Genomic DNA, 54,856 nt, shown 5'->3' with positions numbered 1-54,856 from the left:
AAAGAGGCGGCGATTGTCGCACGTGATGATCTGGATCATGAACCTAGTGTCCTCCACACCGAACTCAGTGAGATTGAGTGCAGACGCGTGCGCTCTGCTATGGGCCGATCGGCCCATTGACGCGCTTTGCACCAGAAGGAGGTGTGGAGAAGTCAGTCCGCCAGATCGGACAAGGTCAGCGTGCCGTCGAGATAAGCGAACATGATCGCTTGGATGCGGGAGCTGACCCCATAGCGCGCCCGCGCATGCTCAATCGTATGTTTGGCCGTTGCAGTTTTGATGCCAAGAATGTCTGCGATCAGCGGATCGCTCTTGCCGCGGGCTGCAAGCGCCAAGCATTCCTTTTGGCGCTTAGTCAAAACAACAGGCTTTCGCGCTTGGCCGGTAGCGCGCAGCCGCGCTTCCTCGTGGGCGTGAAACGCCATCAATTGTAAGTCAGGCACAATGAGAGGATCGATTCCGTCAGGACCAGGCACAAGCGAACACGACGCCGGCAGCGCTCCGGGCGAATGAATGGGAATGGTCAGTCCCTTCCTCAAGCCGCATTCAGCGGCTTCGTTCAGAATGCGGCGCTGGTCACGCGCCAGATCGTATTGGACCACGAACTCTTCCCACCAGAACGGCAGCAGTGCGTTGTGCGCGCCGAAGAAGATTGGATCGCGGTTGGCGTATTTCTTATCGGAAAACCAGACCAGCCAAGGGTGCGGATAGTTAACGATGGCGACGGCGCCTGTCGGGGGCTTCAGCGGATCGACATGTGAGGCGCAAGCAACATATCTGATCCCGCACGCCTCCATCTCCGCAAAGAGAAAACGCGCGATATCCTCTGCCGAAGCAGCCGCCCGGCACTTTTGCACAAAGTCCAACGTGGCCTCACGCCGGCCCATCGATACATCTACTCCGCCCTGCGCGCTCAGGTTGAACCCTAAGCGCCCCCTTTTTCAAGTGAATTGCAAGTTTATAAGCATTGCACTTCGCGCATTCTCGCAGCGCGCGACGTGGGCCCCGGCCTCATCCCGAGAGGCGAGTCCCCCTTCTCAACCTCAACCTCATCGCACCTTGTCTGCCCGCTTCAGGTGATCGCGCTCGTGACTAAGTGGAATGGTTTGGCGTCCCGCGCCGCCGCTCGTCAAAAACATCAAAATGCGACGCATCAGGTTAGTGGCGCCATCGCGGGCCGTCGCATTAGGCGGCTTGCTCACGTTCGCCCTCTGCCTCGGCATCGGCCTTGTTGCCGTATCGACGCTTTCCGACGTCGTCATCTACAATGCGAGCCCGTCGATGCCTCAAGGCATCTACGTGCGTATGCACTCGCCAATCGTGCGCCATTCAATCGTTACCGTGCGGGCGCGGGATATCGCGCTGAACTACGCCACAGCGCGGCGCTTTACAGACGCCAATGATCGGTTTCTCAAACGCGTCGCCGCATTGGATGGCGATGTCGTTTGTGCGCTTGGTCCCCTGGTAACCGTCAATCACGAGCTCACACTTCAGCGGCGAACAGTGGACAACGTCGGACGCGCATTGCCAACTTGGTCGGGATGCCGGCGCCTCCGTGGTCAAGTATTCCTGATCGGAGATACGGCGGACAGTTTTGACGGCCGTTATTGGGGACCGGTCGCCTCCGAGCAAATCGAAGGCGTTTGGCGTCAGCGATGACGCCGCGCACCGCGCCGGGCCACTTCTTGTCGCACGCCGCCCTGCTCCGTGCGGTCAAGGGACGCTGCGCTCTTCGCCCTTGACCGCGCATGCCGGCGTGCAGGGCGAGCATCGCCCGGCGCGGCTCCTCGCGTGCGGGCGATGGAGGAAATGCAATGACTGACATCACCATGATCGCTTTGTCGAAGCTCGTTCCCGGGCAGCGCAATGTCCGCAAGACCAAGCCTGCGATGAGCGTTGATGAACTCGCCGCGTCCATCGCGGCGCATGGCCTCTTGCAGAACCTGATCGTCTCGGAAGCTGACAAGGGACGCTATTCAGTGGAAGCCGGCGGTCGCCGCCTGAAGGCGCTTCGAAAACTCGCCAAGGCGAAGACCATTCCCGGCAACGAGCCGATCCCATGCCGCGTGGTGCCGCTTGACGACGCGACGGAAGTGTCGCTGGCCGAGAACGTTCAACGAGAGCCGATGCATCCGGCCGACGAGATCGGGGCATTCGCTCAGCTTGCTGAAGCTGGTCACGGTCCGGAAGCTATTGCCGGCCGCTTTGGCGTAAACGGCACGCACGTCGCACGTCGGCTGCGCCTCGCGCGCGTGTCGCCCAGGCTGATCGAGGCGCTGAAAAAGGACGAAGTCGATCTCGACCAATTGGGCGCCCTCGCCTTCACCGATGATCATGCACTGCAGGAGAAAGCTTTCTTCGATGCGCCGGAGTGGCAACGGACGCCCGAGCAGCTCAAGGCGCGCGTAACCCAAGCGCATGTCGCCGAGACCGACAAGCTCGCGCGCTTTGTCGGTGTCGACGCCTATGTTGAAGCCGGCGGCGCGGTCGCGTCCGATCTCTTCGCGGACGAAGATGAGACGCGCTTTCTTGCCGACCGCGAGCTTCTGGTTCGGCTGGCCGAGGCCAAGCTAGAACCGATCGTCACTGAAGTTCAGGCTGAAGGCTGGGCATTTGTCGAGATTTCGATCGACGGCGTGGCCTGGAGCCAGTTTCCGGAACGCGTGCGTGAACGCCGGCGCGATCTCACCACCGACGAAACGGCTGAGCAAGAACGGCTCTACGCGAAGCTGGACGAAACCGAAGACGAGGCCGAGATCGAAAAGATCGAAGCGGCTATCGATGCGCTGGCGCCAGCGCAATGGGACGACGACGAAGTCGCCCTCGCCGGCGCGATCGTGACGTTGAACCACTCCGGAGACATCAAGGTCGAGCGTGGCCTGGTGCGCGTTGAAGACGTGAAGGCGCTGAGAGCGCTGCGCCGAAAGCGTACGACATCAGCCCACGGCGTCGTTGACGCGGACGATGCGCACGCCGAGCTCGCAGCAGCGCCGAAGCCGGCCGTTCCTGCCAAGCTGCTGGACGAATTGCTCGCGCACAAGACGTTGGGCCTTCGGGTTGCGATCATCGATAGCCCAGCGCTCGCACTTCGCCTCGTGGCGTTCAGCCTGGCGGCAAGCTTCATGGGCGATGCATCCGCATCGTGCCTAACGATCTCTGTCGATCACGTTGACGTGGAGCGCTCCATTACGCGCGCGGAGAGTAGAGCGGCCAGTGAGTTTACCGAGATTGGTTCGGTGTGGCGCTCGCGTTTGCCGGTCAATCCAGAAGAGCTTTGGGCTTACATCTCTTCGATGGACGAGCCGATGCTGCTCGAACTCATCGCGGTTACGATCGCATCCGGCATCGATCTCAGGCGTGTTGGCCCGCTATCGGGTATGGAAGCACGTCAAGCACTCGGTCAGACGCTCTGCAACCTCGCTGGACTCGACATGACCAAATATTGGAAGGCGTCGGTCGAGAGCTACTTCGAACACGTCAGGAAAGACGCGGTCGTCGCGGCGCTGATGGAAGTCAATCCGAAGTTGGAGCGTGCAGCGCTTGAGAAAGCGCCGAAGAAAGAAGTGCTAACGCGCGCCAAGCGCACGTTCAAACAAAGCGCGTGGCTGCCATCGCCTCTACGCACGACAACCGAGGCAACGCCGCTAGCCGTCGCGGCCGAATAGTGGGCAAACAAAGCGCCGCCCCAGGAATTCAAACCTGTGGCGGCGCAATGTCGTTCGGACGTGGGGACGTCCTTACTTCTTCTTTTTCGCGGCCTTCTTCGGCGCGGCTTTGGCTTTCTTGGCTTTCTTCGCCATGCGTGATGCTCCAGCGTGTCGAGGCGTTAAGGAGACCTCAGGCCGTGAGATTGGGACTGAGTCTGGAATCAAACCTTAACGCGCCGCCCGGCGGCGTTCGCCCTCAATAGCGGATCATGCGCGGCTGACCGGCGTCGATATCGACGTGGATCGAAGTTTCACCGTACTCGCCAGGCGGCCCGGCGGCCAAAATGAGCTGGAGCTCGCCGTTGAACGGATCTGGCTGAGCCGGAATCTCGTGGCGCTCCGGCAGCATTTTGATGTTGTCGGTTTTATAGACCCAAACGTCGTTGCCCTTGAGAAGGGCGAGCAGTTCACGGAGCCGCCGGCGAATGGGCAGCTCCCCATCCGTTTGCAGCAGCGCGCGGTTGCTCCCGCTCCAGCTCAGGCTCGAAGCCAGTTCGTAGAGTTCGGTGATGTAGCCTTGAGTCTCTTCGGTAAGCCGGACCTTGATCTGCAAGAGGACGACCTGAGCCTTCGATGCGGCGTCCATCAAAACGGCCTCATCCTCGACCATTTCGGCGATGCCGGTGTCAAAGCGCGGGGAGAAACGATCCTTCTTAGGAGGTTTTGACGGCATCGCCGAGGCCGGCGCCGGAGCAGAAGCGCAAAGTTGCGTCCGCGGCACGCTCAGAGCTCGTGCTAGTCGATCGACAACGTCGACAGCGATCAATCCCTTTGCGTTCTCAATCTCTCGGAGCCGCCGCTCACTAATCCCCACTTCGTGCGCAAACTCCTTCTGCGTTGCGCTGCGCTCACGGCTTGAGCGCAAGCGTTTCACCTCAGCACCATCGACTTCAAGCTTGAGCACGCTTCCCGCCTCCTTGACCTTCGCCACTATAGGCCATCGACGCGGAGTCGGGCGGCGCCAAACCGGCGGATAACCGGCGCCGATGCGGCGCCGCATCAGTTCCCACACTCCGCCTCTGCTGTTGGCCCTTCGCAGCGAATGCACGCGCCTCTCCCGCGTCTTCGGTCCGACAACACACCACGAGGCCTCTCGCTCATTGGTCCTCGTCTTCGCATGCGGGCGGTCGCTTGCAAGGGGCAAGCCTCCGGTCGCGGTACCCGCGACCCCTTGCAAGCGCCCTCTTACCCGCATGCAGCCCACGGCCCCATCGCGGGAGAGCCCCGCGGCGCTTCTCGCCGGAGCTACCGGCGAACAGGAGAGACACCCATGTTCCGCTTCACCGCTCAGGGCCGCATCGGCAAGATCGAAGAACTGAAAGCCAAGACGCTCCGCATCTCGATCGCCGCAGACCGTTTGGCCGAAGGCCGCGACGGCCAATACACCAAGACCGAATGGCTTCGCTGCGTCTCGTTTGACGCTGATCTGAACGCCGAGATGCTGACCCAGCTCGACAAGGGCGACAGCGTCACCTTCGAAGGCCGCATCGTTCCGACCGTCTGGCTCAAAGGCGAGCAGAAGATCTACGACAACACATTCGAGATTACCCGCTACCAGCGTCTGTCGCGGCCCAAAGCCAAGACCGCCTCGGCGATGTCCAAGGCCGAGAGCGCCGCTGACGCGGCTGCCTAACGCCTCTTTTCACTCGGCGCCGCCCACGCGGCGCCTTTTTTTCCAAGCCCCCACGCGCTGACGCGCGTGGGCGCATTCATTCGGAGCGAACCGATGAAACGCTCGGCTCAATTGAAAGCGCAACCGAAGCGCACAGCATTTGACGCGCTGGCGCACGTCACAGCAGAAATCTCCTACATGCTCGAACGCGGCGTGATGCCGTGGCGCGCGCCTTGGGATCACGCCAAGGCGTTGGCGTTGACGCCTGGCCTGCCCTTACGATCGACGGGCGCCCCCTATCGCGGCGCCAATGTGATGCTGTTATGGGCGGCGCAGATTGCGCATGGTTATTCCAAGCGCACCTGGCTCACGTTTCGCCAGGCGCTCGAACTGGGCGGACATGTGCGCAAGGGCGAAAAGGCGTGCCCGGTCATCTTTTATGGCCAAGCCAAACCGAAGCAGAGGGACGCCGGCGACGCTTCCGCTGACGACAATGGCGATGCTACGCGCAGCTATCGTTTTCTGAAGCTTTTTTATGTGTTCAATGTCAATCAGATCGATGCACTGCCCGATGGCTTCGGCGTGGAAACCGCACCCGTGGCTGCGGAGCCTGGCGCCATCGAACGATGGACCGCGCGTGCCGGCGTACAGGTCCGCATCGGTGGCTCGATGGCGTGCTACGCGCCGGTGACCGACTTCGTGCATATGCCGGCGCACGAAGCGTTCTTGTCTGAAGAGCATTGGGCCGCGACCTTGTTGCACGAGAGCGTGCATTTCACCGGTCATAAGAGTCGGCTTGATCGCCTCGACGGTTATGCCACCGACCGAAAGTCGCGGGCGCGCGAAGAACTGTGCGCCGAATTTGGCTCAGCTCTTCTTGGCGCGATGGCGGGCCTGGCGCCTTTCCATCTCGAGGACCACGCGAGCTACATCGCCAGTTGGTTGGAGCTGTTGCGCGACGAGCCGCGGGCGTTTCTGGCGGCAGGCGCCAAGGCGCAGGCCGCGGTGGATTGGCTCATCGCGCAGGCGGGGCCATTGCCGGTCAGTTGTCGTGAGGATGCGACGAGTGACGTGCCAGCGCTGCCGGGGTGAAACGGAACTTCTCCGTCTTCTGCTACGCCGGTAATTGAATCCCCCGGCGGCTCGAACCCGACATGCCGAGCCCTCGCCAGCCGTAACGGCCGCCGCATCTCCCACCAGCGGCGGCCGTTGCCTTGGAGTTTGCGGTGCGGGCAAACCTCGATGTCCAGACATGGCTCTTTCTCGCCGCAGGTTTAGTGGCAATCGTGATTGTCAGCATCGACATCGTGCCCGACGTCATCATCTACAATCCGAGCCCTTCGATCCCGCGCGGCTTTTATGCCCGTGACAGCGGGGCGCCTGTGCGCGGCGCAAGCGTGACTGTGCGCGCAGTCGATGTCGCGGCGCGTTACGCGCGGTTGCGCAACTTCACCGATCTCAATTGATCGTTTCATCAAGCGCGTTGCCGCCATGGAAGGCGACACCGTTTGTGCAGACGCCGATGTTGTGATGGTCAACGGCGAACGGCGTGTTCGCCGCGCTGTCCAGGATTCAGCGGGGCGTACGCTGCCGACTTGGACGGGCTGCCGCACATTGCGCGACGAAGTGTTCTTGCTGGGTGATACGCCTGACAGCTTCGACGGACGCTATTGGGGACCAACGTCGGTGGAACTAATCGAGGGCGCGTGGCGCGCGATCTAGGCGCGCACGTCCGGCGCGGGGGCGCGTGGGCCGTGCCACGCTTGGAAGGCTGGCCGCTCCGAACCGAAGAAACGCTGAAGCATTGCGCGATTGTCGTCGAACAAGGTTTGGGCCAATGCCGGCAACAGCTCGGCCGCGCTCTCATAGTCGTCCATCTCGATGGGGCGCGGCGCGCGGCCGTCGAGGCGATGCACGCGGTCGCCACCGATGAGCAAGCGCGCCTGGCCGATTGCATTCTGGCTCTGCAGCTGAGCGGCAGCGGAGAAGATCTTCCGCCAAGCCCAAAGCCCGCCGGTCTCGTGCGCTGAGCTCATGACATATTCATCGTCGGCGCAGCCAATCGATAGGATCTCGATGGCGCGGCGCTCGACGTCATAACACGCAAGCGCATCGACCAGGGCGCACATGATCGGGTTGTTGGCCCAGACGCCGCCATCGAGAAAACGCCGATCGGCGCCTTTGAAGGCGCGGAAATAGGTGGGCGCGGCAGACGTGGCCCGAGCGACCGTCACCAACGGGTTCGGCCAATCCAGTTTATAATCCGGATGATGCGGCGTCTTGAAGAGAAACACTTCCGTGTTCCAGTCGAACGCCGGCACCACGAGGCGGCGCTCACACTGCCCAAGCATGGCGGCGCCGAATGCGCCTGAAAGCGCACGTTCGAGCGCGTCGGCGTCATAGCGATAGCGGTGGAGATCGTTGAGCGCACGCCAAGCAAGCTGCAATCCTCGCAAGATCGGAGAGCGGGCGGTCCTGCGAGGAAAGATTTCCGCGCCTTGGTCGACATAGATCTTGTGGACGGTGCTGGCGGGCAAACCGAAGCCCAGCGCCAACGCGATTATGCCCCCAGTCGATGTGCCGGCGATCATGTCGAAGTAACGCCCCGCGGGAACGCCGCGAGTTATCTCTTCTTCGATCCTCGCCAAGAGCGCGGCGGGCAGGATGCCCTTGATGCCGCCGCCGTCGATCGAAAGGATGCGGAACGGCTCACCGGCCGGCCAGGGCAGCTGTTCCCGCGGCCGAAAGAGCGTCCCTGCTGAGCGTTTCGGTGTTGTCATTGCTCTTCAGCGGATCGCCGGCGTGTTCACCGCCGCCGCGCCAGCGCCCGGTCGCCAACCAAAACTCATAGAAGAAGAGCCATTCGCTGGCGTCGGGCAGCGTCGTGTCCGCAATGGCGTCATCCCAAGACCATTCATTTTTCAGCGGCCGAAACAAGCACAGATTGGGCTGGCGCCGATAGCGCCGGTCCCACCAAACGTGCGGGATCGGCCCCAATTCGTAGTCCGGATGCTCTTCGAGTTCCGGGCGCAGCACATAGACGCGTGGATAATATTGATAGGTGGTGGCGTTGAGCGCGAAATGGGCGGGGAGCTCGAAATCGACGCGAACGTCGTAGGCTTGCGACGTCGGCTTGAGCACGCCTTCCCAGATCGCCCGGCGCGGTTCGAGCAGCAGAGTGCGGAAGCCGGCAAAGCGCGCATGCAGCCGATCATTCTGTTCGGGTAGCCAGAGCACTAATCGCGATCGCCTCCGAACGGCGTACGCTTGGTGAGCGCTTCCGCGCCCGATGGCGCCAGCGTGACCGCGCCACCGGCGCCGACGCGCGTGCGCCCTTGCGCGCGCTGGGCCTCATAGATCTCACCCAGGCGATCAACCGCGTGGTTGGCGGCGGTTTCACCGAAGTGACGCTTCAGGATTTCGATGCGCTCATAGGCGGTCAAATATTCTCGCGCGAGGCGCTGCATGTCCTTGATCAGACCGTCGAGTTCGCGCGCGAACATGTCCTGCACGGCGACGGTTTTCGGCCAGCGATCAGTGAAGATGTCGGGCGTCCACGCAGGGTTCGCGACCTGCAAAACCCGTCCGAACGCGCTCTCGGCCCGGATCGCATCACGGATCGTCGTCGCCACCGCGATCACTTCGTCGACGAGATAGTCGGACGCCACCACCGCATCGAGCGCCATGGCGGCCAACACCACGGAAGGCGGCTTGCGCACGCCGTTGAATTCGGCCCGGCGATAGGCAATGTCGCGTTTGCGTTTGATCAATTGCAGCGCCACGATCCGCGGCGCCTTCTGGTCGAGCGGGATTAGCGCAGGCAGCGGCTTCGCATCGGCTTTGGTGACGAGTCGGCGGCGCGCATAGGCTTTCTCGAACAACACGCTGACGCGCACACGCGCCAGGAAATAATCGGCGAAACCCTTCGGGTTGACTTGCTTGTGGTAGCTCTCGCCCGCGTCGGCCTTCCAATGGAAGAGGGTCGAGACCTTCTCCGGCGTGCCGGGCAAACGCACCACCGGCATCAGATCGACGCTGCGCCCGTCGTCATACGTCACGGTCACGCAGCGCGAATTGCGCCTGGTCTTGTCGTGATAGCGCGTGCCCTCCTCGCGCTTGATCGCCTGCTCCAGCAATTCGAGCACACTCTTGGGATCGGCCGTCGGCGACAGCGCGAGCGGAATGACAGCGTCAAGGTCATGCTGTTGGCTCTTGATCTTGCCGAGGATCGGCGCGCCGATCGCGAAGCTGCCGGAGGGATAGACGTCGAGCACCTTGCCCTGCAGCACCGAGCCCGCACCATCGACCCAGTCCGCCAGCGCATGATAGTTGCGCTCGGCTTCGCTGTGCTGGGTGGGCGTGAGCTGGATTTTGTCCGCCACGTCCATGAGCAGGATTTCGGCTTCGTCCTTGGCGGTCGTGAGGGGGAAGAGATCGTCGGCCATTGGGCTTTCCGTTAGGGTATCGAGGGGGAGATGGTGAGCCCGCGCTGAAGGCGCAACGCTTGGTCCGGCTCATTCTCTTGTTGTGCGAAACACGCGAGATCGTATCGCCGCAGTAATGTATCGGCGGATTGCCGGCCATCACCGCAAAGCCACACGCATCGGGCTCGCAATGAAGTTTGATTCGATTCGCCGACCGGAGTCGTTAACGGCTCGTCTTGAACCAACAGCAACCGGGCGCAAACCCAATCGCCGCCTAGATCGACGAAATTTTGCGAGGCGCGCTGGCGCTCGACTTCTCTCTAGACACGGAGGCCGCCAAGAGCAGCCCGCATCGCTTGCGTTTGGCCCACCCGCCCACCCTCGCTGACGCGCCGCACATGTGCGTCCATCGTCAGCTCTTGCTTATGCTGATGGTGCGTAGTTTGGGCGCCTCGACGGCTTTGCCGTCGACCGGGCTCGCGTGAACCGAGTCTTTGTCTCGGCCCTTTGGGCTTTGATCCCTGGCGCAACACCCGCCCACCCGCCCCGACTATCGCGAAAGATGATGTCGTGAGTTTCCGTGATTGATGGTGAGTGTGAAGCAGGTTTGGAAAGTGGTGGGGTGGAAGGCAAGATAAAGAGAACCCCACCACCTTCGCCAATCGCTTGCAATCACTGGCGCAAATACGAGGTACGCGCGATGATCGCAGGGTGCGCACGAGGTGCGCGCACCTCACCACGCTGAGCGCACTCGATGATCGAAGCTCCAAGCATCAATCGACTCTTCCGCGCCGGAAAACTGAAGCGCGAGATGTTCGGCGCTGAAGTGTTTCGGCCGGGTAAATCACTTGGCGTCACGCGCGCGTTGAATGCCGACATACTCGAAGGCAAGCGAGACGGCCGCGCCAAATCCTCGGGCGGCGCCACGCGCGCAGGCTACGGCAAGAAGCTCGCGAGCTTGATCGGATCATCGCGCAACGTTGCGAGGAGCACCTCGTCGCGGGGTGCGCACGGCGCCTTCGATCCACGCCAACGCGCCATCGTGAAGATACATTATTTCAGTCACGCCCGCGGCGGTGGCGCCGCCCTACGCGCGCATGCACGTTACGTGGCCCGTGACGCGGCCGCGCGAGCGTCCAAACCTGCTGATACCCTGGAAGCCGAGCCGTCGACGCCGGAGGCGGAATCGAAAGCGCGCGCCCACACCCGCTATCTTGAACGCGAGGGAGCTGGTTCTGTTTTCTATGATGCGGCCGTGGATGCAGTCGACGGCGGCGGGCGCGCCGCCTCCTGGGCACGCAGCGATCGCCGGCATTTCCGATTGATCCTAGCGCCGGAGAACGGGACTAAGCTCGGTGATCTGAAGTCCTACACGCGGGACGTTATGCGCCGCGCAGAACTCGCTCTGGGCTCAAGGCTGGAGTGGGTTGCCGTCGATCATTGGGATACTGACAATCCACACACGCACATCATCCTGCGCGGCGTGCGTGACGATGGACGCGACCTCATCATTCCACGAGAGTTTGTGCAGCACGGCTTCAGGTCTGTGGCGCGCGACGTCGCCACCGAGCGCTTGGGGAACCGCACCCGTGAAGACGATCGGCTGGCACTGCAGCGCGAGGTGCGGGCGCATCGGCCGACACGGCTAGATCACTGGATTGCTGATCAACTTGACAAGGACGGCAGGGTGCGCATCGCAGACTTGCGGGCGCCAAACGGCGACCCGGCGGCCACCGACGCGCTTAAGGGCCGCGCGCACGAACTGCGACGCCTGGGCCTAGCGACCGAGGTAAAGCGTAACGTGCTTCAATTCGAACCGAACTGGCGCGACGGCCTCAAGGCGCTGGAGCTTCATCTCGACATTCGCAAGGCGCTGATGCAATCGCGCGCGATCGATGCTGCTCGCGGCCAACAAGCCGGCAAATCGATATCGACGCTCCTTCGCGGGCCGGGTCCAGACCGCTAGCACTTGGCAAGGTGGTCCTCTAAAGCCGCGCGGCGCTAGGTGCGTGGGAAGATCGCAACACCGTGATCTGCAAGTCGTAGCTTCTCCAATCGGGCGAGCACACCATTTCCCGACGTTTCCGGCCCCGTTCCTCTCGTTCCGCCGCCGACATGCTTCCATCGTCATGGAGGCACGCTTGTCCATCTCCGCGCATTTTGCTCCGCCCGTCGTTGACATGAACGACGCCAGTAATGACGCCGCCACGCCGTCGGCTAAGCTCGAGACGTTTACACCGGACGACTATCGCCATCATCTCGACGGCAGCGGGATGACCAAAGCTGAACAGGACGAACTCTTGAGCGCCCTGTGGAAAATCATGTGCGGGTTTGTCGACCTCGGCTGGAATGTCGATGCCGTTAGTCTCGTGCTTGGACCGGCCTCGCCTTCTGCGAACGATGCCACTAGAATCGATGCTGACGATCGCTCTCCGGCTTCAAACCTCGGAGCGCGATAGCCAAGCGTTTGCTGAGGAATTGTGATGAAGCCAGTGCACGCCGCGATCATCTACTGCCGCGTGTCGAGCCAGAAGCAAGAGCTTGATGGCGACGGCAACCGAAGTCAGGAGCACCTGTGTCGGGCGCACGCTACAAAGCTCGGCGTGTCGGTCGAGGCTGTCTATACCGACAGCAAGTCCGGCTATGGCGACTACATGGAGCGCCCCGGCATGGTGCGCGTTCTCGAACATCTAAAGAAGCATCGAGGCAAGCGCTACGTCGTCATCTTCGATGACTTGAAGCGGTTTGCCCGGAGAACACGCTTCTATTGGGAGCTGCGCGATCGTCTCGCCTCATTTAACGCCTCGGTCGACAGCCCCAATTTCCGTTTCGAGGACAGTCCGGAGGGGCGCCACCACGAGACCATCACGGTCGCCGGCGGCGAACTCGAACGCGAGCAGCTCCGGCGACAAGCCATTCAGAAAATGACGGCTCGGGTTGAGCGTGGTTACGCCGTCACTTCGGCCCCTGTTGGCTACGAGTATCGCTCGGTCAAACGCAGCGGCCGCGTTCTATTCCCGAAGGAGCCCGAGGCGTCGATCGTGCGTGAAGCGCTCGAAGGCTACGCGTGCGGCCGCTTCGAGAGCCAGGCTGAGGTGCAACGCTTCCTTGAAAGCCGTCCGGAATTTCCGCGCGATCGCAAAGGCCGGGTCCACAATCCGCGCGTCACAGAGATGTTGAAGCGGGAGATGTATGCCGGGCTCGTCAGCGCGCCTTATTGGAACGTCTCGCTACGACAGGGCGTGCACGAAGGATTAATCAGCGTCGAGACCTTCAACACGATTCAAGATCGCTTGGCCGGAAAGAAACGCGCGCCCGCACGCGCCGACTTCAATCCCGATTTCCCTCTGCGGGGCTTTGTTGCCTGCACCTGCGGCACGATGCTGACTGCGGGCTGGACCAAGGGCCGCGAGCGGCACTACCCCTATTACTTCTGCTACAACCGGGGCTGCGCCCACTACGGACGATCCATCAAGCGCGACGCGCTGGAAGGCAAGTTCGCTGTCATCATGTCGAGCGTTCAACCGCCGGCCGGTGTGTTTCGCGCCGCGCGCCAGATGTTCGAAGATGCGTGGAATGCCCGCATCGCCGCGAGCGATACGGACGCAAAGGCGCTGCAGACAACGCTCTCATCGGCGGATCGACAGATCCAACAATTACTCGATCGCGTCGTTGATACTGAAAGCGCCGCAGTCGCCAAAGCCTACGAAGAACGCATCGAACGTTTGCAGGCGGAGAAGCTCGCAATCGCTGAGAAACTGCAACACGTGGACAAGCCGAAGCTCAATTTCGAATCCGCTGTTAGAACCGCGATGAACTTCTTGGAAAACCCAATGAAACTATGGAGTTCAGAGCGCATCGAGCAGAAGCGTCTGGCCCTGCGTCTAACGTTTGCCCAGCACCTGGAATTCGACCGCGAGACGGGTTTTAGAACCGCCCATTTGTCTTTGCCGTTCAAGGCTTTAGAGGCAATTTCAGAGCCGTTTTTGGGGCCGATTCAGGCAATGGTGGGCGCGACAGGGATTGAACCTGTGACCCCTCCCGTGTGAAGGGAGTGCTCTCCCGCTGAGCTACGCGCCCGAACCGCCCCGCAAATCCGGGGGTCCGAAGGGCGCGGACCATGATGCGACGCCCGCCCTGCGTCAAGCGGCCCTGTGCGCCTGGGCTTGACCTTTCAGAGCTTTGCGGGCCATTTGCGAATAGTTCGCAAGTTTTGGCTGGGAGTATCGCCAGATGTTCAGTTTGAGCCGCCGCGCCTTTGCGCTGGGCGCGTCCGCCACGGCGCTCGCCGCCTGCAATCCGAGCTCGGGCGGCAGCGAAGAGAATTTCGTGAACATCTATTCGGCCCGCCACTACGACGCCGACCGCCTGCTCTATAACGCATTCGAAGAAACCACCGGCATCGCGGTGCGCGTGCTACCCGCCAACGCCGAGCAATTGCTGGAGCGTCTGCGGGCCGAGGGCGACGCGACCGAAGCGGACCTCGTGGTCGCCGCCGACGCCGGCAATCTCTGGCGCATCAAGGATGCGGGCCTTTTGCAGAACGTGACGACGCCTGCGCTCGAGGCTGGCGTGCCGACGCGTCTACGCGATCCGGACGGCGCCTATTGGGGCTTCACCAAGCGCGCGCGCGTGATCGTGTATCGCAAGGACGCCGTGCGCCCGGAAGAAGTCGCATCCTACGACAATCTCGCCGATGCGCGTTTCCGCAATCAGATCGTGATGCGCTCCTCCACCAACGTCTATCAGCTCTCGACGCTTTCCTCGCGCATCGAGCGCTTGGGCGCAGAGAATGCACGCGCCTGGGCTGCGGGCGTGCGCGCGAATTTCGTGCGCGATCCCCAAGGCAGCGACACCGACCAGATCAAAGCGGTCGCCGCGGGCGAAGCGCAAGCCACCGTCTGCAACCACTATTACTATTTCCGCCTTCAGCAATCGGACGATCCGGCCGACCGCGAAATCGTCGACAAGGTCGGGCTGGTTTTCCCGGACCAGGCGGGCGCGGGCACGCACATCAACATTTCGGGTGCAGGCGTGACGTTGCACGCCAAGCGTCGCGAGAAGGCCGTGCAGCTGCTGGAATACCTGGTGAGTGATGCGGCGCAGGCGATGCTGGCGCCGCTGAACGTCGAATACCCTATTCGTCCTGAAATCGCGCCGGCGCCGGGCCTGGCCGCACTGGGCACGTTCAAGGAAGAAGAAATCCCGCTCGACGCTTTGGGTCGCCATCAGGCGGAAGCGGCGCGCATTTTCGAAGAAGTCGGTTGGCGCTAAGCGCGGGCGCGCTAGAAGCGGCGAGCGCATGAGCACGTCGGACACACTTCCCGTATCGAACACGCGAGCGCTACGCCTAGATGGTGTGGCGCTCGCAGCCGCTTTGGCGACTTTGGTGTGTGCGGCGCCTGTTGTTGTCGTTTTGCTGCTGGCGGCGTTCGGCTCTGGCCAAGGCGTCACCTTTGGCGCGAACCTCACGCGCGACGGCGCCATCGGGACGTTCACGCTGATGCTCGCGGGCGGCGGCGGCGCGATCGTGTTCGGCGCGGGCGCCGCTTGGCTGGTGAGCTTGTGCAAGTTTCCCGGGCGCGGCGTGTTCGAGTGGCTGCTCGTGATCCCGCTTGCGGCGCCGTCCTATGTGCTCGCTTATTCCTATACGAGCCTTACCTGGGCCGGTGGGCTCATCCCCTATCGCATCGAAGGCTTCTGGGGCGCGGCGTTCATCTACGCTGTTGGTCTCTACCCCTATGTATATCTCGCCGCGCGCGCGGCGTTCGTCAGCCAATCATCGTGCGCGATCGAAGCGGCGCGCATGCTGGGCGCGAAACCGCTCTCTGTGTTCTGGCGTGTCGCGCTGCCGTTGGCGCGCCCGGGCATCGCGGCGGGCGGCGCGTTGGCGTGCATGGAAATCGCCGCCGATTATGGCGCGGCGCAGCACTTTGGCTTGACGACGCTATCAACGGCGATCTTCCGCGCCTGGTACGCGCACGGCAGCTCGCAAGCGGCATTGCAGATCGCGGCGGTGTTGCTTGTGGCGGCGGTGGCGTTTCTCATCATTGAGCGCTACGCGCGCGGCCGCGCGGCATTCGGCGGCGGCTCGAGCCGGTGGCGGCCTTTGCCTCGTTATGAACTCGGCCCGATTGCCGGGGGCGCGGCGGCCGTCTTCTGTATCGCGCTGATCATTCTGGGCGCGGTTGCACCTTTGGCCTGGCTTGCACGTTTGGCGCTGCTGCACGCGAACGTCGAGGACGTGATCGGGCCGTTTGTGAATTCAGTGCTGCTGTCGGCGGGCGGCGCGTTGCTGACGCTTGTGCTTGCCGCCGCGATCGCAGTTGCGGCGCGACGCATGGGCGCAATGGGCAAGACGTCCATGGTGGCCGCAAGCATTGGCTATGCAGCGCCCGGCGCGGTGATCGCCATGGGCATGCTGGCGCTGTTTGCCATGGCGCGCGAAGCGGGATGGGTCGGCGGCTTCGGCACGGGCGTTGCGCTGATCGCATTGTTCTGGACCTACGCGGCGCGCTTCGCTTCCGCTGGCGTGCAACCGATCGATGCGGGGCTCGCGCGGCTCTCAAGAGGCCTCGACGCATCTGCGCGCACGCTTGGCGCGGGCCCGTGGCGGCGCTTCCTGCGCGTGGATTTACCAATCGCCGCCCCGAGCTTGGCCGCGGCGGCGCTGATCCTGTTCGTGGAAATCCTCAAGGAATTGCCCGCGACCCTAATCTTGCGTCCGTTCGACTTCGACACGCTCGCAGTCAAGGCCAGCACGTACGCCAGCGACGAGCGTTTGCTCGAAGCGGCGACACCGGCGCTGTTGATTTTCGTCGCCGGGCTTTTGCCAATATTGTTGCTGACGCGCGGCATCGCGAAAACAAGGGCGGGCGCGCATGAGTAGCGTTTCACTTATGAGCGTACGCCGCACCTATGCGGGCGTCGTAGCATTGGATTCCGTTTCGCTGACGGCGCCCGAAGCGAAGGTGCTCGCCCTGCTCGGCCCATCAGGCTCGGGCAAATCCACGATCATGCGTTTGATCGCGGGCCTGGAAGCCGTGGACGCTGGCGAAGTGCGCATCGGCGACGAGATTGTCTCAACGCCGGGGCGCACGCTGCCTGCCGAAGCGCGCCGCATCGGCATGGTGTTTCAGGATTACGCGCTCTTCCCGCACCTCAATGCGGGCGCGAACGTGGCCTTTGGCTTGGACAAGTTGCCCCGCGCCGAGCGTGATGAGAAAGCGTTGCGTTGGCTTGACCGCGTTGGCCTGAAGCATCGCGCACATGCTTTTCCGCATGAACTCTCCGGCGGCGAACAACAGCGCGTGGCCCTCGCACGCGCGCTGGCGCCCGCGCCGCGCGCGGTGTTGCTGGACGAGCCCTTCTCCGGGCTCGATCCGGTTCTACGCGCTGAATTGCGTGACGCCACATTGGCGACTCTCGCTGAGACGAAGACCACCACACTCTTTGTCACGCACGACGCTGAAGACGCGTTGCAAGTCGCCGATCGTCTCGTGATCTTAAAGTCCGGGCGCGTGCTGCAAGAAGCGCCGCCGCGTGAGGCCTATGACAAACCTGCCTCGTTGCACGTGGCTGCAGCACTTGGGTCGATCAACACGTACCGTGGCCGCGTTCAGAACGGTGCGATCCAGACGCCGTTCGGCGCCGTAGCCGCAGCGCATATCGCGGAAGGCGCCGAAGCAGATGTCGCCGTACGCGCGGAAGCGATCGCGTTGCGGCCAGGCGCCAGCGTGCGCGTGCGCGATGTGCGTCCGCATGGCGCGCACGATCTTGTGCGCTTGGAAGCGAACGGCGTCATTTGGCGCGCGCTGGCGCCGGCGCGGATTAGTTTGGGCGAAACGGTCGATGTGGAGCTTGCGTCAACCGGCGCATTCGCTTTCGCGATTTAGCGCTTGTTCTTCTCGGACTCGGCCAAGACTTTTTGCATAATCTCGAGGTGCTTGGTCGTGTCGGGCTCGGGCTCTTTCGGGGTCGGAGCAACGGGCGGCGGCGCCTCCGCCACACCCTCTTCAACCACAGGCTCGGGCGGCGCTTCCTCCGCGGGCTTGCGCACGACGATCCGGCGGCGCTGCAAACGCAGCTGCGCCAGCAGCCGCAAACGCGTCTTCCACGCTTCGGCTTCCCAAGCGAGTTCGCGCGCGGCGGCAACGCTGAGCTTGGTGGCGTCGGCCAGTTTCTGGCCGAGCCCCAAGAAACTCGTACGCGCGAGCGCCAAGAATTCGTCGGTGATGTCTTCGTCGCCTTCGACGATCAGCCCCGTATCCGTCAACACCTTGAGCAGATCACCGTGCGGACGGATTTGCGGCTCGGCGAAGCATGACGCAAACGCCGTCGCGAACTCTGCTGCTTTGAAGCCGACATAGGCCTCGATCACCGCGCAGGCGCCCGGCTTCAAGCCCTTCATCACTTGTTGCGCGAGGTGCGGCTGGTAACTGGCGTAGGCGAAATCATCGGTGCTGAAGAGGCCGTCGAATGCGCCCACGGGCAAGCTGTGCGATTCCAGATCGATCAGCGTGACGTTCACGCGGGCGGCGAGCTTTGCCTCTTTGACCTGATGGCGCAGCGCCGCGATCGTCTCTTCGCGCCACTCATAAATCTCGATGCGACCAGGGTGCTTCGCGGCAAGAGCGGAGAGCGGTGCGACTAGACCTGGCCCCAACAGCGCCAATACGCCGTCGGGCGGCAAGCCCAAGCGCGCGATCTGCAAGCCGTCGGCGCTCTCCTCGCCCGGACGAATACGCCCCTCACCCCACAGCACCTGAAGTGCGGCTAGGCGCGGCGGCATGTCGAATTCAAAGAGTTCGTCTTCGAGTGCGCCCTGGTCGACGTTCTCGTTAGCGGCTTCATGGGCGGCTTCGATAGCGGCCAGGGCCGCATCCTCATCGAATTGCTCGCCTTCCCACCAGGCGCGGAAACGCGCCTTGGCCAGCGCCATCTTGCGCTTGTCGAACAGGGATTTTGCAGCCGCCGCAGCCATAGCGCGGCGAGCCTAGGGCAATCCCGTTAACGATTTGCTTGAACGACCGGCAACAGGGGCGGCGCGCCGGACGGTAAGGGCGCGGCGGGATCGCGCAGGAAGGTCAGGATGTCCTCGTAAACGACCTCACGCTGCTGGTCGCGCAGCAGCCAATGCCAGCCATCTTCGTAGTAAGCGGTGCGCACGGTACGGGGCAGCCGACGCGCGGCGGCGAGCGCCGAATTGCGCGGGATGATCTGATCGTTGGCGCCATACAGGAAGAGCACGTCGCCATCGAGATTGGCCGCCCGCTCGGACGCCGTCTCCATCAGGCCAACGAGGCCATAGACGGCGTCGATGCGCGTGCGCCAGATCATATGCGGCGCGCGCCCGGCTTGCAGCAACGCTTCGCGATTGTCCGACGCGGTGCGCGTGCGCACGACGCCGCGCGGCGGCGTCACGGCGCGCCACGGGAAGGTGTGCGCGCCGACCCAGAGTGTCATGGCGTACGCGTCCGGCAAAGTTGACCAGCCCCACACGGCGGGCGCCACGAGCACAACACGATCAACTTCCGGCGCGTTGGGATCGCCGAATGTCGCGATCGTGGTGGCGGCGCCCATGCTGTCGCCGATGACGCCAATAATGGCGTTCGGATGCGAGCGCCGCGCGACCGCGACGGCCGTGCGCAGATCCTCCGTCATCAAGCGTTCACCCGCCCATACACCGCGACGCGGCGACCGGCCGAAGCCGCGCGCATCATAAGCATAAAGCGCGACACCACGCTCCGCGAACCAGGGCCCGGCGAGGTAATAGGTGTTGGCGTAATCGTTCATGCCGTGCAGCGCGATCAGCACGGCTGTGGGCTCACCTTCCGGCACCCATGCGGTCAGCCCCAGCGGCGCGCCGTCGAATGAATAGAAGCGCTCATTGGCGACATCGAAGCCGGGGCCATGAAATTCCGCGAGCGGCGATTGCGCCTGCTGCACTGTCGGCACGCAGGCTGCGATCAGCATCAGCGCAAAGCCGATGAGACCCTGCGCCCCAATTCGGGCAACACTTCCCGCTCGAACCAGGGATTGCGTTTCAGCCATGCGCTATTCCGCCAGGATGGATGCGGCAAAGGCATGACATTGGCCGGATAGTCGCGCCAAGAAGCGACCGTTTCGCCCAAAGTCGATTTCACCGCAGCACCCAAATGATAGCGCTGCGCGTACGTTCCGACCAGCAGGGTCAGGCGCACGTTCTTGAGCAGCGGCAAGAGCCGCGGCCGCCATAGCGGCGCGCATTCGCGGCGCGGCGGCAGATCGGCTCCTTTGACGGTCCCCGGAAAGCAGAACCCCATCGCCGCCACCGCGATCTTGGTTTTGTCGTAGAAGGCATCGCGGTCCATCTGCAGCCAATCACGCAGCCGATCGCCGGATGCATCGTTCCACGGGATGCCCGTCTCATGCACACGCCTGCCCGGCGCCTGGCCGGCGATGAGAATGCGCGCATCCGGATGCACCCAGACAACGGGGCGCGGTTCATGCGGTAGTTCGCATGCGCGACATGCGCGGATCTCCGCCACCAATGTATCAAGCGCTCGCGCCACGGCGCTTATGTGCGCACGCCACCGCGAATTCCCTAGACCTAGGCCGCTTCGATTTCAGCTTTTCCGTCTTCCAGCGACACCGCTACGGTCAGGGTGAAAACGGAGCCTTGTCCGGAAACGCTTTCGACCGTCACATCGCCGCCCATCAATTGCGCCATACGGCGGGTGATGGCGAGCCCGAGCCCTGTTCCGCCGAACGTGCGCGTGGTCGATGAATCCGCCTGCACAAAAGGCTGGAACAGATTGCCGATCTTGTCCGCTGGAATGCCGACGCCCGTGTCGGATACTTCGAACACGAACAGGCCGTGCTCATGGCGCACGCGCACGCGAATTTCGCCGTTGCGCGTAAACTTGCAGGCGTTCGAGAGAAGATTGAGCAAACACTGGCCGAGCTTGAAATTATCGGTATGGCCTAGCGGCAAATTCGCCGGCGCTTCGAGAACCAATTCGTTGCCGTTGGCTTCCGCCTGCGGGCGAATAGCGTCGAGCGCATCGTTGGCGAGTTCAACAACATTGGCCGGTTCGATTTCGAGCTGAATCCGACCGGATTCGACCTTGGAAAGGTCAAGCACCTCGTTGATCAGATGCAGCAAGCGGCGTGCAGCGGCGAGGACGCGATTGTGATCGGCCACATCAGTGGCGCGTTTGGCCTCCACCGCATCCTCACGCATAATTTCGGTATAGCCGATAACCGCATTGAGCGGCGTGCGTAATTCGTGGCTCATGGCCGAGAGGAATTGTGATTTGGCTTGGCTCGCCGCCTGCGCGTCAGCGCTGGCTTCGGCCAACGCATTGAGGCGTTCCGCATCGCGTTGATCGCGCGCCGTGAGCGCGCGCGCGAGTTCACCTAGCTCATCCTGGCGCCCTGCGATATCGTCGAGGCAGAGGCTGGCGTTCGCGCTCGCCGCTTCCGTCAACCGCATTGTCGGTCGCACCACCCAGCGATACATGAGGAACGCCAGGAGGAGCACCTGCGCCAGCACCGCCAGCGCGCCAATAATGAAGAACATGCCGGCGCTGTGGCTTGCATGCCGCGCAACGATCTCTTGGGGCACGAGCGACAGGAATATCCAGTCGGGACCATCGATTCGTGCGAAGACAACATAGTTGCCGTTAATCACATGCGGAACGACGCCGCTGTCGGCCTCCGATGCGCGGATAAAGTCCATGACTTGCGCGATGCCGAGCCTCTCCGAGACGGCGGCGACATTGTGCGATGCATTGGCGCCGATCAGATCGCCGTGCGCAATCAGACCACCTTGGCGATCCAAAATTGCGTTACTGGTGCCAGGCAGCGCGCTCTCGACCGACGCACGCAAACCGTCGGCCATCGTGATGCTCGCGCCCCAGGCGCCGACGCGTCGTCCATCGAGATCCTGCGGCGTCATGCAGGCGGATGACAGGCGTCGACCTGTGGGGTCGGTGATGAAGCGCCGCAAACCGGTGCACCGGGTCAGCGCCGCGGGATTGGCGCTTGTCGTGGAAATGACGGCGAATTCTTCGTGCTGAAACGCGAAAGTCGCCGGCGCGTCGTGGCGATAGAAGCTCAGCCGATCCTCGCGGTTGGGTGCGAACATCACCATGCGATTTTGCTGCGTAAAGAAATATAGATTGTCGAGCCGCGGCAGGATGATCGGCCCCATGTCACGCAGCACGAGATAGGCCGCGTAAATCTCCAGCTTCTCCTCCGGCGTCATCCGCGCGCCGTTGGCCATAAAGGAGCCCACGCCAAAAACGTTGACGCCGTCCGCCGCGCGCCCGCCGTCGAACACCATATCGACGCTGCGGCGTGAGCCATCCGCCTGGAGCGGGAAGAGAGCCTCGAAGGCGCGCAGAGCCGCGCGTTGATCGATCGTCTTGAGACGTTGTTCATAAAGGCGCTGTGCGGAAGATTGCACATCGCGGATGTCCTCAAACACCCGCTCCTCAGTCTTCTGGCGCTCTTCGAGATAGGCCAAGGTGACGTTCAACGCGCCGCGCAGCGCGTTCTGGCGGTAGACCAGAAACGCCGCCGTCGACCCGGCCGCCGTGACCAGGATCGTCGAGATGAGCACGGCCGCCGCGATTTTACCCGCGATGGAGCTCTTGAATGCGCGCCTCAGCCACAAAACCCTTCACCCCGTTAAGGGATGGGCAATATGCGTACGGGCGCTTGAGATTTGGCAAACGCAACTGCCAAAACTCGTGCGTCAAGCTTATGTTCACACTCTGAGCGCGCGCGTTGACGCGTTAGGGCGCGTCGGCGGACCGATAGCGAAGCCGAACCGCTGGAATGACGCCGACGTCAATTTCCATATGCGCGCACTCAAAACCAGGCACCTTGACCTGGCGATGCACGTCACCTGCCCGGCGCAGCACGCTCAGCATGGACGCGCCGATTTTGTTGCTCTTGAGCGCTTCGCGTGCGGCGGCGATGTCATCGTCGCTCGCGGCAACCGGCATAAAATGCGCGATGATCTTGGGCGTGAGTCCAAGCTCGATCTCGAACTCGCGCAATGCGTAGCCCGCTTGACGCAGCGCGGGTAGCGCGTTGAGAAAGGCAGCCATCGTTTGATCGAGCTTCTCGGCGCCAAACGCTTTCAGCTCATCGAGTTTCTCACCCGGCAGCGCGGCAATGCTCCTTGCGTGCTCGACCAAACTCTTTTGCGGCTTGGACTCATCCTTCGGCGGCATGACTCAGCTCGAATGTGCGATCTCAATCGAGATCGAGTGTGGCGACATATTCATCGCCCTCGAGTGTCCTGAAAATCATGGCGTAATTCGGCGCCACCCCGCCGCCCATCTCCTCGGCAAGCACGGCGATCGCCGCTTGCACTTGTGGCAGGCGCAAAAGATTGTCGTCCTCGCCGAAACCGAGAAAGGCTAACGGCGCGCCATCGCGTACGGGCCAGACGAAGGGATTGTAGGTCGAAAAGCCAGGCGTGCGCTGCTCCACCTCAGCCGCCAATGCGTCGGACGGTTCTTCGTCAAAGCTACAATCGTGCAGGCTGTAATCGCCCTCAGGAACGGTTTTCGCCACGGAGCCGTCCGCGATGCAGCGCGCGCAGATCGCCGTGGGCTCAGGCGGCAGCGCGTAAATGTGGTTTGTGTATTTCCACACACACGGCCGCCCGCATGCGGCGCACGGCTCGTCCGATTCTTCGAAGCATTGATGCTCGTAAGCGTCTGGATGAAACCGAAAGTGCGGCTTGTCGTTCATTGCCGCCTACTTGCCCTGCTTCATCATTTCGCGCGCGATGATGACGCGCTGGATCTCACTGGTGCCCTCGTAGAGCCGGAAGATGCGCACGTCGCGATAGAAGCGCTCGACGCCATAATCGGCAACATAGCCGGAACCGCCGAAAATCTGCACGGCACGATCGGCCACGCGGCCCACCATCTCCGAACAGAAGAGCTTTGCGGCGGCCGCATCCATGACGACATCTTCGCCACGATCGCGCTTGCGCGCCGCTTCCAGCACCATGGCGCGACCTGCGTTCGCTTCGGCGCGGCAATCGGCAAGCATCGCCTGGATCATCTGGAAGCTTGCGATCGCTTGGCCGAATTGTTTGCGCTCCGCCGCGTAACGCACGCTTTCCTCGATAAGGCGCTCGGCCACGCCGACGCACACCGACGAAATGTGCAAGCGCCCGCGATCCAGCACTTGCATGGCGATGCGGAAGCCTTGGCCCTCCTCGCCCAAACGGTTTTCGACCGGCACTTTCACATTGTCGAAATTTACGTCGTGAATATGCGCGCCCTGCTGGCCCATTTTCTTTTCGGGTTTGCTGACAGAAAGCCCTGGCAGGTCACGCGGCACAAGGAAGGCGCTGACACCGCCGCCGCCTTTTACGTCCTGGTTGGTGCGCGCCATCACTGTGAAGAGCGAGGCCCGCGCCGCATTGGTGATGTAGCGCTTGGAGCCGTTCAGCAGGTAGTGATCGCCGCGAAACTCTGCCTTCGTCCGCACCGAACCGGAATCCGAACCGGCTTCGGGTTCCGTCAGCGCAAACGAGGTGACGATGTCGCCCGCGGCGATGCCCGGCAGATATTTCGCCTTCTGCTCAGGCGTGCCGAACATGACGAGGCCTTGGCTGCCGATGCCGACATTGGTGCCGAAGGCCGAGCGAAACGCCGGCGAGCAGCGGCAGAATTCGAACATCGTGCGGCACTCTTCCTCCATGGAGAGGCCAAGCCCGCCGAACTCTTCCGGGATCGACAGCCCGAACAGGCCGAGCGCGCGCATCTCCGCGAGCGCATCATCGGGGATCGCGTCATCCTCCGAGACTTTGGCTTCAAGCGGGATAAGCCGTTCGTTGACGAAGCGACGCACGGCGTCGAGCAATTCATTGAGTGTGCTGGTGTCCATGGCTCAATCCACTAAAGGGTCATCAGTCGGGCGACTACGGCGCCGCTACGTTAGCACACGCGCCGCTGGCTCATCGTGTTCATGCGCTGCGGATTGCATGGCACGGCGCGTGGCACGGTTTGGCGGATGCGGACTTCACCGCGCAGAGCATCCACCTGCTCCATCGCGGCGCGGAGATCGGCGCCGTCAATGCGCCACGGCCGTGTCACGGCGCGCGTGTCCTCAAGATCAACCTGCCAGATGCCCAAATAGATCGCTTCGCCCGCGCGCACTTCGAAGCTTGGCCGCTCGGGGCCGAGGATCAGCCCATCGGCGTAATAGTCCAAGCGGCCGTCACGGATGATCGCATAGACACCGTCGAGCGCATAAACGCCTGGGCGAATGCGCGCCGTGATGAACTCACCCGGAATGCCGCGGACCCGGATTGAATTGCTGTTCGTCTCGACATTGAGAGCGCGCTCGTCGTCATAATCGGTGAATGCGCCCGTTTCATCGACGAGGCGCCAGAGCATGTCGTAGCGCGGCGTATCGATATTGGGGGCCTTGGCGATACCGATGATGACGTAGGCGTCCTCGGCAGCGCCCACCTGGAAGTCATTGTCCCGCCCCGGCGTGGCGCATTGCGCCAGCAGCAGCGTCGAAAGCAGCGCGAAAATCAACCGCATGTCCCAGCCCTTGCCCATGCCGCTCTAGCATGCCAGCACCCGGAACGCAGCAGGAGCAAATTATGAACGACGTCGCCGAACCTTACGGCAAACCCATTGTTTTGACGGAAGGCCCCTTCGCGGGCTGGACGACATGGGGCGCCGGCGCCGATCCGTTCGAGACCCATATCGGCCCCCTTTGCTTTAAGATTGAAGACGACCGCTCCATCCGCACCGGTTTCGAGCCCAAGCCGCACCATCTGAACGGCGGCGGCGCGCTGCACGGCGGCGCACTGATGGGCTTTGCGGACTTTTCGCTTTTCGCCATTGCACATCACGAATTGCGCGGCGTGCATGCGGTCACCGTGACCTGCAACAGCGAATTCATCAGCGCAGGCGATCTGAACGGGCTTGTCGAGGCGCGCGGTGAAGTGTTGCGCGACACGCGTTCGCTCGTGTTCGTGCGCGGTTTGATTACACAAGCTTCACGCCCGCTGCTTGCTTTTTCCGGAACGCTCAAGAAGATCAGTCCACGCCCACGCGCCTAGTGGGTTGGGGGAATGTGACATGCGCTCGCCTGAACAGGCGTTCGATCTGCGCGCGGCCTTGAGCGAAGAATTGCGCGCAGCGGTCGAAGAATTCGATAACGCGCACGGTGATCCGAAAGGTGTTCACCGCTGCCGTGTACGCGTGAAGCGCGCACGGGCGTTGGCGCGGGTAGGCACGATCTGCGCGCCCGGATTATCGGCTGTTTTCAATGAGTCCGCACGCACCGTCATGCGCCAACTCGCGGCTGCGCGCGATCTGGCGGCCCTGTCAGAAGCAGCGCGTGCGCTCGCCGAGCGACACAACAAAAAGCCCGCACGCGCACTCGCAGCGATCGCCGCGCGCATCGATGAAGAGCGCGAAGCGTTGCCCAGCATGAACGAAGACGCGCTGCGCGCCGGCTTGAAAGACTTGCTCGCGCTGGCGCAAGTTTGGCCGGAAGCTTCGGCGCGGCAAATTCGCCGCGGCGCTAAGCGCGTGATCCGCCGCGCGCGTTTGGCGCGTCGCCATGGCTGCGGTTCCGACGAGCCGGCGAACCGTCACGAATGGCGCAAGCGCGAAAAGGATCGCTTTTACGCGGCAAGCTTGCTCGGCCATGCCTGGCCCACCAAACGCCGCCGAAAGCTTTCCGAGAAACTCGGCGCAATTCTGGGCGACGAGCGTGACGCTCTTCTGTTGCTGGAACGCGTCGCTGCGCAGCCGTCGCTCGCGGGCGATGAGCGTGCTGCGGAACGCGCCGTCAAAGCGCTGATGCGCCGGCGCTCCAAACTCGGCCGACGCGCCGACCGCCTCGGCGCACGGCTGCACGCGGGCGGCGTTTAGGCCGCGACCTTGCCCGCGGCGCGCGCGCCAAACGCTTCGCGCCAGCGTTTCAAGTTCGGCAGATCATCGCCCGGCCGCCAGCGGTTCATCTTGGCGAAATCGACGCCGCAGCACGCGGTGATGTCCGCGATCGTGAATTGATCGCCGGCGATCCAAGGCCGCGTCGCCAATTCGCTGTCGAGCCATTTGGCCATGCGCATGGCTTGGCCCTGATTATAGCTCGCGACCTCGGCGTTCTGATTGCGCTCAACCGCCGCCAACACCGGATTGCCGTGCCGCACCCACATCATCAGCGGCATGGAGAACAACAGCTCCATGCGCCGGTCCCACATCTCCACGAATGCGCGCTCGAACGCATCGTGGCCCATCAGATTGGGCTCAGGGTGCAGCGCTTCGATATACGAACAGATGGCGCGGCTTTCGGTGAGTGTGCGGCCGTCGTCCAGTTCGAACGTCGGTATCTGCGAGAGCGGGCTCTTCTTTTTGAACTCTTCTATGCGGTGCTCGCCCTCTTGCAGGTTGAGCGTGATGACCTCGATATTGCGCACGCCCTTCTCGGCCAGGAACATCATCACCCGGCGGGGATTGGGCGCGTACGGCGCAATATAGAGTTTCATCGCTAGCCTCCGAACAATTGCGCCGGCAGCGCCGCCACGATCGCGGCCGTCATCAAGGTCGCCATAAAGCCCGGAATCAGAGCTTTCCACGCGAGATTCAGGATCTCCGAACGGCGCTCCGGCATCAACACCGTCATGCCGCCCGTCATGATGCCGACGGAGGCGACATTGGCGAAGCCACAGATTGCGTAGGTAAGGATCATGCGCGTGCGCTCGCTCATTGCGTCGGCGGGAATGTTTCCGAGATCGATGTAGGCGATGAATTCGGTCAGGAAGAGTTTGACGCCGAGAATGTTGCCGCCCGCGTGCGCTTCTTCCCATGGAATGCCAATGATGTAGGCCACCGGCGCGAACACATAGCCAAACAAGGATTGAAGCGTGACCGGCTCGCCATTCAGCGGCGGCGCAAGGCCCAGCAGATTGTTCACGATGCCGACGAAGGCCACGAACACGATGATGAACGCGGCGACGTTCACCGCCACCATTACACCATCCTGAACGCCGCGCGTGATCGCGTCCATCGAGTTTTCGTATTTGAGCGTGACTTCGTAATCGAGTTCGGTCGCCTTGCGCTCTTCCGGGATCATGATGCGCGCGAGCAAAATGCCCGCGGGCGCGGAAATGATCGAGGCCACGAGCACATGGCCCGCCGCGTTCGGCAGCACCGGCCCCAAGATCACGGCGTAGGCCACCATCGTCGAGCCAGCGACGGTGGCGAGGCCCACCACCATCATCAGAAAGATTTCCGAGCGTGAGAGTCGATCAAGATAGGCGCGGATCACGATCGGGCTTTCGACCATGCCCATGAAGATGTTGGCGGCCACCGCGAGCGCAGACGCGCCGCCCAAGCCCATCGTCTTCTCAAACAGCAGACCAAACAGCCGCGTGATCCACTTCAAAATATTCCAATGCCACAGCAAGGCCGAAAGGCCGGAGATCACGAGGATCAACGGCAACACCCGGAAGCCGAAGATGAACGGCAATTGCCCGCCCTCGGGGACGGTCGCGAACGGCGATTGGCCGCCGCCCAAATAGCCAAACACGAATTGCGCGCCGCGATCACTGGCGTCCGCCAAACCGTCTACCGCCGCCGTCACGCCGCTCAACACCGCTTGCGAATTCGGGATCGCGAACAGCAGCAGCACGAGGCCCGCCTGCACCGCAATGGCGCCAATGGTCAGAAAAAACGGGAAACGCTTCTTATTCTCGGACAACAGCCACGAGATGAAAATGATTAGCGCAACCGCAATCAGGCTGCGCGCATTGTCCAGCGTATAAGTCAAAGCCATCCCCCCGGCGCCGGCGTGACGCTAATGCGACAAGCAGGCCGCTGCAATCGCGGCCGGCCGCGCTTGACCGCCCCAGCTGCAATCTTCATCACAGGCGCGCATTTCGAGGGGTTTCATGTCCGATATTCGCTTTGACGGCCAAGTTGTTATCGTCACCGGCGCTGGCGGGGGCCTTGGCCGCAGCCATGCGCTCGAATTCGCCCGGCGCGGCGCGAAAGTGGTCGTGAACGACCTCGGCGGCTCGGTCGATGGCTCCGGCGGCTCGTCGGCAGCAGCCGACGCCGTGGTCGCCGAGATCAAAGCGGCCGGCGGCGAAGCCATGGCCGATGGCGCATCCGTCGCCAATGACTCGGGCGTGGCCGCGATGGTCGAGCGCACGATGGCGGCCTGGGGCCGGATCGACGTGCTGATCTGCAATGCCGGCATCCTGCGCGACAAGAGCTTCTCCAAGATGGAGCTGGCTGATTTTACCGCCGTGATGGATGTGCACCTGCTTGGCACGGTGAAGCCGCTGAAGGCCGTCTGGGAAATCATGCGCACGCAGAATTACGGGCGCGTCGTCGTGACCACCTCTTCAAGCGGCCTCTACGGCAATTTCGGCCAAAGCAATTACGGCGCGGCCAAGCTGGCGCTGGTTGGCCTCATGAACACGCTGCGTCTGGAAGGCGCCAAGAACGACATCCGCATCAACGCCATCTCCCCGGTCGCCGCCACACGGATGACCGAGAATCTGATGCCGAAGGAAATGCTGGAAAAGCTCGCGCCCGAATATGTCACGCCAGGCGTGGTCTATCTGGCCTCGAAGGATGGCCCGAACGGCTCGATTTTGACGGCCGGGGCCGGCGTATTCTCGATCTCGAACATCTACGAAACCGAGGGCGTGAACCTGGGAACAAGTGTCTCCGCGGAGACAGTGCGTGATCAATGGCGCCAGATCGCCGATCCGACCGGGGCCGAGGCTTATGTCGGCGGCCACGGCCAAACGCAAAAATTTCTCAGAAAATTAGCGGAGTAGCGGTCGAAGCGCCCCTCGGACAGATAGCGCGACGGTATCATCAGGTGCGGCGCAAGGCTCACCCTCCCTTTTTGGGGTATCCACAGCCGCTCAAAGGGTTAACAACCCGCCCCGATGGGAATGGCGCTTCTCCTCCTGGGGCAGGCCATCGTGATGGCGTGGGGCGCCGCCTTCTTTTGGCGCCGACATAAAGCGCTGCGCGATGAAGTGGCTGCACTGACACGCACTGTGGCTGCGCTGGAAACGCGCGCGGCCGCTGTGACGACGCGCAGGGCACGCCGCGCCGAGTCTGGCGTTGTCACGCCGATGACCGAAATCGCGGCCGCCCCCACCCTCACCGCGCTGGACACGCCGATCGCTCGCGCCGGGCGCGCCTGGTCGCCAGCGAAGCCCGTTGCTGACGACCGTCTGGACGAAGGTGTCCGCAATATTCTGCTGACCGTCGCCAGCATGGCGCCGGCGTTCGCGCTCTTCTTTGGCGTCGATTTCGGCGCGGTGATCGCGTTCGGCGTCTCTATCGCTGCCGGCATGATGCTGATCGCGCTTCGCCCAGATTGGTCGCGCGCCGCTTGGGCTGGCGTCATTGGTGCGGCGGTTTGGGGCGGGCTTGGCGTTCAGCTCGGCGCGGCCGCCGCTTCGCCCATCGCCTTCGCCGCGCCGATCGCAGCCGCGGGCCTGACCGCATTGCTCTACGCCCATCTGCGCCAGCTGCTAGCGGGCGCGCTCGTTGCGCTGATAACGGCCGCCGCCGCACTGGCGCTCGCCAGCCAAACCAGTGTCGTTGGCGCGGGCGGCGCAGCCTACGGCATCATAGTCGCCGCCGCCGCGATTGTTGGCGCCATGAGCTTGCGCCTCGACGCGTTGCACATCGCCGCCTTCGCAGCTGCGTTCGCTGGCCTGCTGGTGCTCAGCGGCCAGGACGCCTCGGCGATCTGGTTTACACCGGTCGCGACCTGGGCAGGTGCGCTATTCCTCGGGATCGCAGTGGTTCGCGTGCCGCAACTCGGTGCGCGCGGCATCGCCATCGCCGCCACAGGCGTGCTTGCCCCGCTGGCGATGGTCGGTGGGCTGCATCTGGCGCAACAAGGCCTGGCTGACGCGCGCATGGCGGCGCTGGCCTTCGCGATCATCGGCGGCATGTTTGGCGCGATCATTTACGCTACGGCCACCCGCCGCGAGCGTGGCTTGGCCGGTATGAACTCAACGCTTTGGGTGCTTGCGCTTGGCGCAGCAGCCGCGTTCGTTGCCGCGATCGGCTTGGCGCTGCCCGCGCCGTTTGCCGGGCCAGCCGCAGCACTTCTCGCGCTCACGGCGATTGGCCTGGATCATCGTTTTCCCGCCGCCGTCTGGCGTGCGTGCGCGTGTCTCGCCATCACGTTCGCCGCATTTCAGGCGCTCGCCAGCGCAGACATGGTTCTGCATGAAATACCCGGCTGGAATCCCTGGCTGCTCGTCGGGCTCGGCGTGGCAGCGCCTGCGCCAATCGCTGCGGCCGCTGCACATTTCGCCGAGCGTGATCGCCGACTCTTCGCCGCCGGCGCCCTTGAGACATTCGCTATCGCCGCCATCGTGATCGCCGGCAGCTTGGCGCTCCGCATTCTCTGCACGCGCGGCACTTTGATGCTGACCCCAATTGGCTTCGTCGAACTGAGCGGCCATATCGCCATCTGGCTCGCGGTCGCGCTTGGGCTTGGCGCCCGTCAACGGCATGGCGCAACACACGTGCGCGCAGCCGCTGCAATCGCACTCGGCATATGGGGCGCCTTCGTCAGCGTACTCGCCGCCGGCATGTGGTTGAGCCCGTATTGGATCGGCCGCGGCGACGGCGCGTACGCCGTGCTCTCGATGCACGCCCTCGGCTTCGCCGCACCCGCCATGCTGCTGCTCGCGCATTGGTATTTCTGGCGCGGGCGCAACGCGCCATTGCGTGCGCGTGGGGCTCTGGCCGTCGGCGCATTGATGCTCGCGGGCTTCATCGCGCTCGGCTTGTCACGCCTTGAAAGCGCGCCGGATTGGGCGGCGGTGCTGGGTGGCGGCGCAGCGTTCGCGGCCGCCATCGGCGTCAATTTCGCGCCGCGCGTCGCACGCGCTTAAACTTCGGAATAGATTTCCATCGCGAACGGCGTCGCCAGATGTGGCGAGAGCCGCGCCATGATCGAATGCATATGGTCGGTCTCGCCATGCGCGCGGAACGCTTCGAAATCGACGAAACGCGCGTGCGCCGCGAAGAAGCTGTCCGAGCCGATCATGCGCGTGACCGTGTAGGAATCGCAGCCGAGCTCTTCGTTGCGCACCTGGTACGCAAACTCGCGCAAAAGCTTTTCGACGCGATCTTCTTGGCCCGCCTTCGCTTCGGCGCGCACGATCAAGCAGACTGAAGCGCTACGCGGCGCCGCCGCCGGTTGCTGTTCTCGAAGAACTTCCCACACCATCGCGCACGCGCACCATCCCCCCGGATGGCGTCCTTCAGCCCATAGACGGTACTATAATGCGCGAATCTAACCTTGCGCAATACTTTGGATCAGCTTTGCTCAGCTGCCCCAGCACGCATACGCCACTTCCTTCATCCGATCGGCGCTGCCAGCGAGATAGGTGTGCGTCTCGTTGTTCACCGTAACCGACACGCGATCCGTCGGTTGCACCGCGGCAAGGATCGGCGGGCGTTGCGGGAGATTGATCGTCACCGCGCGATTGCGACCGCGACCCGAAAGTTCCATCGGTACGTTCACGGTCAGATTGCCGATGCGCACACCGGCCGTCGTGGCGCGACGTGCGGCGCGGGCGAGCGTGTAATCGGTGATGACGATATCGCCCGTCGGCGGGCGGCAGGCCATCGTAGCGGTGACACGACCGCGATCGTCGCGCTGCGTGGCTGTGGCGACACCTTCAGCGTACGCATAGGTCCAGCCTTCTTGTTGCTGCGCCACGCTCGCACTCGGCACGGCCAGCGCCACGGCGCACACACAAGCAGCGAACAATTTGCGCATTTTTGTCTCCGGTCCCGCACGTCCCCGGCGGCTCTCTAGCACAAGCCGCCCGCCTGGGGCGATGCCCTAAGACAATTGAGCATTGGTAACCTTCAGCCGGATTTCACCGGATGAGCCGCTCGCCCTGCTCCAGATCGAGCAGGAATTTCTTCCGATCCATCCCGCCGCCATAGCCGGTGAGGCTGCCGTTGGAGCCGATGACGCGGTGGCACGGCACAATGATGGAGATTGGGTTGCGGCCATTGGCGAGCCCGACGGCGCGCGAGGCGTTGGGCTGACCAATCGCGGCCGCTTGCTGGCCGTAGCTGCGCGTCGCCCCGTACGGAATCGTCAGCAGCGCTTTCCAGACGCGCTTCTGAAACTCCGTGCCTTGCGGCGCGAGCGGCAGATCGAACTCACGCAGCTTGCCCGCGAAATATTTGTCGAGTTGGCGGCGCGCCTCATCGAGGATCTTGTCCTTACCAGCGGGCGCTGGATTGTACGCAAAGCGCGGGTTCTCGAACTCGAGATGCACGAGCGCTTTGCCGTTCGAGATCAAGGTGAGTGGACCGACGACGCTGTCGTAGATAGTCGAGATCATGTGCTGACTCCCTTGCGCGCGGCGCGGCGCCAGAGGCGCACAGCGGCGTAAGCGCGCCACGGTTTGAGCTGTTCGAGCGTCTCGCCCTTGCGGCCGAGCGCATTGATGAGGGCGATGTCCGTCGCCGGATACGCATCTGGATCGCCGAGCGCGCGCATGGCGACATACTCGATCGTCCACGGGCCGATGCCAGGAATTTGCGCGAGCGCGGCGCGGCCTGCCGCGATCGCGCCGCGTGAGAGCGGCAAACGCCCTTCGCTGGACGCTACTGCCAGATGATGCAGCGTCTCCGCGCGTCTGCGTGGCAGGCCGATCTTGGCGATCGCTTCAGCGCCGGCATTTGCCAATTCCGCCGCACTCGGAAACGCGCGCGACAAGCCTTCAGGCCCGCGCTCCAAAGATGCGCCGAATTGCGTGACCAGCCGCTCCGTCAACGTCCGCGCGCCGGCAACTGTGACTTGCTGGCCAAGCACCGCGCGGATCGCGGTTTCAAAGCCATCGAGCGCACCGGGCACGCGCACGCCCGGCTCCCGCTTCACATCGTCCTTCAGCTCCGCATCGCCCCCGAGAAGCGCATCAACGGTGATCATCTCCGCATCGAGATCAAAGGCGCCGCGCACATTGGCCACCAGCGGCCGCAAATGTGGCGCGAGATTTTCCGAGAGCGTCAGCATCAAAGCCTTCGGCCCCATGCCGATCTCAAGCCAGCCCAAAGCATCGCCCCAGCGCAACACGCGCGCATAGGTGCTCTTGGTCGCCAACTCCACGCCGGGCAATGCACGCATGCGCAAGAAATCCAACATCGGCGCGATGTTGTAGTCGCCACGCGGCGAGAGGCTGACCGTGAACGTGTCACCGCGCGTCAGCGCCTTGCGCCCGCGCATTTGCGACGGTGGCGCGCCATAGCGATCTTTCATGGTCGCATTGAAGCGACGCAGCGAACGGAAGCCCGACGCAAACGCGATCTCCGTGATCGACAACGCGGTCTCGTTGAGCAGCCGCCGCGCCGCGAGCAAACGCCCAGTCTGTGCGATCTCGATCGGGCTGGCGCCGAACTGCGCATTCATCACGCGGCGCAAATGGCGCGACGTGATGCCGAGATCATCGGCCAGGGTCTCGAGCCCATGCTCTTCCAACGCGCCGGCTTCGATGCGCACATAAGCTTGCGCCGCCAGCCGCGCTGGCGCGTCGATCGGCGCAAGGCCTGGCGCTCGCTCGGGACGGCACAACAGGCAGGGCCGGAACCCTGCGCCTTCAGCAGCGGCGGCGGACGGCCAGAACGTGCGGTTCTCGCGCTTGGGCGTGCGCGCCGAGCAAATGCAGCGGCAATAAACGCCGGTAGACGTCACGCCCACATAGAAGCGCCCATCGAACCGCCGATCCTTGGCGTCGCATGCAGCGTGGCAGGTCTCGGTGTCGAGCATGGGCGCAATATGGTCCGCGTCGGGCGCTTCGTCTCGCCGGATTCGGACATGAATTCACCAGCGACGGAAGGCGCGGTTCCAGGCCCAGAGGATGTGCGCGGTGAGATGATAGCCGGCCGCACCGAGCCAGCTGAACGGCCACGCCTGGAAGAGCCGCTCAAGCCAGCGATACGGCGGCGTTGCCGCCCAGGCGACGGCGACAGCGGGCATGCCGCGAAGGACTTGGCCATCGGGCAGCAACGCATGCAGTTTCAGGCGCACGCCATCCAAGGTGACGCCCGCACGCGTGAGAGCCTCGGGATGCATCGCAACATCCGTGAACATCACGCCGGCGCGCGCAGCGGCGGCGCGACGTTCGAGATCACACGCGCCCGCGCCGCAAACCGGGCAAACGCCATTGTAGAGCACTTCGATAGGCACGCTCGAAATTGCAAAGAGACGTGCTTCACGCACCAAATACAATGAGGTGCGCCGCCTCCGGGAGACAGCGCGCCTCAAATGTCCCGCTGCGAAAAAGCTTACGCCGCTTCCTTCGCCGTGAGCGCCATGTAACGCTTCAGGTGCGTATCGACATTGCCGAACGTGGCGTCGAGCATGGTGACGCGCTTGAAGTAATGGCCGACGCGCATTTCTTCGGTGACGCCCATGCCGCCGTGGATTTGCACGGCCGCTTGGCCAACAAAGCGTCCGGCCTTGCCGATCGAAACTTTCGCCGCAGAGACGGCCTTCGCGCGTTCTTCGTCGCTTTCACCCAACTTTATCGTGGCGCGCAGCGCCATCGAGTAGGATTCTTCCGAGGCGATGAACATATCGACCATGCGGTGCTGCAGCACTTGGAATTCGGCGATCGCGCGGCCGAATTGCTTGCGCGTCTTGGCGTATTCCTGCGTCAGCGTCGTCATCGTGCGCATGCAGCCCACAGCTTCGGCGCAATAGGCGGCGTTGGCTTCATCGACGATGCGCTCGATCACCGGCAGCGCGGCGTCCGCCGCACCGACCAAAGCTTCGGCGCCGACCGAGACGTTTTCCAGATACACTTCCGAAGCGCGCGTGCCATCCGTCGTCGGGTAGTCGCGGGTGGTCACGCCCTTGGCGCTCTTCGGCACGAGAAAGAGCGAGACGCCCTTCGCATCCCGCTGGCCGCCCGCCGTGCGCGCGCTGACCAGCAGCGTATCGGCTTGCGGCGCGCCGAGCACGACGGCCTTGTGGCCGTTCAGCACATAGCCTGCGCCTTCCTTCTTGGCTGTGACGCTGACATCGTTCAGCGCCCAGCGGCTCTTCGGCTCAGCTTGCGCAAACGCGATGACGCGCTCGCCGCCGGCGATGGCCGTCAGGTGTTCTTCTTTCTGCGCGGCGGAGCCGGCGTACTTGATGGCGCCCGCGCCGATCACGACGGTCGGCACATAGGGCTCGACCACGAGCGCCTTGCCGAATTCTTCCATCACGACGCTGACATCGATGGCGCTGCCGCCTAGGCCGCCGAAATCTTCCGGCAGCGGGGCAGCCAAGAGGCCGAGCTCGGCGAAGGTCGCCCAATTGCTCTTCCAGGCGTCGTCGCTCGCGAGGGCTGCGCGGCGCTTGTCGAAATCGTACTGGCCTGCCGCCCACTTCGCGATCGAGTCGCGCAGCATCGTTTGTTCTTCAGTGTAGTCGAAATTCATCGGGTGCTCCCTGGCGCGCAATGTTCACAGGGCGCGCACGTGGGTCAAGTCGCGCGTTTCACCGCTTCCTGCGGCCAAACAGCAATTCGAAGAAACTGAGCTTACGTTTGCGCGGCGGCGGCGGCGCCCAGGGCCCTGTGCCGACCGGCGCTTGCCGCAGCGGCGCCGTCGCGGAAGCTGGCGCGGCGGAGACGGGCGGCAGCGCCGTGCGCGACGGCGTGATCACGGGCCGGCGCGGCGCATCGCCGGAGACGGCCGCTTTGAGCCGCTTGGCCACAGCGGCGCTGTCGCCGTTCCAGACCATCGCATCCTTGCCGCGAATGAGCGGCAGCTTGGAGAGATCGGGTTTGCCGACAATCAGCGGCACAACCTTCTTCTGCCCCGACACCTCCAGCGCCAGCGCCGTGTTGACCTCCACGATCGGCCATTCCTTCGAGACAGACGTGCTCGACACCACCGCCAACACGGTGCGCGCTGAGCCCAGGGCTGTGTTGATCTTTTGCGTAAAGCTCTGGCCCCAGCCGATATGCGCTTCGTCCAAGAACGCCTTCAGGCCGAGCTTGGCGCAGGCCTCGAAAATGGGCCGCGCGATCTCGTGCTTGTCCTCGCTGGCGTGGCTGATGAAGACGTCATAATCGTCGGCGCCGAACACCATCTGGCGAATGAAGCGCGATGGGTTCGGATCGATCTCCAGCACCTTGGCGCACAGATTGAGGAAAACCGGATCGTCCGCGCCGCGCACCATCTTCACGAAGGCAAGCTGGCCATAGACGACATTGCGGTACGCGCGGTCGAAGTTTTGCGGCAGCTGCAGCATGCCGCGATGGCGCAGATAATGCTCGGCCGCGGCGGCCTCCAGCCCGTGCTTTTGCCACGCGTGCAGCATGGCGCGGATGCGCCGGATGCGTTTGCGCGCGACATTGGCCTTTTCATTGACGTTGAGGCCGGTGACGCTCTGGCGCTGATCGCGCTTCTGCAACCGCACTTTGCGATGATTGATGGCGAAGCCGCTCGCGATCACAGCACGCTCCAGCGCTTCGCCCGTGCGCACGCCCTCGCCGCCATCCTCGCCGCGCGAGGTTACCGCAATCGCCGGGGGAAACGCGCCTTGGTTCGTGGAGAACGTGATGTCGTCGGCATAGCGCGAATAACGGACGCCGTTCTCACGCGCGAGACGCGACAGCGCGCGATCGAGTTGCGCGGAGATGAAGTTGGAAAGCGGCGGCGAAGTCGGCGCGCCTTGCGGCAGGCCGTTTCTATGCGTGCAAAGTTGCGCAAACACGGAGGCCGCGGCCGGCCCGAGCTTGAAGGGTGCGGCCATGAAGAGGCCGCGCACGCGACCGAAATTGATGCTTGGGAAGAAGTCTTCCAGATCGACATTCAGCACGTAGCGCTGGCCGGTATGCAGCTTGGCGTTGCTGAGAATACTGCGCTCTTTGATGAAGCCGTGCGCTGCCGGGTGCGCGGCGTAGAATTCTTGCAGCACTGGTGCGAGCTTCTCCTGGCACTCGCGAATGATGCCATGCGGCGCGTAGATTTGGCGCATGCCGCCGGTGCGCTTCGGGATCTCAAACGCGCGATAGCGCTGCTCATCATCGGCGCGATAGAGCGCGTGCGTGAGCTTGCCGAACGAGACGCCGAAATAGATCGCCGCGTCGCGCGCACTGAGCACCAAGCGTCCATCCGGGAGCCGCAGGCCTTCGGCGTCTTCAATGGAAGTGAGAGGCATCCCGTCCCTCGTACCTTACGATACCCGCCCGCAGGGCTGGGTATAAAGACAGACGTTGTTTGTTCTGCCGCAGGATCAACAGCAGACGTAGAAGGACGAGATGCCTTGCGCGCAAAGAACGCGAGCGCGCATCTTGAGTCAATGCGCGCTCGTCGACCTGTCTAGGCTTTCACAAATCGGGCTGATTAGAACCCCATCACCATCTTAGCGATGATGTTGCGTTGGATCTCGTTCGAGCCGCCGAAGATCGAGACCTTGCGCCAATTGTAGTAGATCGGCGCAACGTGGTTTGCGTAATCGGGGCCAGCGGCGAATTCGTTGTCGCCTTCGCCGCGCGGGAACGGCTGTGCGTAATTGCCCACCGCTTCCATCGTGAGCTCAGTCAGGCGCTGCTGGATTTCGGTGCCCTTGATTTTGAGCAGCGAGCTTTCCACGCCTGGGCCACGGCCGGCTTGTTCGCGCGCGAGAACGCGCAATTCCGTCATCTCAAGTGCGGCGAGATCGATCTCGACTTCGCTCAGCTTGCGGCGGAAATCTTCGTCCTCGATGAGCGGCTTGCCGTCATCGCCGATTTCGCTCTTGGCGATGCTCTTCAAACGCTCGACATTGCGCTTCGAGCGCGCGACGCCGGCAATGCCGGAACGTTCATGCGCGAGCAGGAATTTCGCGCAGGTCCAGCCCTTGTTCTCTTCATAGATGCGCTGATCGACAGGCACCTTCACGTTGTCGAGGAAGACATCGTTCACTTCGACGCCGCCATCGAGCAATTTGATCGGGCGAACGCTGACGCCCGGCGACTTCATGTCGAGCAACAGGAACGAGATGCCTTCTTGCTGCTTCGCATCCGGATCGGTGCGTACGAGGAAGAAGCCCCAATCGGCGTGCTGCGCGAGCGTCGTCCACGTCTTCTGGCCGTTGACGATGTAATAATCGCCTTCGCGCACGGCGCGCGTCTTCAAGCTTGCGAGGTCAGAGCCTGCGCCCGGCTCGGAATACCCTTGGCACCACCACGTCTCACCAGAGACGATGCCCGGCAGGAAGCGCTGCTTCTGCTCGGGCGTGCCGAACGTATAGATGACGGGGCCGACCATCGAGACGCCGAACGGCAGCGGCGGAATAGTTTCCGCGCGCGCATTCTCTTCGCCCCAAATGTAGCGCTGCGTCGCCGTCCAACCGGTGCCGCCGTACTCGACGGGCCACGCCGGAACGGACCAACCTTTTTTGCCGAGGATTTTGTGCCAGACGAGGAAGTCCTCTTTCGTGAGGTCTTCCCGCATCACCTTACCCTTCAGGTGCTTGGGATAATTTGCGTCGATGAACGCGCGCACTTCGTCGCGAAACGCAATTTCTTCTGGCGAGAATTCAAGATCCATTGGTCCGGCCTATCGATGCGCGCGCCTGATCGCGCGCTTAGGCCGAACTATAGAGTGCTGCGCGGGCCTATCAACTCAGCGTCGGGAATTCGCTTGCCCGTGCGGCGACGTGGCTCGGTGCGCGCCGGCGCCTCCGCTACGTCACGCTGCGCGGTTGGGCGTGCGGCTGCCGTTACGCTAGGCGGCATCGCTGGCGGCGCTTCGGCGCGCTCTTGCGTGGCGCGGCGCGCGTCATCGACTTGGCACGCTTCGGTGCTTTCAGCCGCGAAGGCGCTCGGCGCCATCACCACCGTCGCCAGACCGGCCAATATCCAGGCTTTCATGTCCCTCTCCCTCGAACCTTAAGCCGCGCTGTACGCGTTCGCGCCTGCGATCAGAGCCACCCCGGCACAGGGCGCCGATTCATTGGCGGTCATCATAGACCCGTCCTCGGCCCCGGCGCCGTTCACAGCTTGGAGAGCAAGCGCCCGCGCCGCTGCCGCGATCTCCGGCGATTGGCGGCGCGCCTCCGCATTCAGCTGATATTTGGCGTCGCTAAACTCAGCGTTAGGCGCCGCAGCCACGCATTCGACGGCTGCGAGAAATTCGTTGCGGGACATTTGCGGGCCGCTGGCGTGCACCGCGAGCGGGACCGCGACAACCGCGGCGACGCTGGTGGCAAGCAAGGCGAAACGCATTTGACCCTCCTGGACTGACGATGGCTCTCGCGCCGGTCCTCGCTGATGAGATGCAGCCGATTATGGTTTCGGATGCTTTCTTGCCGCGATTTCAGGCTGATATCGAAATACGATATGATGCATCGAAAGTCAATGCGATTTTATCGTTTTTCGATTAAATGGCGTTTGGACATGGTTGCCAGGCGGCGCGCCAAGCCTTTAGCTCACGCCGGATGAGCGCCGCCCCGATTTCCAGCCCCTGCGTGAAGACCTGCGCCGTGAGCGGCCAGACCGGCCTCTGTATCGGCTGCGGACGCACCTTGCCGGAAATCGCCAGTTGGGGCCGCCTCGACGAGCCACAACGCAAAGCGATCATGGCGGAGCTGCCAGCGCGTTTGGCGGGCGTGAAGGCCGCCGGCGCGGTCAGCTAGACCAGCGCCTCGCGGAGCATATTGATCGCCACGACGGCGAGCAGGATCGCGAAGGCGCGCTTCAGCGTTTGTTGAGGCAGCCGGTGCGCCAAGTGGGCGCCGATCGGCGCGGTGATCGCCGTGAGCAGCGCCAACAGAATGAAGCCGGGTACGCTCACGAACCCAAGCGACCATGGCGGCAGCCCCTCGCGGCCCCAGCCGGCAACGACGTAGCCAAGCGCCGCGGGCGCTGCGATCGCGGCGCCAAAGCCGGACGCGGTCGCGACGGCCTGGTGGATCGGGCGCCCGCACAAAGTCATCACCGTCACGCCAAACGCCCCGCCGCCAATGCCCATCATTGCCGAGAGCACGCCAATAGCGCCGGCAATAAGTGCGCGAACGCCACCGCGCGGCAGTTCGCTGAACATGCGCCAATTCGGATTGGCGAGCCCCATCTGCGCCGCCACCAGCAACAAGCCGGCGCCAAACACAATCAGCAAGGCTTCTGTGTTCGCAAATCCCGCCAACGCCGCGCCAAGCAGCGCGCCGCACGTGATCCAGGGCGCCCACGCTTTCAGAACCTCGTAATCGACCGCGCCGGCTTTCGTGTGCGTCGACAGCGAGCGCCAGGAGGTTGAGATGATCGTGGAGAGCGATGTGCCCACCGCGAGGTGCATGCGCACGCTCTCATCGACGCCGAGCGCGCCAAGCACGAGATAGAGCACCGGCACGATGACAACGCCGCCGCCGATGCCGAAAAGCCCGCCAATAAAGCCAGCAAACAACCCAGCGCCCGCGAGCGCAATCAGAAAGAGCGCGAGTTCGTTGATCATACCGCGCGGGCGCTCGCATTGGTGATTTCCGCCAAGGCCGCGCGCAAGACATCAACGCCCGCGCCAGCGCGCACGCCGCGCTCCGACAACACACGCCGCCAAGCGCGCCCACCTGGCAGCGCATTGAACAGCCCAAGCATATGCCGCGTCATCGCGTGCAGCGGTACGCCCCGCGCCAATTGCGCTTCGATGTAGGGCAAGTGCGCCTCGATCGCCGCAGCGCGGCTCGCCACCGGATTGGCGGCGCCGAACACACGCGCATCCACGTCCATCAATGTCGCCGGTGTTTGGTAGGCGGCACGGCCAAGCATAACGCCATCAAGTGTGCTGCTCTCCTGAAGCGCGTGATCGAGATCACGCAGGCCGCCATTGAGAATGATCTCAAGCTCTGGCCGCACCTGCTTCAGTTCGCGCACCAGATCATAATCCAGCGGCGGCACTTCGCGGTTTTGCTTCGGCGACAGTCCTTTGAGCCATGCCTTGCGGGCATGCACGATAAACGTCGTGCAGCCTTCGCGCGCGGCCAGCTCCACCAGTGCAAACAGCGCCTCGCGCGGCTCCTGATCGTCCACACCGATGCGCGACTTGATCGTCACCGGAATATCCGGCGCCGCCTCCTGCGCGGCGCGCCAAAGCTGCGCTACAAGGTCCGGCTCGCGCATCAAGCAGGCGCCGAAGCGGCCCGATTGCACGCGATCCGACGGGCAGCCGATATTGAGATTGATCTCGTCATAGCCGAACGCCGCGCCAATCCGCGCCGCCTCCGCCATCTTCGCCGGATCGCTGCCGCCAAGCTGCAACGCCACCGGGTGCTCGATGTCAGAGAAGCCCAAGAGCCGCTCGCGATCGCCATGAATGATCGCGTCCGCCGTCACCATCTCGGTGTAGAGCAACGCTTCACGCGTGAGCGTGCGATGGAAGGCGCGGCAATGCCGATCCGTCCAATCCATTAGCGGCGCAACACAGAATTTGTGCGACAGGCTCTTCATGACAACGCCGCTGGAGATGGCGAGATAAGCCGCTTCTGTCCAGGCAAAGCCGCGCTTTTCGTGTGTAGCGTGCCCCTTAGGCGAACAGCTTGGCGTAGATTTCAGGCTTGAACCCGACCGTCAGCTTGCCGCCAACATCGAGCACCGGCCGTTTGATCATGGAGGGCTGCGCCTCCATCAGTCCAATCGCCTTTTTCTCGGTGAGGTTCTCGCGGTCCTTGTCCGGCAGTTTCTTGAACGTTGCGCCAGCACGATTGAGCAGGATTTCCCAGCTCACCTCTTTGGCCCAGCGCTCCAGCGTCGCTTTATCGACGCCCTCGGCTTTGTAGTCATGGAACGCGTACGCGACGCCGCGCTCATCGAGCCAAGTGCGCGCCTTCTTCATCGTATCGCAGTTCTTGATGCCGTAGAGCGTGACGGATTTTTTCGATGCCATGCCTAATTTATGGCGTGTCACGACCTATAAGTCTCGGGGTTGACTTAGCGCCAAAGTTCGCGCTTCGTTCTCACCGCTCAAGCTGGGAGGCCCCGATGGCAGATAAGCTGACGTTCTACACGCACCCGATGTCACGCGGGCGCATCGCACGCTGGATGCTGGAAGAGGTCGGCCAACCCTATGAGACGGTCGTGCTGGAGTACGGCACGACGATGAAGGCGCCGGAATATATGGCCATCAATCCGATGGGCAAAGTGCCGGCGATCAAGCACGGCGATACGGTCGTGACCGAATGCGCGGCGATCTGCGCGTACCTCGCGGACGCCTTCCCGCAGGCAGGCCTCGCGCCTGCGCCGACTGATAAATTGCGCGGCCCCTATTATCGCTGGCTCTTCTTCGCCGCCGGCCCCGTGGAAGCCGCGACCACCAACAAATCGCTCGGCGTCACCACCGACGCAGATCGCAAGGCGATGGTGGGCTACGGCTCGCAGAAGGAAGTTCTCGACGTCTTGGAGAAAGCCGTCACGCAGAATGAATATTTGCTGGGCGGGCGGTTTTCCGCGGCAGACGTCTATCTCGGCTCGCACATTGGCTGGGGCCTGCAATTCGGCAGCATGGAAGCACGCCCAGGCTTTGCGGAATACGTCGCGCGCATCCAGAACCGCGAAGCCGCCAAGCGCGCCAACGAGCTCGACAACGCATTGATGCCCGCACAGGCCTGACCTGTCTGTACCGACGGGCGCCTCATTGTAAAAACGGGCTTGGCCTTCCCTTGCGGCGCTCCGATAAGACCGTCAGCGAAAGCGGCGGCGCGCGCTGTCGCACCCGAAAATCTCAAGGGAGGCGTAACGTGAATCTGTCAGGTATTTCCGCTGTCGTAACCGGCGGCGCGAGCGGTTTGGGCGCTGCCACGGCGCGCGCACTCGCGAAAGAAGGCGTGAAGGTCGCCATCTTCGACATGAACGCGGAAAAAGGCGAAGCGGTCGCCAAGGAAATCGGCGGCGTCTTCTGCAACGTCAACGTCACCAACGATCAAAGCGTCGATGAGGGCTTCGCCAAAGCGCGCGCCGCGATCGGCCAAGAGCGCATCCTGATCAATTGCGCCGGCACCGGCAACGCGATCAAGACCGCGAGCCGCGACAAGACCAGCGGCGAGATCAAGCACTTCCCGCTCGAAAACTTCGACCGCATCATTCAGATCAATCTCGTCGGCACGTTCCGCTGCATCGCCAAATCCGCGGCCGGCATGATGACGCTGGAGCCCGGCGAACACGGTGAGCGCGGCGCGATCGTCAACACGGCGTCGGTCGCCGCTGAAGATGGCCAGATCGGCCAAGCCGCCTATTCCGCTTCGAAAGGCGGCGTCGTCGGCATGACGCTGCCGATCGCGCGCGATCTTTCGAGCGAAGGCATTCGCGTCAACACGATCCTGCCCGGCATCTTCAACACCCCGCTGCTGCAAGGTGCGCCTGAAAACGTGAAGGCCGCGCTCGGCGCTTCCGTTCTGTTCCCGAAGCGCCTGGGCATGCCTGAGGAATATGCGAGCCTCGCGGTCGAGATGTGCCGCAACTCGTATTTCAACGGCGAAGACGTCCGCCTCGACGGCGGCATCCGCATGGCGCCGCGCTAAGCGTCAACGGGCGGGCGCGCCTATCGCGTCCGCCCACTTGCCGCGCAAGGAGGCTTGCATGAGCAACATCCTCATCGCCCGCGACGGCCCTGTTTCCATCATCACCATCAATCGCGCCGAGCGACGCAACGCCGTCGATCTCGCCACCGCGCGCGAACTCTACCACGCGTTCCTCGCGTTCGACGCAGACGCCAGCGCATCGGTCGCCGTGTTCACCGGCGCGGGCGGGATGTTTTGCGCCGGCGCTGATCTCAAGGCCCTTGCTGGCGGTGAGAGTGGAAAACGCGTGGAACCTGGTGGTGTGAATTCGTACGCACCGATGGGCCCGTCACGTTTGCGCCTCAGTAAACCTGTCATCGCCGCGATCGAAGGCTTCGCCGTCGCCGGCGGTGCAGAACTCGCGCTCTGGTGTGATCTGCGTGTCATGGCCGAAGGCTCAACATTCGGCATCTTTTGCCGCCGCTTCGGCGTCCCGCTTGTCGACACCGGCACCATCCGCCTACCGCGCCTCATCGGCCATTCGCGCGCGATGGATCTGATGTTGACCGGCCGCCCCGTCAATGCGCACGAAGCGCTCGCATTCGGCCTGGCCAATCGCGTTGCGCCGAAAGGCGAAGCACTCACGCACGCGATCGCACTCGGCAAAGAGATCGCGGCCTTCCCGCAAGCCTGCATGCGCAACGACCGGATGTCGGCGTTGGAGCAATGGGATTTAGACGAAGGCGCCGCGATCGATAACGAGATCAAGCACGGCTTGAACACATTGCGCTCAGGCGAAACCGCCGATGGCGCTGCGCGCTTCACCAGCGGCGAAGGTCGTCACGGCAAGTTCTGATCAAACGCGCCCGGTCACCGGCACCAACGCGCCCGTCACTGCGCTCGCCGCATCGGACGCCAAGAACAGCATCACGTTCGCCAATTCCGCGGGCTGGACCCACGAAGCGAAGTCCGCGTTCGGCATGTCTTTGCGGTTCGCGGCTGTGTCGATGATCGACGGCAGCACTGCGTTCACGCGCACTTTGCCTTTAAACTCTTCGGCCAAGCTTTCCGTGAGCTTCAGTACGCCCGCCTTCGACGCCGCATAAGCGCCCATGCCCGCGCCGGCTCTCAAAGCAGCGGCCGCGCCGACATTGACGATGGCGCCATGCGCCGCTTCCAGATGCGGTAGCGCGGCCTTTGTGGCGTTCAGCGCCGTCTTCACATTGATCTCGTACATGCGATCCCAGGTCGCGCCGTCCGCTTCCGCCAATGGCTTCCACACAAAGCCGCCTGCGATGTTCAGCAACGCGTCGATGCGGCCCGCCGTGTCCCTGACCTTCGTCATCGCAGCTTGCGCGGCGTCGAACTTGGTGATGTCCACACCGCCCAGCGCCAGCGGATCATTCGCGAACTCTGACGGGATCGGCGCGTAATCGATCAACGCCACGCGCGCGCCTTGGGCCAACGCCGCCTCGCGCACCCCGCGCGCCAAAGCGCCGAAGCCGCCGGTGATGACGATCACTTTGTCCCGCATACGAGGTCTCCTTGGGTAGCAAGACCTTTAGCGCGCCTGCATCCAAAACCAAGAGCGCCGGCATCCTTTGAGGCGGACGAGTTTTTCGTCTGCCTTATACCTTTACTTCCGGCGCGGCGGCTCACACCGCCCGCCGCTTTTTTAGCTGCGCTGCTTCATCTCGGCCATAACGCGCTGCGCATAGGCGCGGCTCACCGGCACCTCGTCGCCGCTTTCGAGCACGGCCATAAGCCGGCCGTTCGCGTCGCGGCGCACGGCTTTCAAGCGCTTCCAGTTCACAAAAGCTGAACGGTGCACGCGGAGCATCACGTTCGGGTCGAGCTTCTTTTCGAGATGCGACATGGTCTCGCGATGCAGCAATGTGCGCCCCTCCCAATAGAGCCGCACATAATCGCGCTCCGCTTCGATGCGATCGACATCGATCACCGGCACGCGCAAGAAGCGCCCGCGGTCGCGGATCCAGAATTCGCGATCAAAGCGCGGCGCTTCGCGATCGTCCGATTCACGTTTCAGCGCGTCCAACACAGAAGCAAGCTCTTCGGCGCGCCGCCCGGCGTTCTTGTCGGCACGGCGCTCGCGCGCGCGATCGAGCGCTGAGGCCAAGCGCTCGAATTCCACCGGCTTGACCAAATAGTCCACGGCCGACGTCTCAAATGCCTGTACTGCGTAGGAATCATACGCCGACACGAAGATCACCGCCGGCCCGCCGGAATCTTCCACCGCGTTCGCGACTTCGAAGCCATCCGCCAACGGCATCTTGATATCGAGCAGCACAACGTCCGGCTTCAATTCGCGCATCGCGCTGATCGCTTGCATGCCGTCGCTTGCGGCGCCGACGATCTCGACGTCCGGAATCGACTGCAGCGCCAGCCTGATGCGGCGCAGCGCCAACGGTTCGTCGTCAGCTAAGAGCAGGCGCAGGGGTTCGGCCAACACTTTGTTCCTCCAGGGGCAACCAGATTTCGACGCGACACCCATTGGGTTCGCGATTTTGCGCGGAAAGCCCCGCGCGTTCGCCATAGATCAATTCCAAGCGCTCGCGTGCGTTTGCGAGACCAACGCCGCGACGGCGGCGCGGATCACCTTCCGGCGGCAGACCAGGGCCGTCATCATCAATCCGAATACGCAGCACATCGCCATCGCGGAACGCGGAGACGTCGATCGCCCCGCCTTCGGTGCGGGGCGAGATCGCGTATTTGATCGCGTTTTCCATGATCGGCTGCAGGATCAAGCTCGGCAGACCCACATTCTCCAGACCCGGCTCGATCGAGAAACTGACCTTCAGTTTGTCGTCAAACCGCGTGCGTTCGATCTCGAGATATTTGCGCTGCGCCTCGAGCTCTGCGCTCAACGCCGCCAGCTCCGTCGGCTGGCGATCGAGGGAGTAACGCAGGAAGCCCGCCAGCTTCAACAACATGCTCTCGGCCTGCTCATTGCGCTTTTCGAGCACGAGCGTCGAAATCGCGTTCAGCGTGTTAAACAAGAAGTGCGGGTTGATCTGGTAGTGCAGCATCTTGAGCTGTGCGTCGTAGGCCAGAGATTGCGCCCGCGCGACCGCGCGCGCCTGCGCCATCGATTGGAAGTGATAGCCAAGCAAAGCCTGCGTCAGGCCCCAGAGCGGCAACGCCCAGCCGAACTGGAAGAGGTAGATCACGAACGGATAGGAGTCCGGCGAGAAGCCCGCAAGCATCATCGGCCAGAACTCTTCGGCGTATTGCGTCACCGGCCCGAGCGCCAGCGCGCCAAGCACCAGCGAGATATTGCGCACCCAATTGGACTTGTCGGCGCGCGGCCCGGCAATCAGCGCGAGCAGAATGCCGGTGAGCACAAAATATGTCGTGACCACCAGCGCCCGGTTCACGAGGTAGGGGAAGTCGCTCATGTCATCCGGCGGATCGGCGCCCGCGGCCGCACTGCGGATGAAGAGGTACATCAGCCAGAACGCCAGGTGCGCGCCCCAGCGCGTCCAGGCGGGATGGGCCAAGATGCCCCCGCCGCCCTGCTCTGACTGCACCCCAATGCTCATGAGCCCCAACCTAGCCAATTCGCCGCAGGAATGGGCGCCGGCCTTGCAGTTATGGGAGCCGCCGGTCGCAATTTCCGGCGCTTTCGTCGTAAGCGACTGCTAATTCGTCGTTTTTAACCAGTTCGGCGGCCAACGCTCGCGCCGCAAGCGAGGCCGGCGCTTTGCTCCATTGAGCCGCGCACGCCTTCGCCGCATAAGCCCTGCCGTGAAGCCCTACGTCCACGAGATCGAGTACCGCGACCCGATCGACGCTTGCGCGCCGCTGCGGGACACGCCGATGACGCTCCTGCTTCATGGCGCATGCAGCCGCTGGAGCTACATCGCCGCCGATCCCATCGAGACCATAAGCGCGAGCGCGGACGATGGCCGCGTGACTTTTGCGCGGGCGCGCAAATGGATTGCCGAGGCCTCTGCAGGCGATGCGTCGCCGGATCTGCCGCCCTTCGCAGGCGGCGTCGCGGGGCTCGTCGGCTACGAGATGGCCCGCGCGTTCGACACGGCGCCACACTTCTCCGCACCGGACGGGACGCCTGATCTTGCGCTCGGTCTCTATGATTGCATCGCGGCCTTCGATCACGACCAGCGCCGCGCTTGTGTCGTGGCTTGGAGTGCGAACACCGGCCGCGCACAAGATCGCGCGACGCACTTTGCACATCGGCTCGGTTCAGCACGCGTTGATCGCTCTGACGCGATCGGCGTTCTGAAGTCGCAGACCTCGCTCAGCGATTACGAAGCCATGGTCGCGAAAATCGTCGCGCGGGTGCACGCAGGCGATCTCTATCAAGCCAACATCTCGCGACGTTACGCCGGCGCACTGGCGGCTGGCGATCATCCTTATTCATTGTTCGCGCGGCTCGTGACGCAAAGCCCGGCGCCCTTCGCGGCTTATATGCGTCTCACCGACCACGCCCTCGTCTCGAACTCACCAGAGCGCTTTCTCTCGGCATCACGACGAGACAACGGTCAATTGTTCGCTTTCAGCCAGCCAATCAAGGGCACGCGGCCACGCGGCGCAAACGCCGCCGAAGACGAAGCCAACGCGCGCGCGCTCTTGGCGAGCGCGAAGGATCGGGCGGAAAATTTGATGATCGTTGATCTCATGCGCAATGATCTCTCCAAGACGTGCGTTCCCGGATCGGTGCGCGTGCCGCGTCTTTGCGGCCTGGAAAGCTATGCGAACGTGCACCACCTCGTCTCCGACATCGAAGGCCGTTTGCGCGAGGACGCCGATGCGTTCGAGCTCTTCGCCGGCGCCTTTCCGCCAGGCTCGATTACGGGCGCGCCGAAACTGAAGGCGATGGAATTGATCGGCGCGCTTGAGGGCGCTGGCCGCGGCCCGTATTGCGGATCTTTGGTGTGGTTCGGCTTCAATGGCGCGATGGATTCAAGCGTACTCATTCGCACGGCGACATGCGCGCGGCGTGGGGTTGATTGGCGCGTCGCCTTCAATGTTGGCGCGGGGATCGTGGCCGAATCTGATCCCTTGGAAGAAGCGCGCGAAACCGTCACCAAAGCGGCGAGCTTGAGGCGCGCCATCACCGGCCATGTCGGAGGCGAAGCATGACGGTCTGGCGAGACGGCGCATGGGTAGACGGCCCGGCCGACAACGATCGCGGCGCGACTTTGGGCGATGGTTTGTTCGAGACCATTCTTTGGCGCAATGGCTCAGTGGCGCGCCTCGATCGCCACGTCGCCCGCATGCGCGCCAGCGCTGAAGCGCTCGGCCTGGCGGCTCCCGAAGCGCTGACTGATATTGAGGCAATCATCCCCGACCTCGCCGCGCGCAATGCGCTGAGCGATCAACGCGCCGCGGTGAACCTGCGCCTCGCCGTCCTCGGCCCGCGCGGCCTCGATCGTCACACGCCGCACATCACCTTTTCCGCGCGCATCGCCCCCGCGCCGGCAAGCGACACCAGCATCGCGCTCGCAACCGTCAGCATCCGTCGCAATGAAACAGCGCCGTCCGCGCGCCACAAGACGCTTTCCTATCTCGATCAGATCGAAGCGCGCCGCGAAGCACGCGCGCTTGGCGCTGATGAGGCCGCGCAGCTCAACACACAGGGCAACCTCGCGGGCGGGGCTGCTGGCAATCTGGTGCTCATCCTCAAAGATCGCGCACTGACGCCGCGGGTCCGCGATGGGGCCTTGCCAGGCACGGTGCGCGCTGAGTTTTTGGCGCGTGGCTTGATTGAAGAAGCAACGCTGAGCGCCGCCGACATCGCCGCCGCGGAAGCGGGCGCGATAACCAACGCCATCTTCGGCGTACGTCCAGTTCATAGCTGGGACGGCCGTGCGCTCGCCGCCGATCACCCGCGCCTCGCGTCGCTCCGCGCCGCGATCGAGACCTGATGTGAGCGCCATTTCTGCGTTCCGAGGGCATCTGCCCGATCTGCGAATGCGAAAGCGTATTCGACGCTCCCGATCCCGATCTCCGCGAAAACTACAAATGCACACGGTGCAATTCGCCGCCACGCGAGCGCGCCTTGATCGCCGTTCTGACCGAGATGTTTCCCAATTGGCGCGATCTGCAAATCCACGAATGCGCCCCCGGGCTCTGTGTCGGCGGATAAGTTATGGCGCGAGTGCAAAGGCTATACGCCCAGCGCTTACGTGCCCGGCGTAGCGCGCGGTCAGATCATCGGCGACATTCCCGATCGCGCTACTGGCTCGAACAGGACAATATTTCAGATCGATGACATCACACGCGGCCTGCGTGCGAGATACAACGAAGTGCTCGTCAGCCGAAAAGGCGACGCAAAGTTCCCGCGCTGGTGGAACCTGTCACCTATCTAATCTTTCGCGATGCATACGGGCGTTGCGCTCTGGGAACTTTTATCCACACTGGGCGTCTCCATCCGCGGCTTTCCGACGGGGTGATCAAGTGCGCTGCTGGCTGTTCTTTAACCGCGACATCGCGCCCGGGATTCCAGAAGCGCCCGAAGTGCTGCGCTTCATAGAGACTGCAAAAGCCCTCGATATCGAATTGCTCGTACTGAAGCCGGGTGAATTCGATCTGGTTGTGGATTCAAAAGACGGATGGTCGGCGATCTATCAGGGCCGCGAACTGCGCAAGCCCGATCTCATCATTCCGCGCTGCGGCGCTGAGACGAATTATTTCACGCTCGCCGTGCTGCGCCACTTCGAACACCAAGGTGTGGCGATCGCCAATGGCCCCGCCGCTGTGGAATCGGTCGCGGATAAATTGCACTCGCTGCAGGTGCTTGCGGGCGCCGGGCTGCCAGTGCCGAAAACGATCCTCGGTAAATTCCCGGTCGATGTCGGCTTGGTTGAGCGCGAACTTGGCTTTCCAGTCGTCGTGAAGAAACTCAAAGGCACACGCGGCGCCGGCGTGATGCTCTGCCAAGATCGCGCGCAATTCGATGATCTCGCTAATCTGCTCGATGGCGCGAGCGGCGCCGATTTCTTGTTTCAGCAATATGTGCGCGCGAGCCACGGCCGCGACGTGCGTGTGCTCGTGATCAACGGCAAAGCCGTCGCTGCGATGGAGCGACGCTCCAGCGACGGCGGATTCAAATCCAACATCTCGCTCGGCGGTCACGGCACGCTCTACGATCCGCCGCATGAAATGGCGGAACTTGCGGTAAGGGTCGCGCGCGAGCTTGAACTCGACATCGCCGGCGTCGACCTTCTGTTCGATGAAAACGGCTATCGCGTGTGCGAGGCCAATTCCGCGCCCGGGTTCCAAGGCTTGGAGCGGGCATGTGCTGTCGATGTGCCGGAGATCATCTTCCGCGCGATGGCAAAACGCTTTGGCATCCCACTCCGCCACTCAGATCGCTGGGAACGCACGATCGAGAAAGCCGCCCGCGCAGCGTTTGGCGCCAATGGCGGCGCCACCACGGAAATGGCGGAACCATTGCTCCGCCCCGCTCCGATACGCCGAAAAGCAAAGCCAGTCTGAAGCTACTGGATCAGGCCACGCAATGCGCTGAGGGCCGTGCGCCGCAATTGCTTGCGACGACGCGCAGCGTGCAGGCGCCCGAGTTCGGCGATGAGCGCGCCAGCATCGACTCGAGCCAAAGCCCTTAGCCTCTGCGCCGCTTCGGGCCGCGCCAGCACGACGCCACTTAAATCCACATGCCCGTACGCATAGGCAATTAACGCAAGTGCAATCAGCCGATCCTGCTGTAACTCGGTCTCGGCGGCCATCAATTCGGGACGGCGGAAATAGAGCACATCGCCATGAATGAGTTGGCCTTCGGACAGCGGAATTGGTCCCGGCGCTGATCGATCGCCGCGCACCTTCGTGCCGCGCCGCCACGCATGCATTTGCGGGAAGCGCGCCAGCATGAACCCCTTTGCGCGGAGTTCTGCATCCACATCGGCGAACAGAGGCTGATCCTTATAGATCGGCGCAAATTCCACCTCGCTACGGATCGCCAGCAATTGCGACACGAGGTTCGGCGCCGATTGCATCGCTTCGAGCTCCGCGCCCTGGATGTCGATTTTCATGTAATGCGCGTCGGTGAACTGAAAGCGCTCCGCCACGGCGTCGAGCCGCTCGACCCGAACGCCCACCTGCCCATCGAGAATGAAATAATCGTCGCGCGCAAACATCGCCGCGAAATTCTGATCGGCAGTGAGCAACGAAGTGCAGCCGCGTGCGCGATAGAGATTGAGCATGCGCTCTTCGTCCGCGCGCCCGACAGCGGTGGGAATGTAGCGAAGCGAGCGTAAGCCGGCCGCAGCTGCGGCATGCGCATCTGCATTCAGCCGATCGCACTCTTCGGCATCGGGCTCAAAGCCGATCGCCTCTACGGCCGCGCCGATAGCTGAAAGGTCCGTGGTGAAGCCGCCGCGCGCGCCGATGTCGAGCCCGACAATGCGCGTTGCACGGAGCACCTGGTGCACGAGTTGCGAAGCCATTTAGACCTTCCCCACAACGCCGCGCGCGCGGCGGATATCTGCGATTTCGGCGCTCATTTTCGCCCAGAATGGCTGCGCGCCGTAGGCGGCCATCAAATCGTCGCGGCCTTTCGCGGCCATCGCGCGCAGCTGCGCAAGATTCGACACCGCGCGCTCGAGAGCTTCACGCAACGCGCTGGCGTCACCGACGGGAAAGAGCAGCCCGTAGGCGCCGCCACCCAAAGCATCACGATGGACGAAGATGTCGCTGGCGATCACGGGCACGCCATAATGGAGCGCCTCCCGGATGACCCAGGAGTACGATTCCCACTCGGACGGCAGCACCAGCACGTCGCTTTGATCAAAGTGCGCGAACGGCGATGCGAGCCAGCCGGCCATCGCGATGTTCTTGCCGCTCACCGCTGCGGCCGCTCGCACTTCCGCTTCCTGTGCGCCAGCGCCGATGATGCGAAGTTCGGTGTCCGGCGCGAGATTCGCAGCTGCGTACGCCTTCACCAGCGTGAGCGGATCCTTCACCTGCTCGACGCGGCCGAGAAAATTGAAGCGCACGCGTGCGGGCGCGGCAGCTTTGGGCCCTTGCTCGTCGGCCGCCGGCACGAACGGATTGCCAAACATGCGGACGCGTGTGTGCGGCAACGCGGCCTGCGCGCGGCTTTGCTGGTCTTCGTTCAGCGTGACGACCAGGTCCGCACGCGCTTTGTGTTTGAAATTGTCGGAGTGGCAGCGGGTCATCATCAGTGTGCGCGGAAACATGCGCTTCAGCGCCGGCATCGCCAGATCGCTGTGCGCCATGACAAAATCCGGGGCGCCGCCGCGCGCTTCGATCTCGCCGCGAATTCGCGTGAAGCCTGGCAAGAATTGGAAGAGTGGCGATGTGATCGATCGCGGCGCTTCGATCACATCGATGCCTGCATCGCGCAATTGCTGAGCGGCGGGGCCGGCGTAGAGGCACACCGAGCGCACGCCGCTTGCCTCGAACAAGCGCGCATAATGAAAGAGCGAGGTGAACACCCCGCCCTTTCCCCTCATGATCGCAACTTGCACAGCGAACATGCGCGCTCCCGAACGCGGGCGACCCTAGAGACTTCCACGCACGGTTCAAACCACCTGCGCGCATACGAAAAACGGCCCCGCTTCATCAGCGGGGCCGTTTGGATCTTGAGAACACTTTTGGGTGCGGGAGTAGGATTTGAACCTACGACCTTCAGGTTATGAGCCTGACGAGCTACCGGGCTGCTCCATCCCGCGTCAGTCTCAAGATCAATTCCGAATTCCTGATACACGAACGGCCGCGTGTAAACGCGGCCGGAAGTGTCACGGCCGAAGCCGTCATTGTGATTGAGGGTTCTGGACTTCTTTGTTTGCACGCGGCTCGGGCAGACCCGGCAGCGACCTACTCTCCCATGCCTTAGGACATAGTACCATCGGCCCTGGGGGACTTAACTACCGAGTTCGGGATGGGATCGGGTGGGGAACCCCCGGCATAGCCGCCAGGTCGGCGCGAGCCGCGCGCAAATTTCAGGATGACATTGTCTTTGCTGTTGCGTTCGTTGGATGGCGACGCAGTCGTCGCCGTGCATGAACCATGATCGTTCAAGCCGATTGAGCGATTAGTACCAGTCAGCTTCAAGCCTCGCGGCTCTTCCACACCTGGCCTATCAACGTAGTAGTCTTCTACGGCTCTCTAGGGAAACCTAGTTTTGAGGGGGGTTTCACGCTTAGATGCTTTCAGCGTTTATCCCGTCCGCACTTAGCTACCCAGCTGCGCTCTTGGCAGAACGACTGGTGCACCAGAGGTGCGTTCATCCCGGTCCTCTCGTACTAGGGACAAATCCTCTCAAGTTTCCAACACGCACGGTAGATAGGGACCAAACTGTCTCACGACGTTCTGAACCCAGCTCACGTACCACTTTAAATGGCGAACAGCCATACCCTTGGGACCTGCTCCAGCCCCAGGATGTGATGAGCCGACATCGAGGTGCCAAACCGCCCCGTCGCTATGGACGCTTGGGGGCGATCAGCCTGTTATCCCCGGAGTACCTTTTATCCGTTGAGCGATGACCCTCCACACACGGGATCACCGGATCACTATGACCGACTTTCGTCTCTGCTCGACTCGTCAGTCTCGCAGTCAGGCAGGCTTAT

58 protein-coding genes, 2 tRNA genes and 2 rRNA genes (2 of these 62 only partly in view) are annotated in these 54,856 nt (G+C 63.1%); 24 read left to right on the top strand and 38 right to left on the bottom strand.

The window, feature by feature from the left end; all coding sequences use genetic code 11:
• Together EPJ54_RS00490 and EPJ54_RS00485 are read right to left on the bottom strand one after the other, a co-directional pair.
• Positions 1-39 carry the 5' end (the start) of an acyl-homoserine-lactone synthase gene (locus tag EPJ54_RS00490; protein ID WP_167755506.1) on the bottom strand. The gene continues 588 nt to the left of window position 1, outside the view, so 39 of the gene's 627 nt are visible here — the first part of the coding sequence; it begins with the start codon at positions 37-39; the stop codon falls past the left edge of the window.
• A 113-nt stretch (positions 40-152) separates the two neighbouring features.
• On the bottom strand, positions 153-887 hold the full coding sequence (locus tag EPJ54_RS00485) for a LuxR family transcriptional regulator (protein ID WP_135209718.1): 735 nt from the start codon (positions 885-887) through the stop codon (positions 153-155).
• Positions 888-1,194: 307 nt separating this feature from the next.
• Here EPJ54_RS00485 and EPJ54_RS00480 point away from each other — a divergent pair, with 307 nt between their 5' ends.
• Positions 1,195-1,659, top strand: a complete 465-nt coding sequence (locus tag EPJ54_RS00480) for a S26 family signal peptidase (RefSeq protein WP_167755505.1) — start codon at positions 1,195-1,197, stop codon at positions 1,657-1,659.
• 155 nt (positions 1,660-1,814) lie between these two features.
• Positions 1,815-3,665 carry a ParB/RepB/Spo0J family partition protein gene (locus EPJ54_RS00475; protein ID WP_167755504.1) on the top strand — a complete coding sequence of 617 codons (1,851 nt, stop codon included), beginning with the start codon at positions 1,815-1,817 and terminating at the stop codon, positions 3,663-3,665.
• A 238-nt stretch (positions 3,666-3,903) separates the two neighbouring features.
• Here EPJ54_RS00475 and EPJ54_RS00470 read toward each other — a convergent pair whose 3' ends face one another.
• Positions 3,904-4,638: a helix-turn-helix domain-containing protein gene (locus EPJ54_RS00470; protein ID WP_167755503.1), complete on the bottom strand. Its 735-nt coding sequence runs from the start codon at positions 4,636-4,638 to the stop codon at positions 3,904-3,906.
• A 339-nt stretch (positions 4,639-4,977) separates the two neighbouring features.
• Here EPJ54_RS00470 and EPJ54_RS19655 point away from each other — a divergent pair, with 339 nt between their 5' ends.
• The 4 genes from EPJ54_RS19655 (at position 4,978) to EPJ54_RS00450 (ending at position 7,041) form a co-directional block, all read left to right on the top strand.
• On the top strand, positions 4,978-5,340 hold the full coding sequence (locus EPJ54_RS19655) for a single-stranded DNA-binding protein (RefSeq protein WP_167755502.1): 363 nt from the start codon (positions 4,978-4,980) through the stop codon (positions 5,338-5,340).
• A 93-nt stretch (positions 5,341-5,433) separates the two neighbouring features.
• Positions 5,434-6,411, top strand: coding sequence for an ArdC family protein (locus tag EPJ54_RS00460; protein WP_135209713.1), 978 nt, complete (start codon positions 5,434-5,436; stop codon positions 6,409-6,411).
• Positions 6,412-6,545: 134 nt separating this feature from the next.
• Entirely contained in the window at positions 6,546-6,785 is a 240-nt protein-coding gene (locus EPJ54_RS00455; protein ID WP_135209712.1) for a hypothetical protein, read from the top strand.
• Positions 6,736-7,041, top strand: coding sequence for a S26 family signal peptidase (locus EPJ54_RS00450; protein ID WP_135209711.1), 306 nt, complete (start codon positions 6,736-6,738; stop codon positions 7,039-7,041). Before EPJ54_RS00455 ends, EPJ54_RS00450 begins: the two co-directional genes overlap by 50 nt.
• Here the strand turns inward: EPJ54_RS00450 and EPJ54_RS00445 are convergent.
• The 3 genes from EPJ54_RS00445 to EPJ54_RS00435 are packed head-to-tail and all read right to left on the bottom strand — an operon-like array spanning position 7,038 to position 9,764.
• Positions 7,038-8,099 carry a CBASS cGAMP-activated phospholipase gene (locus tag EPJ54_RS00445; RefSeq protein ID WP_135209710.1) on the bottom strand — a complete coding sequence of 354 codons (1,062 nt, stop codon included), beginning with the start codon at positions 8,097-8,099 and terminating at the stop codon, positions 7,038-7,040. The genes EPJ54_RS00450 and EPJ54_RS00445 overlap by 4 nt on opposite strands.
• Positions 8,029-8,556, bottom strand: coding sequence for a type II CBASS E2 protein (locus tag EPJ54_RS00440; RefSeq protein WP_135209709.1), 528 nt, complete (start codon positions 8,554-8,556; stop codon positions 8,029-8,031). Before EPJ54_RS00440 ends, EPJ54_RS00445 begins: the two co-directional genes overlap by 71 nt.
• The gene (locus EPJ54_RS00435) at positions 8,556-9,764 is read right to left on the bottom strand and encodes a nucleotidyltransferase domain-containing protein (RefSeq protein WP_135209708.1); all 1,209 of its coding nucleotides are present in this window, start codon (positions 9,762-9,764) and stop codon (positions 8,556-8,558) included. The genes EPJ54_RS00440 and EPJ54_RS00435 overlap by 1 nt, the downstream gene beginning before the upstream one ends.
• A 733-nt stretch (positions 9,765-10,497) precedes the next feature.
• Here EPJ54_RS00435 and EPJ54_RS00430 point away from each other — a divergent pair.
• The 3 genes from EPJ54_RS00430 to EPJ54_RS20325 all read left to right on the top strand — a co-directional run bounded on the left by EPJ54_RS00430 (position 10,498) and on the right by EPJ54_RS20325 (position 13,792).
• On the top strand, positions 10,498-11,709 hold the full coding sequence (locus tag EPJ54_RS00430; RefSeq protein WP_135209707.1) for a relaxase/mobilization nuclease domain-containing protein: 1,212 nt from the start codon (positions 10,498-10,500) through the stop codon (positions 11,707-11,709).
• A 175-nt stretch (positions 11,710-11,884) separates the two neighbouring features.
• Complete coding sequence (locus tag EPJ54_RS00425) at positions 11,885-12,202, top strand: hypothetical protein (RefSeq protein ID WP_135209706.1); 318 nt, start codon at positions 11,885-11,887, stop codon at positions 12,200-12,202.
• Between the two features lie 24 nt (positions 12,203-12,226).
• Positions 12,227-13,792, top strand: a complete 1,566-nt coding sequence (locus EPJ54_RS20325; RefSeq protein WP_135211145.1) for a recombinase family protein — start codon at positions 12,227-12,229, stop codon at positions 13,790-13,792.
• Here the strand turns inward: EPJ54_RS20325 and EPJ54_RS00415 are convergent.
• Positions 13,749-13,823: transfer RNA gene (locus tag EPJ54_RS00415), tRNA-Val, on the bottom strand. The genes EPJ54_RS20325 and EPJ54_RS00415 overlap by 44 nt on opposite strands.
• 153 nt (positions 13,824-13,976) lie before the next feature.
• On the opposite strand from EPJ54_RS00415, the gene EPJ54_RS00410 reads away from it, so the two are divergent.
• Genes EPJ54_RS00410 through EPJ54_RS00400 form a run of 3 tightly spaced genes read left to right on the top strand, consistent with a single transcriptional unit; the run spans position 13,977 to position 17,638 of the window.
• Positions 13,977-15,017, top strand: coding sequence for an extracellular solute-binding protein (locus EPJ54_RS00410; protein ID WP_135209705.1), 1,041 nt, complete (start codon positions 13,977-13,979; stop codon positions 15,015-15,017).
• A gap of 28 nt (positions 15,018-15,045) precedes the next feature.
• On the top strand, positions 15,046-16,632 hold the full coding sequence (locus tag EPJ54_RS00405; RefSeq protein ID WP_135209704.1) for an ABC transporter permease: 1,587 nt from the start codon (positions 15,046-15,048) through the stop codon (positions 16,630-16,632).
• On the top strand, positions 16,625-17,638 hold the full coding sequence (locus tag EPJ54_RS00400) for an ABC transporter ATP-binding protein (RefSeq protein WP_135209703.1): 1,014 nt from the start codon (positions 16,625-16,627) through the stop codon (positions 17,636-17,638). Before EPJ54_RS00405 ends, EPJ54_RS00400 begins: the two co-directional genes overlap by 8 nt.
• Here the strand turns inward: EPJ54_RS00400 and EPJ54_RS00395 are convergent.
• The 8 genes from EPJ54_RS00395 to EPJ54_RS00360 form a co-directional block, all read right to left on the bottom strand.
• Complete coding sequence (locus EPJ54_RS00395) at positions 17,635-18,726, bottom strand: hypothetical protein (protein WP_135209702.1); 1,092 nt, start codon at positions 18,724-18,726, stop codon at positions 17,635-17,637. The two genes, EPJ54_RS00400 and EPJ54_RS00395, sit on opposite strands and share 4 nt — an antisense overlap.
• 26 nt (positions 18,727-18,752) lie before the next feature.
• The gene (locus tag EPJ54_RS00390; RefSeq protein WP_167755500.1) at positions 18,753-19,718 is read right to left on the bottom strand and encodes an alpha/beta fold hydrolase; all 966 of its coding nucleotides are present in this window, start codon (positions 19,716-19,718) and stop codon (positions 18,753-18,755) included.
• Positions 19,718-20,272 carry a uracil-DNA glycosylase family protein gene (locus EPJ54_RS00385; protein WP_239590684.1) on the bottom strand — a complete coding sequence of 185 codons (555 nt, stop codon included), beginning with the start codon at positions 20,270-20,272 and terminating at the stop codon, positions 19,718-19,720. Before EPJ54_RS00385 ends, EPJ54_RS00390 begins: the two co-directional genes overlap by 1 nt.
• A gap of 62 nt (positions 20,273-20,334) precedes the next feature.
• Entirely contained in the window at positions 20,335-22,350 is a 2,016-nt protein-coding gene (locus EPJ54_RS00380; protein ID WP_135209699.1) for a sensor histidine kinase, read from the bottom strand.
• Between the two features lie 175 nt (positions 22,351-22,525).
• Complete coding sequence (locus tag EPJ54_RS00375) at positions 22,526-22,969, bottom strand: hypothetical protein (RefSeq protein WP_135209698.1); 444 nt, start codon at positions 22,967-22,969, stop codon at positions 22,526-22,528.
• 22 nt (positions 22,970-22,991) lie between these two features.
• The gene (locus EPJ54_RS00370; protein WP_135209697.1) at positions 22,992-23,495 is read right to left on the bottom strand and encodes a CbrC family protein; all 504 of its coding nucleotides are present in this window, start codon (positions 23,493-23,495) and stop codon (positions 22,992-22,994) included.
• Between the two features lie 6 nt (positions 23,496-23,501).
• Positions 23,502-24,644 carry an acyl-CoA dehydrogenase family protein gene (locus EPJ54_RS00365; protein ID WP_135209696.1) on the bottom strand — a complete coding sequence of 381 codons (1,143 nt, stop codon included), beginning with the start codon at positions 24,642-24,644 and terminating at the stop codon, positions 23,502-23,504.
• A 50-nt stretch (positions 24,645-24,694) separates the two neighbouring features.
• Entirely contained in the window at positions 24,695-25,309 is a 615-nt protein-coding gene (locus EPJ54_RS00360; RefSeq protein WP_135209695.1) for a hypothetical protein, read from the bottom strand.
• 62 nt (positions 25,310-25,371) lie between these two features.
• On the opposite strand from EPJ54_RS00360, the gene EPJ54_RS00355 reads away from it, so the two are divergent.
• Together EPJ54_RS00355 and EPJ54_RS00350 are read left to right on the top strand one after the other, a co-directional pair.
• A complete protein-coding gene (locus EPJ54_RS00355) occupies positions 25,372-25,836 on the top strand; it encodes a PaaI family thioesterase (protein ID WP_135209694.1) in 465 nt (154 codons plus the stop codon).
• A gap of 19 nt (positions 25,837-25,855) precedes the next feature.
• On the top strand, positions 25,856-26,656 hold the full coding sequence (locus EPJ54_RS00350; RefSeq protein ID WP_135209693.1) for a CHAD domain-containing protein: 801 nt from the start codon (positions 25,856-25,858) through the stop codon (positions 26,654-26,656).
• Here the strand turns inward: EPJ54_RS00350 and EPJ54_RS00345 are convergent.
• Both EPJ54_RS00345 and EPJ54_RS00340 read right to left on the bottom strand, forming a co-directional pair.
• Positions 26,653-27,273, bottom strand: a complete 621-nt coding sequence (locus EPJ54_RS00345) for a glutathione S-transferase family protein (protein ID WP_135209692.1) — start codon at positions 27,271-27,273, stop codon at positions 26,653-26,655. The genes EPJ54_RS00350 and EPJ54_RS00345 overlap by 4 nt on opposite strands.
• A gap of 2 nt (positions 27,274-27,275) precedes the next feature.
• Positions 27,276-28,562, bottom strand: coding sequence for a NupC/NupG family nucleoside CNT transporter (locus EPJ54_RS00340; protein ID WP_135209691.1), 1,287 nt, complete (start codon positions 28,560-28,562; stop codon positions 27,276-27,278).
• 115 nt (positions 28,563-28,677) lie between these two features.
• Here EPJ54_RS00340 and EPJ54_RS00335 point away from each other — a divergent pair, with 115 nt between their 5' ends.
• Both EPJ54_RS00335 and EPJ54_RS00330 read left to right on the top strand, forming a co-directional pair.
• Complete coding sequence (locus tag EPJ54_RS00335) at positions 28,678-29,577, top strand: SDR family NAD(P)-dependent oxidoreductase (protein ID WP_135209690.1); 900 nt, start codon at positions 28,678-28,680, stop codon at positions 29,575-29,577.
• Between the two features lie 120 nt (positions 29,578-29,697).
• The gene (locus EPJ54_RS00330; RefSeq protein WP_135209689.1) at positions 29,698-31,671 is read left to right on the top strand and encodes a DUF2339 domain-containing protein; all 1,974 of its coding nucleotides are present in this window, start codon (positions 29,698-29,700) and stop codon (positions 31,669-31,671) included.
• On the opposite strand, the gene EPJ54_RS00325 is transcribed toward EPJ54_RS00330, so the two are convergent.
• From EPJ54_RS00325 to EPJ54_RS00280, 10 genes are all read right to left on the bottom strand, one after another.
• On the bottom strand, positions 31,668-32,009 hold the full coding sequence (locus tag EPJ54_RS00325) for a putative quinol monooxygenase (protein WP_135209688.1): 342 nt from the start codon (positions 32,007-32,009) through the stop codon (positions 31,668-31,670). The genes EPJ54_RS00330 and EPJ54_RS00325 overlap by 4 nt on opposite strands.
• Before the next feature lie 99 nt (positions 32,010-32,108).
• Positions 32,109-32,564, bottom strand: a complete 456-nt coding sequence (locus tag EPJ54_RS00320) for a hypothetical protein (RefSeq protein WP_135209687.1) — start codon at positions 32,562-32,564, stop codon at positions 32,109-32,111.
• A gap of 103 nt (positions 32,565-32,667) precedes the next feature.
• Complete coding sequence (locus tag EPJ54_RS00315) at positions 32,668-33,144, bottom strand: methylated-DNA--[protein]-cysteine S-methyltransferase (protein WP_135209686.1); 477 nt, start codon at positions 33,142-33,144, stop codon at positions 32,668-32,670.
• A complete protein-coding gene (locus EPJ54_RS00310) occupies positions 33,141-34,568 on the bottom strand; it encodes an AlkA N-terminal domain-containing protein (RefSeq protein WP_135209685.1) in 1,428 nt (475 codons plus the stop codon). Before EPJ54_RS00310 ends, EPJ54_RS00315 begins: the two co-directional genes overlap by 4 nt.
• Before the next feature lie 54 nt (positions 34,569-34,622).
• Positions 34,623-34,988 (bottom strand): DCC1-like thiol-disulfide oxidoreductase family protein, encoded by a 366-nt coding sequence (locus EPJ54_RS00305; protein ID WP_167755499.1) that lies wholly within the window; start codon positions 34,986-34,988, stop codon positions 34,623-34,625.
• A 98-nt stretch (positions 34,989-35,086) separates the two neighbouring features.
• Positions 35,087-36,229: an acyl-CoA dehydrogenase family protein gene (locus tag EPJ54_RS00300; RefSeq protein ID WP_135209683.1), complete on the bottom strand. Its 1,143-nt coding sequence runs from the start codon at positions 36,227-36,229 to the stop codon at positions 35,087-35,089.
• Positions 36,230-36,287: 58 nt separating this feature from the next.
• Positions 36,288-37,958 carry a TIR domain-containing anti-phage reverse transcriptase gene (locus EPJ54_RS00295; RefSeq protein ID WP_135209682.1) on the bottom strand — a complete coding sequence of 557 codons (1,671 nt, stop codon included), beginning with the start codon at positions 37,956-37,958 and terminating at the stop codon, positions 36,288-36,290.
• Between the two features lie 185 nt (positions 37,959-38,143).
• Positions 38,144-39,331 (bottom strand): acyl-CoA dehydrogenase family protein, encoded by a 1,188-nt coding sequence (locus EPJ54_RS00290; protein WP_135209681.1) that lies wholly within the window; start codon positions 39,329-39,331, stop codon positions 38,144-38,146.
• Positions 39,332-39,378: 47 nt separating this feature from the next.
• A complete protein-coding gene (locus EPJ54_RS00285) occupies positions 39,379-39,654 on the bottom strand; it encodes a hypothetical protein (RefSeq protein WP_135209680.1) in 276 nt (91 codons plus the stop codon).
• An 18-nt stretch (positions 39,655-39,672) separates the two neighbouring features.
• A complete protein-coding gene (locus EPJ54_RS00280) occupies positions 39,673-40,008 on the bottom strand; it encodes a hypothetical protein (RefSeq protein WP_135209679.1) in 336 nt (111 codons plus the stop codon).
• A gap of 212 nt (positions 40,009-40,220) precedes the next feature.
• Between EPJ54_RS00280 and EPJ54_RS00275 the strand changes: the two genes are divergently transcribed.
• Complete coding sequence (locus tag EPJ54_RS00275) at positions 40,221-40,418, top strand: DUF1289 domain-containing protein (RefSeq protein WP_135209678.1); 198 nt, start codon at positions 40,221-40,223, stop codon at positions 40,416-40,418.
• Here the strand turns inward: EPJ54_RS00275 and EPJ54_RS00270 are convergent.
• The 3 genes from EPJ54_RS00270 to EPJ54_RS00260 all read right to left on the bottom strand — a co-directional run bounded on the left by EPJ54_RS00270 (position 40,415) and on the right by EPJ54_RS00260 (position 42,655).
• Positions 40,415-41,230, bottom strand: a complete 816-nt coding sequence (locus EPJ54_RS00270) for a sulfite exporter TauE/SafE family protein (protein ID WP_135209677.1) — start codon at positions 41,228-41,230, stop codon at positions 40,415-40,417. The genes EPJ54_RS00275 and EPJ54_RS00270 overlap by 4 nt on opposite strands.
• Positions 41,227-42,219 carry a tRNA dihydrouridine(20/20a) synthase DusA gene (dusA, locus tag EPJ54_RS00265; RefSeq protein ID WP_135209676.1) on the bottom strand — a complete coding sequence of 331 codons (993 nt, stop codon included), beginning with the start codon at positions 42,217-42,219 and terminating at the stop codon, positions 41,227-41,229. Before dusA ends, EPJ54_RS00270 begins: the two co-directional genes overlap by 4 nt.
• Positions 42,220-42,295: 76 nt before the next feature.
• Positions 42,296-42,655 (bottom strand): ArsC family reductase, encoded by a 360-nt coding sequence (locus EPJ54_RS00260; protein ID WP_135209675.1) that lies wholly within the window; start codon positions 42,653-42,655, stop codon positions 42,296-42,298.
• A 95-nt stretch (positions 42,656-42,750) separates the two neighbouring features.
• On the opposite strand from EPJ54_RS00260, the gene EPJ54_RS00255 reads away from it, so the two are divergent.
• The 3 genes from EPJ54_RS00255 (at position 42,751) to EPJ54_RS00245 (ending at position 45,120) form a co-directional block, all read left to right on the top strand.
• A complete protein-coding gene (locus tag EPJ54_RS00255) occupies positions 42,751-43,377 on the top strand; it encodes a glutathione S-transferase family protein (RefSeq protein ID WP_135209674.1) in 627 nt (208 codons plus the stop codon).
• A gap of 128 nt (positions 43,378-43,505) precedes the next feature.
• Entirely contained in the window at positions 43,506-44,285 is a 780-nt protein-coding gene (locus EPJ54_RS00250; protein WP_135209673.1) for an SDR family NAD(P)-dependent oxidoreductase, read from the top strand.
• 58 nt (positions 44,286-44,343) lie between these two features.
• A complete protein-coding gene (locus EPJ54_RS00245; protein WP_135209672.1) occupies positions 44,344-45,120 on the top strand; it encodes a crotonase/enoyl-CoA hydratase family protein in 777 nt (258 codons plus the stop codon).
• Here EPJ54_RS00245 and EPJ54_RS00240 read toward each other — a convergent pair whose 3' ends face one another.
• The 3 genes from EPJ54_RS00240 to EPJ54_RS00230 form a co-directional block, all read right to left on the bottom strand.
• Positions 45,121-45,798 carry an SDR family NAD(P)-dependent oxidoreductase gene (locus EPJ54_RS00240; protein ID WP_135209671.1) on the bottom strand — a complete coding sequence of 226 codons (678 nt, stop codon included), beginning with the start codon at positions 45,796-45,798 and terminating at the stop codon, positions 45,121-45,123. It lies immediately after the preceding gene.
• A 141-nt stretch (positions 45,799-45,939) separates the two neighbouring features.
• The gene (locus tag EPJ54_RS00235) at positions 45,940-46,734 is read right to left on the bottom strand and encodes a LytR/AlgR family response regulator transcription factor (protein WP_167755498.1); all 795 of its coding nucleotides are present in this window, start codon (positions 46,732-46,734) and stop codon (positions 45,940-45,942) included.
• Positions 46,700-47,824: a sensor histidine kinase gene (locus tag EPJ54_RS00230; RefSeq protein ID WP_135209669.1), complete on the bottom strand. Its 1,125-nt coding sequence runs from the start codon at positions 47,822-47,824 to the stop codon at positions 46,700-46,702. The genes EPJ54_RS00235 and EPJ54_RS00230 overlap by 35 nt, the downstream gene beginning before the upstream one ends.
• A 205-nt stretch (positions 47,825-48,029) precedes the next feature.
• Here EPJ54_RS00230 and EPJ54_RS00225 point away from each other — a divergent pair, with 205 nt between their 5' ends.
• From EPJ54_RS00225 to EPJ54_RS00210, 4 genes are all read left to right on the top strand, one after another.
• Positions 48,030-49,388 carry an anthranilate synthase component I family protein gene (locus EPJ54_RS00225; protein WP_239590682.1) on the top strand — a complete coding sequence of 453 codons (1,359 nt, stop codon included), beginning with the start codon at positions 48,030-48,032 and terminating at the stop codon, positions 49,386-49,388.
• A complete protein-coding gene (locus EPJ54_RS00220) occupies positions 49,385-50,173 on the top strand; it encodes an aminotransferase class IV (RefSeq protein ID WP_135209668.1) in 789 nt (262 codons plus the stop codon). Before EPJ54_RS00225 ends, EPJ54_RS00220 begins: the two co-directional genes overlap by 4 nt.
• A gap of 207 nt (positions 50,174-50,380) precedes the next feature.
• Entirely contained in the window at positions 50,381-50,617 is a 237-nt protein-coding gene (locus EPJ54_RS00215) for a hypothetical protein (protein WP_135209667.1), read from the top strand.
• Positions 50,618-50,705: 88 nt separating this feature from the next.
• Positions 50,706-51,746, top strand: a complete 1,041-nt coding sequence (locus EPJ54_RS00210; protein WP_135209666.1) for an ATP-grasp domain-containing protein — start codon at positions 50,706-50,708, stop codon at positions 51,744-51,746.
• A gap of 2 nt (positions 51,747-51,748) precedes the next feature.
• Here EPJ54_RS00210 and EPJ54_RS00205 read toward each other — a convergent pair whose 3' ends face one another.
• The 5 genes from EPJ54_RS00205 to EPJ54_RS00185 all read right to left on the bottom strand — a co-directional run.
• On the bottom strand, positions 51,749-52,711 hold the full coding sequence (locus EPJ54_RS00205; protein ID WP_135209665.1) for an FkbM family methyltransferase: 963 nt from the start codon (positions 52,709-52,711) through the stop codon (positions 51,749-51,751).
• The gene (locus EPJ54_RS00200; RefSeq protein WP_135209664.1) at positions 52,712-53,764 is read right to left on the bottom strand and encodes a glycosyltransferase family 4 protein; all 1,053 of its coding nucleotides are present in this window, start codon (positions 53,762-53,764) and stop codon (positions 52,712-52,714) included.
• A 118-nt stretch (positions 53,765-53,882) separates the two neighbouring features.
• Positions 53,883-53,959, bottom strand: a tRNA-Met gene (locus EPJ54_RS00195).
• Positions 53,960-54,091: 132 nt separating this feature from the next.
• Positions 54,092-54,206 (bottom strand): 5S ribosomal RNA (rrf, locus tag EPJ54_RS00190).
• 94 nt (positions 54,207-54,300) lie between these two features.
• Positions 54,301-54,856 (bottom strand): 23S ribosomal RNA (locus EPJ54_RS00185); it runs 2,233 nt beyond the window's last position.

Source organism: Vitreimonas flagellata (assembly GCF_004634425.1).
In the GTDB taxonomy this organism is placed as follows: Bacteria; Pseudomonadota; Alphaproteobacteria; order Caulobacterales; family Aquidulcibacteraceae; genus Vitreimonas; species Vitreimonas flagellata.
This window is presented reverse-complemented; position numbering and strand designations above follow the sequence as displayed.

Bases quoted from the DNA above. Each gene is read 5' to 3' on its own strand.
- EPJ54_RS00400 (WP_135209703.1), top strand. From the start codon at position 16,625: ATGAGTAGCGTTTCACTTATGAGCGTACGCCGCACCTATGCGGGCGTC.
- EPJ54_RS00395 (WP_135209702.1), bottom strand. From the start codon at position 18,726: ATGGCTGCGGCGGCTGCAAAATCCCTGTTCGACAAGCGCAAGATGGCG.
- EPJ54_RS00245 (WP_135209672.1), top strand. From the start codon at position 44,344: ATGAGCAACATCCTCATCGCCCGCGACGGCCCTGTTTCCATCATCACC.
- EPJ54_RS00330 (WP_135209689.1), top strand. From the start codon at position 29,698: ATGGCGCTTCTCCTCCTGGGGCAGGCCATCGTGATGGCGTGGGGCGCC.
- EPJ54_RS00310 (WP_135209685.1), bottom strand. From the start codon at position 34,568: ATGCTCGACACCGAGACCTGCCACGCTGCATGCGACGCCAAGGATCGG.
- EPJ54_RS00270 (WP_135209677.1), bottom strand. From the start codon at position 41,230: ATGATCAACGAACTCGCGCTCTTTCTGATTGCGCTCGCGGGCGCTGGG.
- EPJ54_RS00340 (WP_135209691.1), bottom strand. From the start codon at position 28,562: ATGGCTTTGACTTATACGCTGGACAATGCGCGCAGCCTGATTGCGGTT.
- EPJ54_RS00295 (WP_135209682.1), bottom strand. From the start codon at position 37,958: ATGCCTCTCACTTCCATTGAAGACGCCGAAGGCCTGCGGCTCCCGGAT.
- EPJ54_RS00325 (WP_135209688.1), bottom strand. From the start codon at position 32,009: ATGGTGTGGGAAGTTCTTCGAGAACAGCAACCGGCGGCGGCGCCGCGT.
- EPJ54_RS00375 (WP_135209698.1), bottom strand. From the start codon at position 22,969: ATGCCGCCGAAGGATGAGTCCAAGCCGCAAAAGAGTTTGGTCGAGCAC.
- EPJ54_RS00285 (WP_135209680.1), bottom strand. From the start codon at position 39,654: ATGAAAGCCTGGATATTGGCCGGTCTGGCGACGGTGGTGATGGCGCCG.
- EPJ54_RS00485 (WP_135209718.1), bottom strand. From the start codon at position 887: ATGGGCCGGCGTGAGGCCACGTTGGACTTTGTGCAAAAGTGCCGGGCG.
- EPJ54_RS00475 (WP_167755504.1), top strand. From the start codon at position 1,815: ATGACTGACATCACCATGATCGCTTTGTCGAAGCTCGTTCCCGGGCAG.
- EPJ54_RS00255 (WP_135209674.1), top strand. From the start codon at position 42,751: ATGGCAGATAAGCTGACGTTCTACACGCACCCGATGTCACGCGGGCGC.
- EPJ54_RS00320 (WP_135209687.1), bottom strand. From the start codon at position 32,564: ATGCGCAAATTGTTCGCTGCTTGTGTGTGCGCCGTGGCGCTGGCCGTG.
- EPJ54_RS00370 (WP_135209697.1), bottom strand. From the start codon at position 23,495: ATGAACGACAAGCCGCACTTTCGGTTTCATCCAGACGCTTACGAGCAT.
- EPJ54_RS00315 (WP_135209686.1), bottom strand. From the start codon at position 33,144: ATGATCTCGACTATCTACGACAGCGTCGTCGGTCCACTCACCTTGATC.
- EPJ54_RS00300 (WP_135209683.1), bottom strand. From the start codon at position 36,229: ATGAATTTCGACTACACTGAAGAACAAACGATGCTGCGCGACTCGATC.
- EPJ54_RS00460 (WP_135209713.1), top strand. From the start codon at position 5,434: ATGAAACGCTCGGCTCAATTGAAAGCGCAACCGAAGCGCACAGCATTT.
- EPJ54_RS00350 (WP_135209693.1), top strand. From the start codon at position 25,856: ATGCGCTCGCCTGAACAGGCGTTCGATCTGCGCGCGGCCTTGAGCGAA.
- EPJ54_RS00355 (WP_135209694.1), top strand. From the start codon at position 25,372: ATGAACGACGTCGCCGAACCTTACGGCAAACCCATTGTTTTGACGGAA.
- EPJ54_RS20325 (WP_135211145.1), top strand. From the start codon at position 12,227: ATGAAGCCAGTGCACGCCGCGATCATCTACTGCCGCGTGTCGAGCCAG.
- EPJ54_RS00435 (WP_135209708.1), bottom strand. From the start codon at position 9,764: ATGGCCGACGATCTCTTCCCCCTCACGACCGCCAAGGACGAAGCCGAA.
- EPJ54_RS00200 (WP_135209664.1), bottom strand. From the start codon at position 53,764: ATGTTCGCTGTGCAAGTTGCGATCATGAGGGGAAAGGGCGGGGTGTTC.
- EPJ54_RS00260 (WP_135209675.1), bottom strand. From the start codon at position 42,655: ATGGCATCGAAAAAATCCGTCACGCTCTACGGCATCAAGAACTGCGAT.
- EPJ54_RS00275 (WP_135209678.1), top strand. From the start codon at position 40,221: ATGAGCGCCGCCCCGATTTCCAGCCCCTGCGTGAAGACCTGCGCCGTG.
- EPJ54_RS00430 (WP_135209707.1), top strand. From the start codon at position 10,498: ATGATCGAAGCTCCAAGCATCAATCGACTCTTCCGCGCCGGAAAACTG.
- EPJ54_RS00405 (WP_135209704.1), top strand. From the start codon at position 15,046: ATGAGCACGTCGGACACACTTCCCGTATCGAACACGCGAGCGCTACGC.
- EPJ54_RS00410 (WP_135209705.1), top strand. From the start codon at position 13,977: ATGTTCAGTTTGAGCCGCCGCGCCTTTGCGCTGGGCGCGTCCGCCACG.
- EPJ54_RS00450 (WP_135209711.1), top strand. From the start codon at position 6,736: ATGTCGCGGCGCGTTACGCGCGGTTGCGCAACTTCACCGATCTCAATT.
- dusA (WP_135209676.1), bottom strand. From the start codon at position 42,219: ATGAAGAGCCTGTCGCACAAATTCTGTGTTGCGCCGCTAATGGATTGG.
- EPJ54_RS00390 (WP_167755500.1), bottom strand. From the start codon at position 19,718: ATGCTGATCGCAGCCTGCGTGCCGACAGTGCAGCAGGCGCAATCGCCG.
- EPJ54_RS00365 (WP_135209696.1), bottom strand. From the start codon at position 24,644: ATGGACACCAGCACACTCAATGAATTGCTCGACGCCGTGCGTCGCTTC.
- EPJ54_RS00240 (WP_135209671.1), bottom strand. From the start codon at position 45,798: ATGCGGGACAAAGTGATCGTCATCACCGGCGGCTTCGGCGCTTTGGCG.
- EPJ54_RS00360 (WP_135209695.1), bottom strand. From the start codon at position 25,309: ATGCGGTTGATTTTCGCGCTGCTTTCGACGCTGCTGCTGGCGCAATGC.
- EPJ54_RS00335 (WP_135209690.1), top strand. From the start codon at position 28,678: ATGTCCGATATTCGCTTTGACGGCCAAGTTGTTATCGTCACCGGCGCT.
- EPJ54_RS00445 (WP_135209710.1), bottom strand. From the start codon at position 8,099: ATGACAACACCGAAACGCTCAGCAGGGACGCTCTTTCGGCCGCGGGAA.
- EPJ54_RS00220 (WP_135209668.1), top strand. From the start codon at position 49,385: ATGACGGTCTGGCGAGACGGCGCATGGGTAGACGGCCCGGCCGACAAC.
- EPJ54_RS00205 (WP_135209665.1), bottom strand. From the start codon at position 52,711: ATGGCTTCGCAACTCGTGCACCAGGTGCTCCGTGCAACGCGCATTGTC.
- EPJ54_RS00230 (WP_135209669.1), bottom strand. From the start codon at position 47,824: ATGAGCATTGGGGTGCAGTCAGAGCAGGGCGGCGGGGGCATCTTGGCC.
- EPJ54_RS00290 (WP_135209681.1), bottom strand. From the start codon at position 39,331: ATGGATCTTGAATTCTCGCCAGAAGAAATTGCGTTTCGCGACGAAGTG.
- EPJ54_RS00280 (WP_135209679.1), bottom strand. From the start codon at position 40,008: ATGCGTTTCGCCTTGCTTGCCACCAGCGTCGCCGCGGTTGTCGCGGTC.
- EPJ54_RS19655 (WP_167755502.1), top strand. From the start codon at position 4,978: ATGTTCCGCTTCACCGCTCAGGGCCGCATCGGCAAGATCGAAGAACTG.
- EPJ54_RS00345 (WP_135209692.1), bottom strand. From the start codon at position 27,273: ATGAAACTCTATATTGCGCCGTACGCGCCCAATCCCCGCCGGGTGATG.